General features: G+C 46.2%; 47 protein-coding genes, 2 tRNA genes and 1 other RNA gene (2 of these 50 running past the window's edge). 15 read left to right on the top strand and 35 right to left on the bottom strand.

Annotated elements, in window-relative coordinates:
• Window positions 1–554: the 3' portion of a M64 family metallopeptidase gene (locus tag RCO84_RS04345; RefSeq protein WP_317584056.1), read on the top strand. The gene continues 736 nt to the left of window position 1, outside the view; only the last 554 of its 1,290 coding nucleotides appear in the window; its start codon lies off the left edge, out of view; it ends in the stop codon at window positions 552–554.
• A 24-nt stretch (window positions 555–578) separates the two neighbouring features.
• Window positions 579–1,061: a cytidine deaminase gene (locus tag RCO84_RS04340; RefSeq protein ID WP_287820226.1), complete on the top strand. Its 483-nt coding sequence runs from the start codon at window positions 579–581 to the stop codon at window positions 1,059–1,061.
• Between the two features lie 113 nt (window positions 1,062–1,174).
• On the opposite strand, the gene RCO84_RS04335 is transcribed toward RCO84_RS04340, so the two are convergent.
• From RCO84_RS04335 to spt, 7 genes are all read right to left on the bottom strand, one after another.
• Window positions 1,175–2,617 (bottom strand): right-handed parallel beta-helix repeat-containing protein, encoded by a 1,443-nt coding sequence (locus tag RCO84_RS04335; RefSeq protein WP_317584054.1) that lies wholly within the window; start codon window positions 2,615–2,617, stop codon window positions 1,175–1,177.
• 42 nt (window positions 2,618–2,659) lie between these two features.
• The gene (locus RCO84_RS04330; protein ID WP_006849545.1) at window positions 2,660–3,352 is read right to left on the bottom strand and encodes an LrgB family protein; all 693 of its coding nucleotides are present in this window, start codon (window positions 3,350–3,352) and stop codon (window positions 2,660–2,662) included.
• The gene (locus RCO84_RS04325; protein WP_117728647.1) at window positions 3,349–3,708 is read right to left on the bottom strand and encodes a CidA/LrgA family protein; all 360 of its coding nucleotides are present in this window, start codon (window positions 3,706–3,708) and stop codon (window positions 3,349–3,351) included. The genes RCO84_RS04330 and RCO84_RS04325 overlap by 4 nt, the downstream gene beginning before the upstream one ends.
• 40 nt (window positions 3,709–3,748) lie before the next feature.
• On the bottom strand, window positions 3,749–4,315 hold the full coding sequence (locus tag RCO84_RS04320) for a cytidylate kinase-like family protein (protein ID WP_144153741.1): 567 nt from the start codon (window positions 4,313–4,315) through the stop codon (window positions 3,749–3,751).
• Window positions 4,316–4,441: 126 nt separating this feature from the next.
• Window positions 4,442–4,515, bottom strand: a tRNA-Pro gene (locus tag RCO84_RS04315).
• Between the two features lie 40 nt (window positions 4,516–4,555).
• Window positions 4,556–4,629: transfer RNA gene (locus RCO84_RS04310), tRNA-Pro, on the bottom strand.
• A gap of 303 nt (window positions 4,630–4,932) precedes the next feature.
• Window positions 4,933–6,123 (bottom strand): serine palmitoyltransferase, encoded by a 1,191-nt coding sequence (gene spt / locus RCO84_RS04305; protein ID WP_144155079.1) that lies wholly within the window; start codon window positions 6,121–6,123, stop codon window positions 4,933–4,935.
• 193 nt (window positions 6,124–6,316) lie between these two features.
• On the opposite strand from spt, the gene RCO84_RS04300 reads away from it, so the two are divergent.
• Window positions 6,317–7,357: a diacylglycerol/lipid kinase family protein gene (locus RCO84_RS04300; RefSeq protein ID WP_264900312.1), complete on the top strand. Its 1,041-nt coding sequence runs from the start codon at window positions 6,317–6,319 to the stop codon at window positions 7,355–7,357.
• A gap of 110 nt (window positions 7,358–7,467) precedes the next feature.
• Here RCO84_RS04300 and RCO84_RS04295 read toward each other — a convergent pair whose 3' ends face one another.
• A complete protein-coding gene (locus RCO84_RS04295; RefSeq protein ID WP_317584050.1) occupies window positions 7,468–8,214 on the bottom strand; it encodes a tRNA1(Val) (adenine(37)-N6)-methyltransferase in 747 nt (248 codons plus the stop codon).
• A gap of 224 nt (window positions 8,215–8,438) precedes the next feature.
• Between RCO84_RS04295 and lon the strand changes: the two genes are divergently transcribed.
• From lon to RCO84_RS04265, 6 genes are all read left to right on the top strand, one after another.
• The gene (gene lon / locus RCO84_RS04290) at window positions 8,439–10,904 is read left to right on the top strand and encodes an endopeptidase La (protein ID WP_287862256.1); all 2,466 of its coding nucleotides are present in this window, start codon (window positions 8,439–8,441) and stop codon (window positions 10,902–10,904) included.
• Window positions 10,905–10,906: 2 nt separating this feature from the next.
• Window positions 10,907–12,034: a tRNA guanosine(34) transglycosylase Tgt gene (gene tgt, locus RCO84_RS04285; protein WP_317584048.1), complete on the top strand. Its 1,128-nt coding sequence runs from the start codon at window positions 10,907–10,909 to the stop codon at window positions 12,032–12,034.
• Window positions 12,035–12,047: 13 nt separating this feature from the next.
• Window positions 12,048–13,289, top strand: a complete 1,242-nt coding sequence (locus RCO84_RS04280; protein ID WP_264910183.1) for an LptF/LptG family permease — start codon at window positions 12,048–12,050, stop codon at window positions 13,287–13,289.
• A gap of 119 nt (window positions 13,290–13,408) precedes the next feature.
• Window positions 13,409–15,160 carry a DEAD/DEAH box helicase gene (locus RCO84_RS04275; protein ID WP_317584047.1) on the top strand — a complete coding sequence of 584 codons (1,752 nt, stop codon included), beginning with the start codon at window positions 13,409–13,411 and terminating at the stop codon, window positions 15,158–15,160.
• 37 nt (window positions 15,161–15,197) lie between these two features.
• Window positions 15,198–16,496 (top strand): ComEC/Rec2 family competence protein, encoded by a 1,299-nt coding sequence (locus RCO84_RS04270; protein WP_317584046.1) that lies wholly within the window; start codon window positions 15,198–15,200, stop codon window positions 16,494–16,496.
• A 219-nt stretch (window positions 16,497–16,715) separates the two neighbouring features.
• Window positions 16,716–18,050 (top strand): NADP-specific glutamate dehydrogenase, encoded by a 1,335-nt coding sequence (locus RCO84_RS04265; protein WP_006847509.1) that lies wholly within the window; start codon window positions 16,716–16,718, stop codon window positions 18,048–18,050.
• An 84-nt stretch (window positions 18,051–18,134) separates the two neighbouring features.
• Here RCO84_RS04265 and RCO84_RS04260 read toward each other — a convergent pair whose 3' ends face one another.
• From RCO84_RS04260 to RCO84_RS04195, 14 genes are all read right to left on the bottom strand, one after another.
• On the bottom strand, window positions 18,135–18,542 hold the full coding sequence (locus RCO84_RS04260) for an N-acetylmuramoyl-L-alanine amidase (RefSeq protein WP_264900326.1): 408 nt from the start codon (window positions 18,540–18,542) through the stop codon (window positions 18,135–18,137).
• Window positions 18,543–18,557: 15 nt separating this feature from the next.
• Window positions 18,558–19,067: a DUF5675 family protein gene (locus RCO84_RS04255; RefSeq protein ID WP_144155355.1), complete on the bottom strand. Its 510-nt coding sequence runs from the start codon at window positions 19,065–19,067 to the stop codon at window positions 18,558–18,560.
• Between the two features lie 122 nt (window positions 19,068–19,189).
• Window positions 19,190–21,718: a DUF3987 domain-containing protein gene (locus RCO84_RS04250; protein WP_317584043.1), complete on the bottom strand. Its 2,529-nt coding sequence runs from the start codon at window positions 21,716–21,718 to the stop codon at window positions 19,190–19,192.
• Window positions 21,719–21,759: 41 nt separating this feature from the next.
• Entirely contained in the window at window positions 21,760–22,179 is a 420-nt protein-coding gene (locus RCO84_RS04245; RefSeq protein WP_260849779.1) for a hypothetical protein, read from the bottom strand.
• A 148-nt stretch (window positions 22,180–22,327) separates the two neighbouring features.
• Window positions 22,328–22,609 carry a DUF3127 domain-containing protein gene (locus RCO84_RS04240; RefSeq protein WP_118063867.1) on the bottom strand — a complete coding sequence of 94 codons (282 nt, stop codon included), beginning with the start codon at window positions 22,607–22,609 and terminating at the stop codon, window positions 22,328–22,330.
• Window positions 22,610–23,089: 480 nt separating this feature from the next.
• Window positions 23,090–23,950 carry an Rpn family recombination-promoting nuclease/putative transposase gene (locus tag RCO84_RS04235; RefSeq protein WP_317573670.1) on the bottom strand — a complete coding sequence of 287 codons (861 nt, stop codon included), beginning with the start codon at window positions 23,948–23,950 and terminating at the stop codon, window positions 23,090–23,092.
• Window positions 23,951–24,265: 315 nt separating this feature from the next.
• On the bottom strand, window positions 24,266–25,132 hold the full coding sequence (locus RCO84_RS04230) for a nucleotidyl transferase AbiEii/AbiGii toxin family protein (RefSeq protein WP_317584040.1): 867 nt from the start codon (window positions 25,130–25,132) through the stop codon (window positions 24,266–24,268).
• Window position 25,133: 1 nt separating this feature from the next.
• Window positions 25,134–25,715, bottom strand: coding sequence for a type IV toxin-antitoxin system AbiEi family antitoxin domain-containing protein (locus tag RCO84_RS04225; protein WP_317584038.1), 582 nt, complete (start codon window positions 25,713–25,715; stop codon window positions 25,134–25,136).
• Between the two features lie 175 nt (window positions 25,716–25,890).
• Complete coding sequence (locus RCO84_RS04220) at window positions 25,891–27,255, bottom strand: hypothetical protein (RefSeq protein ID WP_317584036.1); 1,365 nt, start codon at window positions 27,253–27,255, stop codon at window positions 25,891–25,893.
• Window positions 27,256–27,531: 276 nt separating this feature from the next.
• Complete coding sequence (locus RCO84_RS04215) at window positions 27,532–30,576, bottom strand: type I restriction endonuclease subunit R (protein WP_317584034.1); 3,045 nt, start codon at window positions 30,574–30,576, stop codon at window positions 27,532–27,534.
• 48 nt (window positions 30,577–30,624) lie between these two features.
• Window positions 30,625–31,818, bottom strand: coding sequence for a restriction endonuclease subunit S (locus RCO84_RS04210; RefSeq protein ID WP_186292330.1), 1,194 nt, complete (start codon window positions 31,816–31,818; stop codon window positions 30,625–30,627).
• Between the two features lie 3 nt (window positions 31,819–31,821).
• Window positions 31,822–33,330 (bottom strand): type I restriction-modification system subunit M, encoded by a 1,509-nt coding sequence (locus tag RCO84_RS04205; RefSeq protein ID WP_317584032.1) that lies wholly within the window; start codon window positions 33,328–33,330, stop codon window positions 31,822–31,824.
• 7 nt (window positions 33,331–33,337) lie between these two features.
• Window positions 33,338–33,673, bottom strand: coding sequence for a hypothetical protein (locus tag RCO84_RS04200; RefSeq protein ID WP_144155182.1), 336 nt, complete (start codon window positions 33,671–33,673; stop codon window positions 33,338–33,340).
• A gap of 886 nt (window positions 33,674–34,559) precedes the next feature.
• On the bottom strand, window positions 34,560–36,116 hold the full coding sequence (locus tag RCO84_RS04195; protein ID WP_317584030.1) for an IS1182 family transposase: 1,557 nt from the start codon (window positions 36,114–36,116) through the stop codon (window positions 34,560–34,562).
• Window positions 36,117–37,016: 900 nt separating this feature from the next.
• Here RCO84_RS04195 and RCO84_RS04185 point away from each other — a divergent pair.
• Together RCO84_RS04185 and RCO84_RS04180 are read left to right on the top strand one after the other, a co-directional pair.
• Complete coding sequence (locus RCO84_RS04185) at window positions 37,017–37,112, top strand: smalltalk protein (RefSeq protein WP_153072405.1); 96 nt, start codon at window positions 37,017–37,019, stop codon at window positions 37,110–37,112.
• Between the two features lie 174 nt (window positions 37,113–37,286).
• Window positions 37,287–38,843: an IS1182 family transposase gene (locus RCO84_RS04180; RefSeq protein WP_317584029.1), complete on the top strand. Its 1,557-nt coding sequence runs from the start codon at window positions 37,287–37,289 to the stop codon at window positions 38,841–38,843.
• Window positions 38,844–39,128: 285 nt separating this feature from the next.
• On the opposite strand, the gene RCO84_RS04175 is transcribed toward RCO84_RS04180, so the two are convergent.
• From RCO84_RS04175 to rnpB, 6 genes are all read right to left on the bottom strand, one after another.
• Window positions 39,129–40,466 carry a hypothetical protein gene (locus RCO84_RS04175; RefSeq protein WP_317584028.1) on the bottom strand — a complete coding sequence of 446 codons (1,338 nt, stop codon included), beginning with the start codon at window positions 40,464–40,466 and terminating at the stop codon, window positions 39,129–39,131.
• A gap of 119 nt (window positions 40,467–40,585) precedes the next feature.
• Window positions 40,586–41,764 (bottom strand): MvaI/BcnI family restriction endonuclease, encoded by a 1,179-nt coding sequence (locus tag RCO84_RS04170; protein ID WP_317584026.1) that lies wholly within the window; start codon window positions 41,762–41,764, stop codon window positions 40,586–40,588.
• Between the two features lie 11 nt (window positions 41,765–41,775).
• Window positions 41,776–43,650, bottom strand: a complete 1,875-nt coding sequence (locus tag RCO84_RS04165; protein ID WP_317584025.1) for a DNA cytosine methyltransferase — start codon at window positions 43,648–43,650, stop codon at window positions 41,776–41,778.
• A 326-nt stretch (window positions 43,651–43,976) separates the two neighbouring features.
• Window positions 43,977–44,384, bottom strand: coding sequence for a YkvA family protein (locus tag RCO84_RS04160; RefSeq protein WP_117692348.1), 408 nt, complete (start codon window positions 44,382–44,384; stop codon window positions 43,977–43,979).
• A 39-nt stretch (window positions 44,385–44,423) separates the two neighbouring features.
• Window positions 44,424–44,861, bottom strand: a complete 438-nt coding sequence (locus RCO84_RS04155; protein WP_118080797.1) for a hypothetical protein — start codon at window positions 44,859–44,861, stop codon at window positions 44,424–44,426.
• An 82-nt stretch (window positions 44,862–44,943) separates the two neighbouring features.
• Window positions 44,944–45,374: RNase P RNA component class A (gene rnpB, locus RCO84_RS04150), an RNA gene on the bottom strand.
• A 426-nt stretch (window positions 45,375–45,800) separates the two neighbouring features.
• Between rnpB and RCO84_RS04145 the strand changes: the two genes are divergently transcribed.
• From RCO84_RS04145 to RCO84_RS04135, 3 genes are all read left to right on the top strand, one after another.
• Window positions 45,801–47,270: a trypsin-like peptidase domain-containing protein gene (locus RCO84_RS04145; RefSeq protein WP_317584024.1), complete on the top strand. Its 1,470-nt coding sequence runs from the start codon at window positions 45,801–45,803 to the stop codon at window positions 47,268–47,270.
• 185 nt (window positions 47,271–47,455) lie between these two features.
• The gene (locus RCO84_RS04140) at window positions 47,456–48,319 is read left to right on the top strand and encodes a sigma-70 family RNA polymerase sigma factor (RefSeq protein WP_317584022.1); all 864 of its coding nucleotides are present in this window, start codon (window positions 47,456–47,458) and stop codon (window positions 48,317–48,319) included.
• Window positions 48,320–48,380: 61 nt separating this feature from the next.
• A complete protein-coding gene (locus tag RCO84_RS04135; RefSeq protein WP_287587811.1) occupies window positions 48,381–48,914 on the top strand; it encodes a hypothetical protein in 534 nt (177 codons plus the stop codon).
• 112 nt (window positions 48,915–49,026) lie between these two features.
• Here RCO84_RS04135 and RCO84_RS04130 read toward each other — a convergent pair whose 3' ends face one another.
• The 7 genes from RCO84_RS04130 to RCO84_RS04100 form a co-directional block, all read right to left on the bottom strand.
• Window positions 49,027–51,216, bottom strand: coding sequence for a S9 family peptidase (locus RCO84_RS04130; protein ID WP_317584021.1), 2,190 nt, complete (start codon window positions 51,214–51,216; stop codon window positions 49,027–49,029).
• Window positions 51,217–51,219: 3 nt separating this feature from the next.
• A complete protein-coding gene (locus tag RCO84_RS04125) occupies window positions 51,220–52,038 on the bottom strand; it encodes a gliding motility protein GldB-related protein (RefSeq protein ID WP_144151635.1) in 819 nt (272 codons plus the stop codon).
• Window positions 52,039–52,258: 220 nt separating this feature from the next.
• Complete coding sequence (locus RCO84_RS04120; RefSeq protein WP_317584020.1) at window positions 52,259–53,506, bottom strand: DUF4861 domain-containing protein; 1,248 nt, start codon at window positions 53,504–53,506, stop codon at window positions 52,259–52,261.
• Window positions 53,507–53,538: 32 nt separating this feature from the next.
• Complete coding sequence (locus RCO84_RS04115) at window positions 53,539–54,555, bottom strand: glycosyltransferase family 2 protein (RefSeq protein ID WP_022122032.1); 1,017 nt, start codon at window positions 54,553–54,555, stop codon at window positions 53,539–53,541.
• Window positions 54,556–54,557: 2 nt separating this feature from the next.
• The gene (locus RCO84_RS04110) at window positions 54,558–55,442 is read right to left on the bottom strand and encodes a TIGR01212 family radical SAM protein (RefSeq protein WP_118191749.1); all 885 of its coding nucleotides are present in this window, start codon (window positions 55,440–55,442) and stop codon (window positions 54,558–54,560) included.
• A gap of 88 nt (window positions 55,443–55,530) precedes the next feature.
• Complete coding sequence (gene mtaB, locus RCO84_RS04105) at window positions 55,531–56,937, bottom strand: tRNA (N(6)-L-threonylcarbamoyladenosine(37)-C(2))-methylthiotransferase MtaB (protein WP_317584016.1); 1,407 nt, start codon at window positions 56,935–56,937, stop codon at window positions 55,531–55,533.
• 130 nt (window positions 56,938–57,067) lie between these two features.
• Entirely contained in the window at window positions 57,068–57,238 is a 171-nt protein-coding gene (locus RCO84_RS04100; protein WP_186292214.1) for a PG1828 family lipoprotein, read from the bottom strand.
• A 424-nt stretch (window positions 57,239–57,662) separates the two neighbouring features.
• Between RCO84_RS04100 and RCO84_RS04095 the strand changes: the two genes are divergently transcribed.
• Window positions 57,663–57,671, top strand: the beginning of a protein-coding gene (locus RCO84_RS04095) for an MFS transporter (protein WP_317584013.1). The gene runs 1,164 nt beyond the window's last position; only the first 9 of its 1,173 coding nucleotides appear in the window; it begins with the start codon at window positions 57,663–57,665; its stop codon lies beyond the right edge, outside the window.

Here is a 57,671-nt window from a genome sequence, read left to right as displayed (position 1 = left end):
TCAGCTCTCATTTCGACACCTTCTACAGCGACCGCTACCTTACCACCCTGCATCTCAAAGACCTGCACAACTGGCTGGCAGGTACCCCTTACGAGCACATCATCGTGCTGGTAAATTCGGATAAGTATGGCGGTGGCGGCATCCTCAATTCATACAATCTCACCACCTGCCACCAGAAATGGTTCAAGCCGGTAGTGGTGCATGAGTTTGGCCATTCCTTTGCCGGACTTGCCGATGAATACGCCTACGAGCAGGAGCAGATACCGATGTATCCTCACGATGTAGAGCCTTGGGAGAAGAACATCACTACCCTTGCCGATTTCCACGGAAAATGGGAGAACATGATAAACAAGAAGACCAAGATTCCTACTCCGCTCTCAAAGAAAGAGAAGGAGGCGGTGAGCAAGGTGGGTGTCTTCGAAGGTGCCGGATACAGCTTGAAGGGCGTTTACCGCGGTGTGCAGGACTGCCGTATGCGCATCAACGAAACGCCGGAATTCTGCCCGGTATGCAAGAAGGCGCTGCAGGACATCATCGACTTCTACACGAAATAAAGAAATCATAAAAAAATTATATCTATGAAAGAGCAAAACCTAAACATCAGATACATGGTGGCTCAGCTCTCAGAGTTGAGCCAGCAGGAGCAGGAGCTCGTAAACAGGGCGAAGGCTGCCACCAGCAATGCGTATGCTAACTACAGCCACTTCTATGTGGGAGCAGCCCTGCTGCTAGGCGACGGCAGAATAGTGATTGGAGCCAACCAGGAGAACGCCGCCTTCCCGTCGGGACTCTGTGCCGAGCGCAGCGCCATCTTCGGTGCCCAGAGCAACTATCCCGACCAGCCTATCCTGGCACTCGCCATAGCAGCGAGAAACGGCAACGGCTTCCTCAAGTCGCCTATCTCGCCATGCGGAGCCTGCCGCCAGGTGATACTGGAGATGGAAGACCGCTACCAGCGCCCCGTACGCATCCTGCTCTATGGCGAGAACGGCACCTACTGCTTCGACAGCATCAAAGACCTTCTCCCCTTCTGCTTCGTAGATTCGAACATGAAGGAATAAGATTACAGAGCCCACTTTAAAAAAGGGCTCAGGATATAAGAAAAAGCCCTACAGGAAGTTTGCATCATGCAGACTTTCCTGTAGGGCTTTCTTCTTATTCCTCCTTATACTCATTATTCCTCCCTATATTCAAAGCATCCTGCAGCAGGCTGCTCTTTCTTTCTCGGCAAACCATCACGATCGGTTGCAGGCAGGGTTTCGGCATCTGCCTTTCCTATTGCTGCTGACTCCTTGCGCAGATGGAAATCATACTTCAGATTGTCGGTGTCGAAAAGGCGGAAATGCTTCTCGGCAAACACCGTCGTATCCTTGATGTCCTCATAAACCACATGGGTGAACTTCAGACTGTCGTCCGTCTCCAGCTTCTCCGTGCGCAACACACAATGGTCGAAGAGGAAATTGAAGGCATCCTCCTCTTTCGGAGCCTCCCAGACCACCTCATCATCATGATAGCCCGTTACGAGCGAATTTCTCACCTCGAAACGAGGCAGCGGAGAGGCAAAACCGATGGCTGACTCGCGGCGCCCGTCAAACGGATAGAACTGGGCTATGGTGCAGCCGTTTACCTCAACATCTCCACCCTCAACATAGAGCGGATGCTTCAGACAGTTGGTTATCTGCGAGTTATAAATCTGCACCTTGGCAGAATCAATCCTCACACCGTAGCCCTGACTGTTATGAATCGTAGCATTCTCGATGAGCAGTTTCTGCTTCGTAGCATCGCCCGCTTCTATCATCACGGCATCGTAGGCACTATGAATATCAGCAAACGAAATCCTGCAGTCATGAGCCGAAGACATCAGTCTGATGCCCTGCCATTGTCCCGGTGTGCGGTCATAAGGCAGATAATCGAACATGTGGTCCAGCCGGTCGCCCCGCATCACCACTTCCCTGTCCTTTTCGCCCTCAATCTTCAGCGACCCGAACACCTGCAAACCCGCATTCTCGTGGAAATAGAGTTGGGTGCCCGGAGCAATGGTCAGCGTAGCCGCCTCATCAACCTTGATTCCCCCATAAACCACTACCGGCAGCGTGCTCTCCAGAAGCTTGTCTTCCTTCACCTCGAGCGAATTGAGTTTCATCGCATCCCATGAAAACGCCCTCAGATTCACCTTCTGTTCCACGCCACTTTCCAGCGCAAACACCAGGTTGTCGCTCACCAGCTGCGGCTTTTCGCTGTTCTGCATCGCCGAAGTCAATTCTACGAACACGCGTATGCTGTCACCCTTTCTGATCTCCACATTCTGCGTCTGGAATCCCGCTTCGCTGCCCAGATAAGATCCGTCAACATTCACCCTATAGCCCTTCTGGTTACCATTTTCCAGACGCACCGACTGGCAGCGCAGAGCCTTGCCCGTACGGTTGTAAACCCAGAAGCTTCGGGTAGGCGTAGGCACATTCGAGAAGGTGGTGTCCATCTTCAGCGTATCTACCGAAAACGAGAGCACATCTCCCCTCGACGTTGAGAAACTCTCATCGTCGGCACAACTGGCAAGCAGGGCGCTCATCGCCATCCCTACACCCATTATATACAAAAATCCCTTTTTCCGTTTCATATCTATAAAAACGGAAAAAGGGAAATATTATTGTATCTGCCTCTACATAAACAGAGCAAAGATGGATGAGCCTACAACCGTCATCACACCGCAAACCACGATGCTCAAGCTGCTCATGGCTCCCTCTATGGTACCCATTTCCATCGCCTTTGCCGTACCCAGTGCATGGGCAGAACAGCCGATGGCAATACCTTTGGCAATAGGCTCTTTGATGGAGAGAAGCTTCAGGAACTTCTCGGCAAAGATGTTGCCCAGCACACCCGTTACGATGATGACAACCACCGAAACCGAAACATGACCGCCCAACTCCTCAGAAACGCCGATACCGATGGCGGTAGTGATGCTCTTAGGCAGGAAGGTAACGTAGGACGCATGGTCGAAATGGAAGATGAGGGCGAGAATGAGCACGGAGCAGAGACTCGCCAGCACGCCCGAAACGATGCCGATCAGTACAGCCCGATAATTCTTCTTCAGAAGCTCAACCTGCTGATAAAGTGGCACAGCCAGACAGATGGTGGCTGGTGTGAGCAGATAGCTGATGCTGTTGGCGCCCGCCGAATAGGTCTTGTAATCTACGCCCGTCAGCAGGAGCGTGATGATGACGAGGATGATGGAGATGAGCAGCGGGTTCATCAGCGACCATCCCGTCTTCAGCTTCAGCAGCATGCCTATGCCGTAGGCAGCCAGACTGATGAGAACGCCGAAGAAGACAGAATCCTGGAACAACTGGTTCATTTCTTCGCCTCCTTTCCTTTTCTGATTACCAACTGCGTAATCCAGCCCGAAGCACCCATCACGACGAAGGTGCTGACCACCGTAACTACGATATACTGGAACCATGCATTACCGATATCCTGATAAGAATCAATCAGTCCTACGGCAGCCGGAATAAACATCACGGGCATGATGGCAATGAGGAAACTGCTGGTTTCGCGGATATGCTTCACCTTGATCAGTTTTGTTTCCAGCGCAAGGAAGAGCAGGATGATGCCATAGATGCTTGCCGGAATAGGCAATGGCAGCAAAAAATGGAGCAATTCCCCAGCAAAGGAGAACGCTATGATTATCAAAAATTGAATTAAAAACTTCATGTTGAATTACTTTAAACCTTGAAACTTTGAACCTTTGAATCTAAATCAAGCTAACATACTGCTCAATGAGGCTTGCTGTCTCTTCTACACCCAGGCGCACAGTATCCAGGCAGATGTCATAATCATCGGCATTTCCCCAGGTAAGGCCTGTATAATACTTATGATAAGCCACTCTGCAATCCTCGGTGTGCTCCACAAACTCCTCAGCTTCCTCATACGAAAAGCCCTTCTCCTCCTGAATATCCTTGATGCGAGCCTCCAGATTGCCGCTCAGGAAAACAGAAATCAAGTCCTTGCGCTCGCGGAAGATATAGTTTCCGCAACGGCCGATGATGATACAGTCTTCATCGCCTATCATATCGGCAAGTGTACGGAGCGGTTTTTCTGTCAGCGCCCTCCGCGTTTCGCCAAGCGACGACATCGAGAAGAGCAGTTCATCTACCGGCCGCTCATCGAAGAAAGCCTCCATCTCGTCGAGCACTCCTCTCTGTTCAGCCATTTCCATCATATTTTTACGGGTATAAAAAGGAATACCATACTTTTCGGCGAGCAGCTTGCCCACGCGAATAGCGCCACATCCACACTGGCGCGCTATCGTTATAATCATGATTCTATAAAATTAAAACGTATATAATAATTACTCTGTTCCGTTATCCCCCTCCAGCCCATCCAGAGCGGGAGTTTTATATAGCAAAAAAGCTAAGAAGATTTGACTCTTCTTAGCTTTCTTGTGTCGGGGCGACAGGATTCGAACCTGCGACCACCTGTTCCCAAAACAGGAGCGCTACCGGGCTGCGCTACACCCCGCTTATGCTTTGCTAAAGGTTTGAGTGAGAGAAAAATAGAGTCGGGGCGACAGGATTCGAACCTGCGACCACCTGTTCCCAAAACAGGAGCGCTACCGGGCTGCGCTACACCCCGCTTACTCATCTCTACGATACCTCTTAAGCATTGCTTTAAGCATCATTTCTGAATTGCGAGTGCAAAGGTACTACATTTTTTCGATTCCACCAAATTTTTCCCTAACTTTTTTCAAAAAAATATGCATTTAGATGCAAAATCCTTGAAAACCGGGCACAAAATAAGGGCAACCCCTATCCGGAATTGCCCTTATACCTTATTATATATAGTAGCGGCAAAGAACCGCAACCATACTTGCTGAACTTTTAAATCAGAAACCGACTGCCCGAATCTGTCAAACCGAGAAGACCGGCAAATCTGATTTTACTTGATGATTCCCTCTTCTACGAAAATCTTCTTCAAGATCTGGACAGCCTGCTCAACCTGCTTTCTTGTATGAGTAGCCATGAGTGCGAAACGTACCAATGTATCCTGAGGAGCACAAGCTGGAGGAATAACAGGGTTGATGAACACACCTGCATCGTAAGCCATCTTGGTAACAACGAATGTCTTCTCAGCATCGCGTACGTAGAGAGGAATGATAGGACTCTCTGTCTCGCCAATCTCGAAACCTTCCTCGCGGAAACGCTTCAAGGCATAGTTGGTTACATCCCAGAGATTCTCGAAACGCTCTGGCTCATTCTGAATGATGTGGAGAGCCTCGAGAGCTGCTGCTGTGGCAGCTGGAGTGTTAGAGGCGCTGAAGATGTAAGTACGGCAGTTGTGACGGAGGAAGTTGATCGTATCCTTGTCTGATGCGATGAAACCACCGATAGAAGCCAGACTCTTAGAGAATGTACCCATGATGAGGTCTACCTCGTCGGTCAGACCGAAGTGGTCGCATACACCACGACCCTGCTTGCCGAATACGCCAAGGCCATGAGCCTCGTCTACCATGATAGAGCAGTTGTACTTATGCTTGAGCTTAACGATTTCAGGCAAGTTAGCCAGGTCGCCCTCCATAGAGAACACACCGTCAACAACGATGAGCTTGATAGCCTCCTCAGGGAGCTTAGAGAGCACGCGCTCCAAATCTTCCATATCGTTGTGCTTGTAGTGGAGCTGGGTAGCGAATGAGAGGCGGCGGCCATCTACGATACTTGCATGGTCGCGGTCATCGCAGATAATATAGTCGTTACGACCTACTACGCAAGCCAAGACACCCTGGTTTACAGAGAATCCTGTAGAGAAACACAAAGTTTCATCCTTGCCAATAAACTCAGCAAGCTCCTTTTCGAGCTGCACGTGCAAATCGAGCGTACCATTGAGGAAACGGCTTCCTGCACAACCAGAACCATACTTGTCGAGCGCAGCCTTTGCTGCATCAATAACACGCTGGTCGTTAGTCAAACCCTGATAAGCATTAGAACCGAACATCAGGATTTTATGACCATCGATGTCGGTTACCTCTGTCATCTGCTTACTTGTGATCTCGCGGAAATATGGATACACACCGGCAGCCATATACTTCTGAGGTTCACGATAATTCTTGTATCTTTCTTGTAATTGTCCCATTATTAATAGGTGTACTTTATTTCTTTTTTATACTTTTCTAAGTTTCAGGGTGCAAAGATACAAAAAAGAACTCAATAAACGGCTTTTTTTATAAGAAAGTTTACTTTTATAGTTTTTTTAATCGATATTTCTTGTTATTTTGGGTATTTTTATTACTTTTGCAGCCTAAATTTTACAAACTCTTGACTATATAATGAAGAAAAAGATACTTTTCATCATGAATCCGATTTCAGGAACAGCCAGCAAGGCAGCAGTTCCCAGTCTGATAGATTCTGTTTTGGACAAAGAGCTTTTTGAGTACGAGATAAGAATGACTGAAAGAGCTGGGCACGCTTCGGAAATTGCTACCGAAGCGAAGAACAACCATGTAGATGTAGTTGTGGCGGTTGGTGGTGACGGAACCGTCAACGAGGTGGCCCGCTCACTGGTTCACTCCGATACTGCCCTCGGCATTCTGCCTTGCGGTTCGGGCAACGGACTGGCGAGACATCTGCTGCTCCCGATGAACCTGAAGAAATGCATAGAGGTCATCAACCAATGCCAGATTAGAGATCTGGATTATGGTGTCATCAACGACCACCCGTTCTTCTGCACCTGCGGCATGGGCTTTGACGCTTTCGTCAGCATGAAGTTTGCCGAGAGCGGCAAGCGCGGTCCTATCACTTATGCTGAAAATATCCTGCGCGAGGGATTGAAGTATAAGCCTGAGACTTACACTCTGGAGGACGAGACGGGCACCAAACAATATAAGGCGTTCCTCATTTCCTGTGCCAACGCATCTCAGTATGGCAACAATGCCTATATTGCCCCTCAAGCATCCATGAGCGACGGTTTGATGGATGTCGTCATCATGGAACCATTCGATGTAATCGAGGCGCCTCAGGTAAGTTTCGACATGTTCAACAAAACATTGGACAAGAACTCGAAGATCAAGTCGTTCCGATGCAAGAAGCTCCATATCACTCGCAGTCAGCCAGGCTTAATCCATTATGATGGCGACCCTGTGATGACGGGTGCAGAGATTGATGTTCACCTGGAAGAAAAGGGAATCAAGATGGTGGTGAACCCATTTGCCAACAAGAACGACCGCAAGCCGAACATGATTCAGTCTGCCTTTGCCGATTTCTTCAACGACATCAATGCCGTGCGCGATGATATTCATAAAGACATCCAGCGCCAGAGCAAAAGAGTAGAAGCTATCAGCAAACTGGTACAGAAGAAGCTGAACCTTTAAGGGAATGTTGAGTGTTGAATGTTGAGTGTTGAATGTTGAGTGTTGAATGTTGAGTGTTGAATTTAGAGGGAGTGTTCATTCAACATTCAACACTCAACATTCAACATTCCTCAAAGGTAGAATTCTTCCGTTATTTTCCTATACCATTCCGAGCGGTTTCCCTGCGAATCCATCATCGTTTCAACATGCTCTTCATAAGGCGAAATGCGATGCTTTGCAAAACTCAGCATAAAGCGCTTTGGCTGCTTGCGCTCTACCGTCTTTACACCACACTTCCGTATAAGATAAAAACCTAATATACAAGACTCTGCAACAAACTGCTCCACTACTTCTACGGGAACAATTGCAGAGAAAATACCGTCATCAGAAAGCAGCCGTTTTACACCCGCAAACAAATCGCGAAACGGAAGACTGTCCGTATGTCTCGCCATCGTCCTCTTACTGTCCGGATTTTTCAAGCTATCTACAAAGAACGGAGGATTGCTCACTATCGCATCAAAAACACCGGCAGCCTTCAAACCTTCAGCAGTTTCCAAAGCCTCAGCAGTTTTCGAAACACCGGCTCCCCCGAAATCCTGCAGTCTGCAGCATTCTATTTCCACCCTGCCGCGAAACGGACTTGCCATCACATTCTCCCTCGCCTGTCCGCAGGCATCAGCATCCATATCAATCCCCACTACCTCAGCTTCAGGAAAACGCTGCGCCATCATGAGCGAAATCAGTCCCGTTCCGGAACCAATGTCCAGAATCCGCCTGCCACCTTGCGCCCATGCACCCAGCAAAACGCCGTCAGTTCCCACTTTCATGGCACAACGGTCTTGCTCTATCTCAAACTGTTTAAATCGAAAATTACCCATAAATTCTTCTGTCTCTTTACAGAAGAAAACGAATGCGCCGCCGATTTATTTTATCGCAAACAGCAGAAATTGACGCTTCTACCTGCAAAAAGCAGCTACCCACATCTATAAAAACGGGTACTAATATATAGAAAAAGCACTTTTATTATTAAATAATCTATCATCTTCCACGATATTTCACAAAAAATGAGTACCTTTGCACGGAAAATAGAAATCATAACAAAATGGATAATAGAAGAACAAGTACCCGAATACAAATGATTGCAGACTACGAGGGCGACCCGAAAACCCTGATCGAAGACCAGGAAGAAGGCTTGTACCCTACCCTCTGCATGCGAGATATTGTAGTTTTCCCTACCAACATGACCCCTATCGTTGTGGGTAGAAAAGAAAGTCTGAATCTCGTCCGGATGCTGGAAAAGAAACCAGACACCATATTCTGTGTATTCTGCCAGAAGAACAAAGATACAGAATCGCCCTACGAAGAAGACCTCTACCCTGTAGGTGTCTTCGCCAAACTCATTAAGGTGATCAAGATGCCTGGCACAGAGCAGATGAGCATCATCATCCAGGGTCTGGGCAGATGTCAGATGAAACATCTCGTTCAAAAAGAGCCTTACACGGTAATTGATGTAAAAAGTCTTCCGGAGAAATGGCCTGACGAGAACAACGATGAACTCTTCAGAATGCTCTACGAGAACTTCCATTACGAAGCGACAGACTATATCAAATCAAGCGCCAACTATACTGATGAGGCCATCCAGGCCATCAACGAACTCTCGAGCATTCACATGCAGTGCAACTTCATGTGCTCCCTCCTCCCTTTCTCCATCGAGGATAAAATCAAGATGCTGAAAGAGGAAAATCTCAGCGAGCGCATCATGATTGCCATCAGATCCCTGAACAAGGTGCGCCATCTGCTACGCATCCAGACTGAGATTGAGAACAAAACCCACTACGACCTCGATGAACAGCAGAAGGAATACTTCCTCAAGCAGCAAATCAAGAACATCAGGGAAGAACTGGGAGAAGGCAACGCCAGTCCGGAGAAGAAGGAGATTCTGGAGAAGGCGAAACTGAAGAACTGGAGCGAAGAGACAGCCAAGATTTTCAAGAAAGAAATTGCCAAGCTCGACACCCTGAACCCGCAAAGTCCTGACTATTCGATACAGATAGGATTCCTGCAGACCATGGTAGATTTGCCTTGGAACTCCTACACCCAGGACGACCTCAGTCTGACCCGTGCCAAGCGCATTCTGAACCACGACCACTACGGCATGGAGAATGTGAAGGAGCGCATCCTGGAATTCCTCGCCGTAAGAGCACTGAACGGCGGCGGCAAGAGTCCTATCCTCTGCCTCTACGGTCCTCCGGGCGTAGGAAAGACCAGTCTGGGCAAGAGCATCGCAGCAGCCATGAAGCGCAAGTATGTACGCATGTCGCTGGGCGGTCTGCACGATGAAGCCGAAATCCGCGGTCACCGCCGCACCTATGTGGGAGCCATGCCGGGCCGCATCATCAAGAACATGCTGAAGGCAGGCAGCAGCAATCCGGTCTTCATCCTCGACGAGATTGACAAGGTGGCGCAGAGCAATTTCAACGGCGACCCTGCATCAGCCCTGCTCGAAGTGCTGGACCCGGAACAGAACAATGCCTTCCACGACAATTATCTCGATATGGATTACGACCTCTCCAAGGTGCTCTTCATCGCCACAGCCAATGACCTGAGCGTCATTCCGCGTCCGCTCCTCGACCGTATGGAGCTGATAGAAGTAGGCGGCTACATCACCGAAGAGAAGACAGAGATTGCCAAGCGCCATCTCGTACCGGAAGAGCTGGAAAGCACCGGACTCGACAAGGTTTCGCCGAAGGTAAGCTTCAACAAGAATGCCCTCGAGTTCATCATCGAGCACTACACCCGGGAGAGCGGCGTAAGACAGCTGAAGAAACAGATTGACAAGAGTCTGCGCAAGATGGCTTACAAACTGGCCTGCAACCAGGAGCTGAAGAACTACACCATCACCCCTGCCGAAGTAAAAGACCTGCTGGGCAATCCGCCGTTCAACCGCGACATCTACCAGGGCAACGACTATGCAGGAGTGGTAACCGGACTGGCCTGGACCTCAGTGGGCGGCGAAATCCTCTACATCGAAACCTCGCTCAGCAAGGGCAAGGCTGGCAAGCTCACCCTGACCGGAAATCTGGGCGACGTGATGAAGGAATCGGCCATTATCGCACTGGAATACGTCAAGTCGCACATCGACCTGCTCCAGGTAGACTACCGCATCTTCGAGCAGTGGAACATCCACATCCACGTGCCTGAGGGAGCCACCCCGAAAGACGGTCCTTCTGCCGGAATCACCATCGCCACCAGCATCGCCTCAGCCATCACCCAGCGCAAGGTGCGTGCCAATACAGCCATGACCGGCGAGATAACCCTCCGCGGCAAAGTGCTCCCGGTAGGCGGAATCAAGGAGAAGATTCTGGCAGCCAAGCGGGCAGGAATCAAGCACATCGTGATGTGCAGGGAGAACCAGAAGAACGTAGAGGAAATACCGGAGAAATATCTCAAGGGCGTAGACTTCCACTATGTAGAGAATGTGGCTGACGTCTGGCAGTTCGCGCTGACCGACGAGAAGGTGAAAAACCCGACAGACTTCAGCATTGAGGAAAATGATAAAAAAGAATAAAAATGAAATTTGAATTACAAGTAACAGATAAAGCAAGCGATGCGCGTACAGGCATCATCACCACCGACCACGGACAGATCAAGACCCCAATCTTCATGCCCGTAGGAACCGTAGGAAGCGTGAAGGGCGTCCACTTCGAGGAACTCAAGAAGCAGGTCATGGCACAGATTATCCTCGGAAACACCTATCACCTCTACCTGCGCCCAGGTCTTGACGTCATCAGGGCAGCAGGCGGCTTGCACAAGTTCAACGGCTGGGACCGTCCTATCCTCACCGACAGCGGCGGCTTCCAGGTCTTCTCGCTCACCGGCATCCGCAAGCTCAAGGAAGAAGGCTGCGAGTTCCGCTCCCACATCGACGGCAGCAAGCACTTCTTCACACCGGAGAACGTGATGGACACCGAGCGCGTCATCGGAGCCGACATCATGATGGCCTTCGATGAATGTCCACCGGGACAGAGCGATTACCAGTACGCCAAGAACAGCCTCATACTCACCCAGCGCTGGCTAGACCGCTGCATCAAGCGGTTCAACGAAACCGAGCCCCTCTACGGCTATCAGCAGAGCCTCTTCCCTATCGTTCAGGGCTGCACCTTCCCGGACCTGCGCCGCGAAGCAGCCAAATACATTGCCGACAAGGGAGCCGACGGAAATGCCATCGGCGGACTTGCCGTAGGAGAGCCTACCGAGGTGATGTATGAGATGATAGAAGTAGTGAACGAAATCCTGCCGAAAGACAAGCCGAGATATCTGATGGGCGTAGGAACCCCGCAGAACATCCTCGAAGCCATCGAGCGCGGCGTAGACATGTTCGACTGCGTAATGCCGACCCGCAACGGCCGCAACGCCATGCTCTTCACCTATCAGGGCACGATGAACATGCGCAACAAGAAGTGGGAGAAAGATTTCAGTCCGGTAGATCCAGACGGCTGCGACATCGACCTCGTTACCACGAAGGCCTACCTCCACCACCTCTTCAAGGCACAGGAGTTGCTGGCGATGCAGATAGCCAGCATCCACAACCTCTCTTTCTATCTGCGCCTCGTGACCGATGCCCGCCATCATATCGAGCAGGGCGATTTCGTGGCATGGAAGAATTCCATCATCGACCAGCTTGGCCGAAGAATTTAAGTAAGCAAGCATCATGAAAGATTTTAAGAAAATAAGAAAACACCGCCGGCTCTACCGCACCCGCCGATGGGCTTCCCGCAAGTTCGGGTGGCTCATCAGGGCTGTGCGCTGGCTGGCTCACAAGCTCCGGTTCCTGCGCATATTTAGGTTTCTCAACCCGTTCAGGTACATCAAGAAGCTCGACTGGTACATTATCAAGAAGTTTCTGGGCTACTATTTCTTCTCCATCGCCCTGATCATCTCCATTGCCATCGTCTTCGACTTCAACGAGAACCTGTCAAAATTCACAGAGCACCATGCACCGGCGCGCGCAATCATCTTCGATTACTACGCCAACTTCGTGCCCTATTTTGCCAACCTCTTCAGTGCGCTGTTCGTGTTCGTGGCGGTCATTCTCTTCACCACTAAGCTGGCAAGCAATTCCGAAATCATCGCTATCCTGGCGTCGGGAGTATCCTTCAAGCGTCTCCTTCGCCCATACATGATTACCTGCGTGCTGCTCTCAGCCCTCTCCTTCGGGCTCTCAGCCTACGTCATTCCCCACGGAACCGTTATCAGGCAGAACTTCGAGACGATGTACAAGAATAAGAAGAAGAATACCAGTGCCGAGAATGTACAGCTGCAGGTAGACAAGGGAGTGATTGCCTATATGCAGCATTACGACAACAGCATGAAACGCGGCTACGGATTCTGTCTCGACAAGTTCCAGGACAAGAAACTCGTAAGCCACCTTACAGCGATGGAAATCCAGTACGACACCATTTCCGACAGCAAGTATCACTGGCAACTGAGCAACTGGAAAATCCGCAAGCTCCAGGGCATGAAGGAGCATATTACGAGCGGAGCCCAGAAGGACACCACCATCATGATGGAACCTACCGACCTGGTCTATTCCAAGGGTCAGCAGGAAACCTTCACCAGTCCTGAGCTCCGCGATTACATCTCCAAGCAGATCAACCGCGGTTCGGGCAACGTAGTGCAGTACGAGGTAGAATACCACAAGCGCATCGCCTCTTCCTTCGCCTCATTCATCCTCACCATCATCGGCGTCTCCCTCTCAGCCCGCAAGCGCAAGGGCGGCATGGGAGCAGCATTGGGCGTAGGACTTGCACTGAGTTTCGGCTACATCATGCTGCAGACGGTTTCTGCCACCTTCGCCATCCAGGCCAACTTTCCGCCTGTTCTGGCAGCGTGGCTTCCAAACTTCCTCTTCGCCATCGTAGCCTACTTCTGCTACCGCAAGGCACCGAGGTAAAATCAGAACCGGTTATCATAACCCGGTAATTGGATTTTGAGGGAAAAAGTCAACATTAAAAAATTGGATTTTGAGGGAAAAAGTCAACATTCAACATTCAACATTCAACATTAAAAAAAATGTATTTCGACGAATTAGATTTAAACGACAACGTGCTCGACGCATTATATGACATGCGCTTCGACACATGCACTCCAGTACAGGAAAAGTGCATTCCAGAGATATTAGAAGGTCACGATGTCTTGGGTGTAGCCCAGACCGGAACCGGCAAAACCGCAGCCTATCTGCTCCCAGTATTGAGCAAGCTCGATGACGGCGGTTATCCTAAAGACGCCATCAACTGCGTCATCATGTCACCAACCCGCGAGCTCGCCCAGCAGATAGACCAGGCGATGCAAGGCTTCGGCTATTACCTGCAGGGCGTGAGCAGCGTAGCCGTATACGGCGGCAACGACGGCAACCGTTACGATCAGGAGTTGCGCAGCCTCCGCATGGGCGCCGATGTAGTCATCGCCACCCCGGGCCGCCTCATCTCCCATATCTCTCTGGGCAATGTAGACCTCAGCAAGGTAAGCTTCTTCATCCTCGACGAGGCCGACCGCATGCTCGACATGGGTTTCTCTGACGACATCAAGACCATCGCGGCAAAACTGCCAAAGACCTGCCAGACCATCATGTTCTCGGCAACCATGCCTGAGAAGATAGAAGAACTGGCTAAGACCCTGCTCAAGAATCCGGTAGAAATCAAACTTGCCGTCAGCAAGCCAGCCGAGAAAATCAAGCAGGAAGCATACGTATGCTACGAAACCCAGAAGATGACCATCCTCAAGGACATCTTCAAGGCGGGCGACCTGAAGCGTGTCATCGTCTTCAGCGGCAGTAAATTCAAGGTGAAGCAACTCGCAGCTTCCCTCCAGCAGATTGGAGTAAACTGCGGAGCCATGCACAGCGACCTGGAACAGGCTGAGCGCGATGATGTGATGTTCAAGTTCAAGAGCGGACAGTATGATGTTCTCGTAGCTACCGACATTGTGGCGCGCGGAATCGACATCGATGATATTGAGATGGTCATCAATTACGATGTTCCTCACGATACAGAAGATTACGTTCACCGCATAGGCCGTACAGCCCGTGCCAACCGCGATGGTAGAGCCATCACCTTCGTGAGCGAAGAAGACCAGTACTGGTTCCAGCAGATAGAGAAGTTCCTGGAGAAGGTGGTAGACAAAATGCCTCTCCCTGAGGGATGCGGCGAAGGTCCTGAATACATCAAGCTCAACAAGCCGAAGAAGAAAGGCGCAAACGGAAGAAACAACAGACGCGGTAACGGCAGAAACGGCGAGGCCGGAAAGAACAACGCCAAGAACCGCCGACAGAAAGACCGCGACCAGACTTCTCACAAGCGCAAGCCGAACAAACCAAACGAGCGTCAGGAAAAAGCACCACGCAGCAACGAGCAGCAGTCTCAGCAAGGTAACAGGCAGCAGAACGCAAAGCAGCAGCTTCAGCAAGGTAACAGGCAGCAGAACGCAAAGCAGCAGCTTCAGCAAGGTAACAGGCAGCAGAACGCAAAGCAGCAGCCACAGCAGGGTAACAGGCAGCAGAACGCAAAGCAGCAGAACAGAAAGCCAGCCCAGCCAGGCGAGCAGCCAAAGAACAGCAACAGCCAGAAGCGCCGCAATAACAGCAACCAGCAGCGCCCAGGCACCGAGAACAATGTTCGTCCAGGCAGCAACGGCCGTGGCAGAGGCGTAGCCCAGAAAAAGGGCGACAAGCCGGCGGCACGTAAGCACACCCCTATCGTAAATCCACAGAAGAAAGAAAACGCTGTGAAGAAATTCATCAAGCGCATCTTCGGATTCAAGAAATAGGTAAACAATCATCTTTTTAAAAAAGGAAAGAGGAACGATGAAAGAGCTACCCCTCACCCCGCTCATGACCATCAGCCTCACACTGACGATCGGAATCATCATAGCCAAATGGGGCTATGATGATTTCAATATGCGCTTCTGGCTCATCATCTCCATCATTTCATGCGCCCTTGGCAGCATCATCTTTTTCCTTACTGAGTTCTTAAGCCAAAAAGCTTACTTCAGCATGAGCCACCAGTTTCTCATCTTCTCCCAATGCGTGATGATTCATTTATGCATCCTGAGCCTTGGGGCTTTTCTTACCTGTAAGCAAATAGCTGATTCCCAAACCTCTACACAACTGAAAAACTGGCAGGAACTGCCTTACCTCACACGGGCAAAAATCAATACCGAACGCTATAAAAGCAATATTGAAAGCAAACTGGTTTCCCTTCACGTAAAACAGCAAGACTATGCAGTCATCGCAGCCATGGCGCTGGGCGACAAGAGCGCACTCGACTCGAACACCCGAAACAGTTACTCCATTTCCGGAGCCAGTCACATCTTGGCAGTAAGCGGACTTCATATAGGCATTATCTTTCAGCTTTTCATCTTTCTGCTAGGCGGCAGAAAGTACTCAGTTTACACCATCATCCTGTCCCTCATCTCCATCTGGACCTACGTTTTTCTCATAGGATTGCCGGCAAGTGCAGTCCGCGCAGCCATCATGCTTTCAGCCTACAGCTTAAGTTTAGCTTTCCATCGTACCAGTCTGCCGCTCAACACATTAGCCTCAGCTTATATATTTATGCTCTTCATCAGTCCGCTCTATCTATTCGAGTTGAGTTTCCAGCTTTCGTTCCTGGCAGTAGCCTCCATCCTGCTGTTCTTCACACCCCTTTACACCCTCCTCCCCATCCGCAGCCGTTTCATCCGTTGGGCATGGGGCCTCCTTTGCGTTTCACTGGCAGCCCAGATAGGAACCCTTCCGGTCATCGTCTACACGTTCGGCAGAATATCGTGCTATTCACTTCTCACCAATTACATCGCCATTCCCGCAGCAACCCTCATCCTATATCTTGGAGCAGCATTAATCCTGTTCTCCCCACTCACGTTATGGGCGCCCATAGCACCGGTTGTCGCCCCACTCATCAGCCTTACATCAGGCGCCCTGACCAGCATCACCCAGTTTTTGAATACAGCCATAAAACTGATCAGCATGCTGCCTGGAGCAAGCATCGAAAACGTAAGAATCAGTCTGCCTCAGGTAATCGGTCTCTACGCTATCATCCTGCTCATTTATGCCCTATGGCGCAGGATAGATAAACAGAAGTCGTCAGAATGCAAGATTCCCTAAAACGGAGATAAAGGCTTAAACCCCGAAAAACGTCTCTTATATAATAAGGTGTTCGTACACAAAAGCGCTACAAATCGAGGCTAAGAATGTTAAAAAATAACTTTTTTATACTTTTTCTGCATTTTTTCTTTCTTTTTGTTGGTGTTTTCGAGAAAAACATGTATCTTTGCAATCAGAAATAAAAAATAAGAATTTAAACACAATAAAAGATTAAAGATTATGAAAGCATCAGAAGTCATCGCGAATCTCCAAAGAAGATTCCCAAATGAGCCTGAATACATTCAGGCAGTTAGTCAGGTTCTCGGTACTATCGAGGAAGAGTACAACAAGCACCCAGAGTTTGAGAAGGCAAACCTCATCGAGCGTCTCTGCATTCCAGACCGCATCATCCAGTTCCGCGTATCTTGGGTAGATGATAAGGGCAACGTACAGACTAACATGGGTTACCGCGTACAGCACAACAACGCGATTGGCCCTTACAAGGGAGGTCTTCGTTACCACAAGTCAGTAAACTTGGGTATTTTGAAGTTCTTGGCTTTCGAGCAGACATTCAAGAACTCTCTTACAACTCTCCCAATGGGTGGTGCTAAGGGTGGTTCCGACTTCTCTCCACGTGGCAAGAGCAACAACGAGGTAATGCGTTTCTGCCAGGCTTTCATGACAGAGCTTTATCGTCACATGGGTCCAGACGAGGATGTTCCAGCTGGTGACATCGGTGTAGGTGGCCGCGAGGTAGGTTACCTCTTCGGAATGTACAAGAAGTTGACACACCAGTTCCAGGGCGTCTTGACCGGTAAGGGTCAGGAGTTCGGCGGTTCATTGATTCGTCCTGAGGCAACAGGTTACGGTAACGTATACTTCCTCTGCAACATGCTCGCTACCAAGGGTATCGACATCAAGGGCAAGACTGTTTTGGTTTCAGGTTCAGGTAATGTAGCGCAGTACACTATGGAGAAGTTGCTCCAGTTGGGTGCTAAGCCAGTTACATGTTCAGATTCAGACGGTTACATCTACGACCCAGACGGAATCGACCGCGAGAAGCTCGATTACATCATGGAGCTCAAGAACGTAGAGCGTGGTCGTATCAAGGAGTATGCTGAGAAGTATGGTGTAAAATATGTTGCGGGTGCTAAGCCTTGGTTTGAGAAGGCAGACATCGCTCTCCCATCAGCTACTCAGAACGAAATCAACGAGGAGGCAGCCAAGGCTCTCATCGCCAACGGCGTAATCGCAGTAAGCGAGGGTGCAAACATGCCTTCTACTCCAGAGGCTATCAAGGTATTCCAGGATGCTAAGATTCTCTACTCTCCAGGTAAGGCAGCCAACGCAGGTGGTGTTGCAGTATCAGGTCTTGAGATGAGCCAGAACTCAGAGCGTCTGAAGTGGTCTCGTGAGGAGGTTGATGCTAAGCTCCACGACATCATGAACGATATTCACGCAAACTGCGTGAAGTATGGTACTGAGCCAGACGGTTACGTAAATTACGTAAAGGGTGCAAACGTAGCCGGCTTCCTGAAGGTAGCTAAGGCTATGATGGCTCAGGGCATTGTATAAGGCTAGAAAATTTACAATAAACATTGTTTTAAAATTTAAAATGTTAGAAAATAGCGGGTCTGTGAAGATCCGCTATTTTTGTGTTTACTCCTTCCCCCACTCCTTCTTTACATCAAAGCAGGGGCAGGCTTTGTTGGCAAATTCATTATGACCATGAATCGTGGCTAATGGATATTCCTCCTTCAGCTGCTCGATGAGCGAGCGCATTGCCGCTTTCTGTTCTCGGGTTCTTGTATCCTTCGGCTTGCCTTTCTTTGATAAGCCGCCGATGTAGCAGACGCCTATACTGATGGAATTATGGCCCTTGCAATGGGCGCCGACCTCCTCTATCGCACGACCTACATGAATGCTGCCGTCACGATAAATCACGAAATGATAACCTATGCAGCGCAGTCCGCGCTCCCGGTGCCAGCGGTCAATATCCGCTACGGTGAAGTTGCGACCTTCCTTGGTCGCACTGCAATGAATGATGATTTCCTTTATCTTACGCATGATATTGAATATTAATTATTGAAAAATAAGCAGATAATTGAAGGGGATTTCGTCAACACCCAAATCCCTGATAAACAGATTGATTCTGCACGGTAGATGCTTTTTCTTCATCCTCTTGAATTCCTCATCCAACAACTGGCAAAATGCATTATAGCATTCTTCTGATTGCGTAACGATTCCGGTATAATGAGACTTGCCCAGAATGATACTCTTGTTTCTCAGACGTAGCGGACCGTTGCCAGGCACGAAGCGAGCTCTGCGCCTAACAGTACGAGGCACGTAATTGGATCTCAACAGAATAACAGGCTTGATAACAATTTCATATTTTCCTCTTTCATACTTATTTTTCTTCTTTGTCTCCGACACCTTCTTTTGCTTGGTAGGAATAAGAGAAATCTTATAACGTCCTGCTGGCAAATGACGGTTAGGACGTTCTAAGGTGTCGCAGAAAATCTTGCCACCTATAACCATTGTGCCATCCACACTCCATGGAGTGAAGCGACGGCGGAATATATTGATGTTCATGATAATTTACAATTAATAATTGATAATGAATAATTGGATCAAGGCCGGCCATTAAGGCTGATTTAAGAACCCGAAAAACTTGATGACACTTAGTGACCTTGACCCTTAATAACCCTCCAAAATTATATGGTAGGCGAAACTTTCTGATAATGTCTGTCTGGCAATACGCTGATTAAGCCCTGGCGTTTCCAGTTTTTCAGCATCTGTTTCACTGATTCATGAGTGGCACTTGCCCCTTTAACAGCAACACTCTGCTGCTCTGCCTGTTCGAAGGTGAAGGTTACGTCCAGACGTTCGAAGATGGAATCATTCTTACCCCGACGACAACGGTCCCAAGCAGATTGGCAGCAATAATCCTTTGATGAGAAAGCCTCTTCAATACGGCTACGGAAGAAGTAGAGCGCATTATCCAACTGATAGTCAGCCAGCACATCAAAGACATTCAGCATAGTTGGTGTCTGCATCTTTACGAGCATTCCCTTCCACAAGTCAGGTGACTCCTTCAGCTGTTTCTCGGCTCCATTGAAACCATGCTTCTGAATCAGCGTTTCCAGAACCTTGCAGAGCATGATGCAGGTCATCAATCTCATGGTGGTTGGACAGATACGGAAACGCTGGCGGGCTTTCACCTTGTCGTCATTTTTCATTGTTTCCAGTCTTATCTGTTCCAGCCATTCCCTACCCTTATTCTCCAGCTTGGGCAGAACCACCTCACCGGTCAGCAAAGGCAGAAGATGAGCAATCTGAATAATGCGGTTGCGTTGGCGTTCGTTCATTACATGCATGTTGTCAGAAAGTGGAGTGAAGGTATTATCGGGCGTTTTTGCCACGATGATACGGCTCTGGAAACCATCCGTATAATTGCTTACTACTCGATAGAGCGCATCAGGCGTTCCACACATCACCACGTTCCATAACAGTCTGTCTATATGAACATTCACTGCATCTGCACTTCTTGCCTCACGCTCATAGCATGTTCCGTCGTAAGCCTGTCTCAACATAACTGAAAAGTCGCTCATCGCCGATTTCCACTTCTGCGCTACGGTGTCAGCTTCCGGAGTAAACGAGAAGGCGTGTTTGCCTTCTGTGTTCGCCAGTCGTTCAGCCAGATTCGCCACCGTATTGTTCAGTGTCAAGCATCTTACAGGCAGTTTCGGCTCTTCCGGCTGCTCCTTCTTGTTCTTGGCTGCACGTTTCTTGGCTCGCCATTCATCCTCCTTCTGTAGATACATTCTGTCCATTTCCTTCACTTCCGAAGTCCATGCGTCAATCACGGGGTCAATACTTCCCTTACCAGATGCAAAATCACCGGCGATGTAGGAGATGAGATTCAGCGAGTTCATCTTGCCGTGAACGGAAACCTTCACGCCCGTTGCGAGCATTCCGATGGCAGGACAGATGGCTGTGATTACAGGCAGTGCCAGTGCCGGACCCACTGCGCTGATGGAATCCCGAATGCCTTGCGGCAACTTAGGCAGCGCATTATAATAGAACAGATCATCCTTGGCGTTAGCCTCGTCCAGCGCATTTACCAGCGCCTCATTGTCAGTCGCCGAACCACCACCCGCATTTCCCTGTTTCATTCGTTCCTGACGGATGGTAGAGAGCACATCCTTCAGCCGCTTAGGCATTTGTGTGATTTTCTCGTTTAATGCCGAGTTGATGCAAGCCATCTTTTCCTGCTCGGGAAACCCATCGTAGCAGGGAATAATCTGAGCCAGCAGATTGCGGTCAAAACCACAGATGTGGCGCAGGTTCACAGCCAGCTCAAAGGTCAGCGTATTGCGGTTGGAGCGCATCGGCTCCTGCCCATCATTATACATCTGCCACCACTTCTTAATGATTTCCCCATAAGGAATCCCGAGATAATTGTCCTGAGCAGCAGAAGTAGTTGAAGTAGCAGCAGTTGACGCAGTAGAAGAAGTTGACGCAGTAGAGGCTGAAGCAGCAGAAGTAGAAATTCTCGAATTCTTAAATTCCTGCCCCTTAAAAACCCCTTGAGAATCCTTCTTGAATTCTTCCTTCCAAGGCTCATAATGCTTGTTTGCCTTGTGCGCCCCTTCCGGCAGTTCCTCCTGTCCGTATCTTTCACGCTCTTCCAGGACTTTCCCTTCAGCAGCCACAGCAGCCTCATCGTAAGCATCCTTGAAGAGCCGTGGCGAAAGGAAGAGCAGATCTTCGTCATCCGATGTGGTCGTGAAATAAACCCGATTGATGTCGTGAGCCGAAGTATCCATTTCGCACTTGAGCATCGTAGCAATCCTCACCTGATTCTCCAGAACCGTCTTGCCCTTTTCACGTTCAAACACCGCATGTCCGCCTTGTCGTGCACTGCGTTCCAGCATCAGCAGTCCGTACTTGTCCGGTTCTTTCAGCAGCAGTTTGGCAGCCTTGGCAAAAGCCTCCGGCTCATCCATATCAAATCCGAAAGCACCGCTTGGCAGTTTCATTCCCTTCACCACACCTTGCGGATAATGGCCGGAATAATTAAACTGCACCAGTCTCCGTTTCGCAGCATCGTTTCCGGCACGAGCCAGACGAAGATTCGCCTTCTGCTCATTGCTTCCACGCAACTGCTTATACTCCTCTTCCGAAGTGATGGAGCGGGCAACCTTGTGCCCGTTCTCCACCTTAATCAAATAACAACTCATCTATCTGTTTCTACTTATCGTTTTAAGTTGAATACAAACCCCTAATGTTTCAGTTGGTAATCCACTACCGCCTCAGCCCCTTCTTCTGCCTCAACAGCCAGCGTTTGGGCGATGTTGATTCCCTCATGGCAGAACACCTTCAAGGTAAGCTGAACAGCACCGTCCTTGGTCTTGCTCACACGACCATGCGCCAGTTTCTTAATCAGTTCCGACTGAGTTCTGAGGCGGTGCTGAACCACGAAATCAAACGTTCCGTCAGGCATTTGCTGAGCCACGCCCATCGAACGGAATCGAGGAACCTTATTCACCCCCGATTCCTGGGGACTGAAGAGGAAATACTGCTTAGCATCATAGTAAGCCATTCCACCCAACTGCACATGCTGGCAGTCATTATTATTCACCTGCTGGTTCTGAACATTATTCTGAGCATTGTTCTGAACCTTGTTTACTTTCTTAACCATAATCTGAATTGAATTTTTAGGAGAAGAAACATCCGGATTGTTGCGCGCTTTACCATGGAAAATCCTCCTCTGTTTCAACTCAGTTAATAACTAAGAATCTCCGCAATAAGTCTCCAAGCGAAGCCTCCCTTTTTACCTTTTTACTTTTTTACCCTTTTACCTTTTCTATGTCCGTAACCAGAATATCCTGATAAACCTGACCATTGTGCTCATGGGTAGTAAAGCGAAGCGTAACAGCCACCAGCTCGCCCGGAGCATACTTACACTGGGCCATATTACCCAACATTGCCGCAGCATACTGGTTCTCATACTTGCCGCCCATCTCCTGGAGAACGATGTTACATTTCATCATCTGTCCGTTCTCACTTTTCTGACTCTGCACAGCGAAGGTCTCGCCCTGCTGCACCACTCTCATAATCTGAGTATACATATTATATAATGTACGAAGAGGTTTTCAAGAGCACCAAACCATTTCGGCGTTGTCTTGTTTCTTCGACGCTGCAAAAGTACTGCAGAAAAAAAAGCAAAACAATCCCTTTCCCACAACTCCCCCGAAAAACCCACGTTTTTGGGAAAAATCGGGCATTTCTTGGGAAAAAGTAAAAAGAAGAAGAAATAGAGAGTTAGAAAGTAAAGAAAACAGAAAATTCATTCCCCTTTCCCCAAAAAATCCCTCATTTTTCCCAACGTTGGGAAAAATCGTGGGAATCTTGGGAAAAATTGCCTAATAAAAATAAAAAAGCACCTCCTTCACCATCCATGAAGAAGATGCTTTTAACAAAAGCAACCAAAGTTACCCAAATATATTATTCCCAAACGGGAACTTAATTCTTGTTTAAGATTATATGGAAAAACGCAACCCAAAATGCATAATCCCAAATGCTTGTAACACTATCTATGTAAGATTAAATTAATGAAGCTGTTTCAATTCTTCTTCTGTCAATCCGGTAGCCTGCATGATTTGTGACCAAGACATCCCCATTGCCAACAAGTTACGGGCTACTTCCACTCTACCCTTAGCTATTCCCTTTTCCTCGCCTTCAATATACGAGCCATAAAGGCCAGAGTAGTAATCATCAACAGCCTTAATACTTTCATCGTATTTTTCCTGCTCCTCACTACTCAAGCAACGAACATCCGCCAATTTAGCAAGATGATTGAATATCTTCTTCTGTGCCGTAAAAGGCAATCTTTCCAATACTTCCATATACTTCAAAACATAAATCCATTTTTCAAAACCTGTCTCGCATTCTTCCTCACTCTTATCAAAGAAAGGAAGAGAAAGATAGATGAAACGAAGCTTATCAGAAAACATCGAGTCACTAGACTTCTCCCTCAAAGCAACGTCTGTCCTAAACTTTGTCACCTCATGCTCCTTTGGCATAAAATTCATGATGCAAACCACATAAACCGGTACAAACTGGTATAAAATAGCTGTGCGGACACCAGCTTCATCAAATTTCTTGCGTTGGGCAACAAAAGCCTTACTAGCATAATAGATGGAACGATTCACAAAGAAAGGTACCCATCTGTTCTGCATCTCAACGATGAAATGCTTGTCATCGTCGGTAACACAATAGATGTCAAAGATGCAGCCACGGAGATCATTAGTATCTCCAAGCTGTTCCTTATCCTTGAATGTTACGTCCTTGATTTGAAACTCGCCTTCAAACAAGTCGTTCAAAAAATTAATCAGCAAGTCCTTGCTGAACTCTTGACCGAAGAGACGCTTGAAGCCCCAGTCGGTAAAGGGGTTGATGTATCTACCCATAAATTATCAATTTAGATTCTAAAATCTGCTGCGAAGATACACTTTTTTATTGAAACTGCCAAGAAATTCTAGAATTTTCTTTCAAAATAAGGAAAAGAAAGAGATATGTAGAGAGAAAAGGGAAGGCGCCCTCCCATCGCACCTTCCCTTCTCCATCCTCCCTCAAATACTTCTCATATAACCATCCCTTTTCGCCAGCTTATAATACAGATCCTGGGCGGTATGATAATCGGGATCGGAGCTTTCAAGCCACTCCGAAAAATGGTGGTTGTGGTTCTTCTGCGTTTCCTGCTTGCGAGACGACTCCACAACGCACTACTTTCCCCAATATCTTTCTGCCATAGGCTGCAACCTTTCCTTTATTACTTCCATAACAGTCTTGAAATCAAGAGTTTCTTTCCATTGAATCTTTTTCAGAAATGCTTTCCAGCGAACTATACGTGCTGCGTCTGTCGCAAAACTTTCTGTAAACAACTGCAATTCGGGATTGTATGTAAGCCCTCTATTATCGAAAGTCGCCTTAATCGCATCATATAATGTGTCATCAGACAAGTCTCTCTTTGTCAGGAGTTGGTAACAGTCGAAGAAATCTTTCATGCGACTGTTGAGCACATCTCGGTCTATCATCGTATGGAATTTCTCGGCAACAACAGTCTCCAAGGAATATGCCTGTATGTTCACAGATGGAATGTCAGGCAAAAGCAATGGGAAGTCAATAGTTGTTGGATATGGAGTTACAACATCACCAAAGCCAATGTCAACAGACATGTTATAAGAAATGGTATCCATGTGGGCAGTAAAATAGAATCGGGTGCCAGGATATTTCTTTTCGACGGTGATAGGTTCTAACTTGATGCTGTCAACATCAAACGATACTCCATCCTCATCGCATACAATGCCCAAAATTTCCTGGAACACGTGCGCAAGGAAATCCCTATCACGGCTAATTCTATCTGCCATGAAATCAACATCTACTGTAGGACGTGCCTCAAGTCCGTTCATAGCATAAAGCAAAGAGCCACCTTTCAGCAAAAAATTGTCCTTATATTGGCTTACAGATACTCTGTAAAGCAACCTCTCGTTGAAATATCTTGCCAAGAGATACATATATTTATAGCCTGTCTCATTCATCAGATTGAGCAAGCGGGTCTTAACAGACTTACCGTAGTTTTTCTTTCCCATCTTATTCTATTGCTATTTCAAGATAATTTTTCAATGTATTAAACACTCTGAGGCGTTGGGCGTAATCCTGCAAACGAGTAAGATTGCGATTGGGCTTTCTCAAATAAGAACGAATTACTTCCGCACAAACATCCAGCCCCAATTTGTTTCTGTATTTCACTGCATCACAAACACTTCGCTCCAAGTCGGTTATGCGAACATGAAAACCGGATATTTCTGCTTCCATAATGCCAAACTCCAGATTCTCCTTCTTCCAATAATACAATTCTATCGGAAGCGTTTCAGGAATCTCTACTTTCCGTTTATTGGCGATGGCAATGCAAAAAGCTGGTGGAACAGTTGTCGAAAGCTGATGATAAGCCCAGGCATTGTATAGACACACAACACCTTTAGGTACAATCCGCTCCACATCTATCATTGTATTCAGCAGGGCTTCCGGAACAGCATAAATGCCCTGGCGCAACTTGATCAAGTCGCCACGTTCCTTAGCTCTCAACAATCGCTTATACTCTGCCATATGAGGAATATCAGTAGTAGAGATTGTGCCTCCTAGTGCTTCCACTTTACAAACTATATTGTCCATATCACATTTATATTAATATCATTGTCGCTGCAAAAATACAATATTTTTTTGAAAAGCGGTAATATTCTACGGAATATTTTCAAAAAAGCCGTAGAATATTACCGGATTTATCCTTGTTTTATGCCCAGGGACGATAGTTATCTCTAAATCTTCCTCTCTACTTTCCTATACCAACTCAAATACTTCTCATATAACCATCCCTTTTCGCCAGCTTATAATACAGATCCTGGGCGGTATGATAATCGGGGTCTGAACCCTCAAGCCACTCCGAAAAATGGTGGTTGTGGTTCTTCTGCGTTTCCTGCTTGCGGAACGACTCAACCACACATTTCTTTTCTGCATCCGGAAACATCAGGTTCATGCGGGCGGCAAAGGCTGCCTTGTCCTGATTATCACGCACCATGTGGAACGTATATTTCATCAGGCACCAGACTATGTACCAGCTTTGCTGAGACGTAATGTTGCCCTTTATCCAGAACTTCAACTTCTCCTCCAACTTTATGGAATCTACCCAGTTCACAAAGAAAGAGTCGCTGTTACGCTCAAAATCATCAGCCCTGGCAATTTCTGCCTCCCACATTTTATGCTCACCCTGATACTTGAACAGCGTTTCAAAATCCTCGGGCGAAGCCTGCTCCCTGACTAGCGTACGGACAAGTTCTTCTTCCTCATCCTCCTCTCGCTCAAACCAGTCAGAACAAAGCGTATAATTGTTGTATTTATCCTCAACCCCATCCATCACTTTCTGTAAGCTGTCGTTGGTAATGGCTATTCTCCTGCTTTCCATGCGGTGCTTCTTTACCTTTACCTCATGTTTCAGATGGTCAGGTAGCGTGCCCTCGTCGAAAATTCGCTTGATATAATGGTAAATAATAACAGCCTCACGGTCGGTGCGGAAAAAGCGGGTTCTGTATAAGGCTAGGAAATCAGCACAAATAGTACTTACTGTGGAGATGGTTTCTGCCAAAGACATCTGCAAACCAGTAGAGACAAAGTTCTTGTAATGGGAATCAAAACGCGGATAATCGTCTCCTACAGGAACTTTAAGCTTCTCGCATTGCTCGTAAATAGCCTTAGCATAGGGAATCTGACCATACTCCTCTTCCTTATCGAGCAAATAGTCTGAATGCTTCCGGGCGATGGTCTGAATTTCCTGGAGCACCTTCTCTAAAACATCTGTATAAATCCCCATGAATTCATCATCATAGCTCTTGTAGATGGAAATGTAGACTTTCTTATGGAGCGTATGAATATATTTAAGAAAATCTGTCAACTGCTTGGCAAGGTTCTGGTAAATATGAAAATAACAGGTAAGGCCTTTATGCTTTCCTGCATTCCAACTAAATACATCTTTAGCATGCTGAATCTCCTTATACAAATGTTCTGCCTCTCTCTTAAACTGACCCACATCAGTAGTTGTTACTGGAGCGTATTTCTTGACTCCTGTTACTTCATCTTCCACAAAAAGATCTTCTTCTGATGAAATCTTCAGAAGAGAATTGTAGTTATTGTCAGTATTGGGTGTTTCCTCTGTCTGCATATTCTTTTTATAGGTTTGATTGTTTTGTTGTTTTAATAAGCGGCATGGGGTTCCCTGTAAGTACCGGTATTCGGGTACCTGCAAGAACCTTCGGTAAGGTACAAACAAGTACTGCCCACGCCGTAGAGGAGTGGACGCCTTGCTGTCACCGTCTTCTTACCGAATTTCTGAATTGCAGGTTCTGAATACCGTAGAAGTGTCAGATAATCAGCGTCAATATCTATATGTTATTTTCTCTTGTTTACTTTCTGTTTCTTACTTCAAATTTTAAAGGGTTTATACTACGTTATCTTCATCATCCGCCCAGTGGTCGCATTGGCGCATCACGGTTTCCAGCGCCTTTTCTGCACCCTCTGGTGGATACTTATACTTCTTGAGCAGTCGCTTCACCATCACTCGCATTTTCGCCCTCGCCGATTCCTTCCGGTTCCAGTCGATGGTGCGGTTGCGGTGCAAGACTTCTGTCAGTTCCCGGGTCAGCGCCACAAACTCCTCGTCGGAGTAAGCCTGCCGCACTCCTTCGGGCGTGGAGAGCGCATCATAGAATGCCTTCTCCTCGGGCGAAAGTCCCAGGTCGTTGCCCTCTGCTTCTGCCTGCTTCATCTGCTGAGCCATCTTCAACAGTTCCTCTATCACTTCCTCGTTGGTGAGCAAGCCCTTCAGATAGTTGGAGAGACTCTGGCTGAGCATGTCGGAGAAGAGGTCGCTCTGAACCACGTTGGTCTTCTTCTGCTGCTTGATTTTTTCTTTCATCAGTTTGGTGAGCAGTTCCACAGCCAGGTTGCGCTCCTTCATGTTCTTCACCTCCTGGATGAAGGCGTCGTCGAAGAGCGAGAACTCTATCTGGTGGTCGCCGAAGAGATTGATTACTCCGTCGGTCTTCACACTCTGACGGAGCAGCTCACCGATGCGCTCGTTGATTTCATGGCGGCTGATCTTGCCCTTCTGCGAGAGTTTGAGCATCATCACGCGCAGCGCATCCATGTAGCACACCTCTGCCTTCTGCTGCTCATTCAGGAGCGAACGGCAGAGCGTGGTGGCATTGTGAAGCAGATTGCTGTGCTCCATAAAGTTCTTCTTGCGCTGAACCATGGCTGGAGAACTCAGGAAGTTGGCTCCGCCCGTAATGGCGAGGGCTCGCTTCGAGTTGTCCTGTTCGAAGAAGCCGGAATAGTCGAAACCATGAAGCTGGTCTCGGCAGATTTCCATCTCTTCTTTCCATTTCACCAGGGCGGTCTTGGCGATGTCGGGGTCTCCAAAGCGGCGGCGATCACGGTTGGTGTACTGCTGCATGGCACTCTTCAGCGCCTGCGCAATGCCTACGTAATCCACTATCAGTCCGCCTTCCTTGCCCGGGAACACACGGTTCACACGGGCTATTGCCTGCATCAGATTATGACCGCTCATCGGTTTATATACGTACATGGTGGCGAGCGACGGAACATCGAAACCCGTGAGCCACATATCTCTTACGATGGCGATTTTCATCTCATCGTCGTTGTCCTTGAATTTTCTTGCCAGTTCCTTCTTGTAGGCTTCGTTGCCGATAATCGGCTGCCAGTCTTCGGGGTCCTGGTTCGAACCGCTCATCACTACCTTTACCTTCTCCGTCCACCCGGGGCGAAGTTCCAGCATCTTGCGGTAGATTTTGATGGCGATGCTTCGGGTCAGTGCCACAATCATTGCCTTGCCGGTGAGTTCCTGCGCACGGTTTTCCTCGTAGTGCTTCACAATATCCCTTACCAGCGTGTCGATGGTGGCGTCTTCACCCAGGAGTACTTCCAGTCGGCTGTGCTCCTGCTTTGCCTGCCTGATTTGCTCCTCGGTGGCTCCCTCATCGGCCAGGTTGTCGAACTCATCGTTCAACAGGTTCATCGTGTCTTCATCGAGGTTCAGGTTCACCACACGGCTCTCGTAATAAACCGGACGGGTGGCTCCATCATCTACCGCCTGACTCATGTCGTAAACGTCGATGTAGTTGCCGAACACTTCCTCCGTGTCTCTGTCGCGGTCGCTGATAGGCGTTCCGGTGAAGCCAATAAATGAGGCACCTGGCAGGGCTTCTCTCATCTTCTGGCTGAATCCCTTCTTCATCGTCAGGCTCTTGTTGTCCCAGTGCTCTTCGCCGTATTGCGAGCGGTGCGCCTCATCGGTCATCACGATGATGTTGCGACGGGTGGAGAGTGCCGAATCGCCTTCTTCAAACTTCTGAATGGTGGTAAAGATGATTCCCCCACTCTTTCGGTTACGCAGCAGATTGCCCAGGTCTTCACGGCTCTGGGCGTTCTGTGGTTCCTGACGAAGGAAGTCCTGGCAGCGGCAGAACTGACCGAAGAGCTGGTTGTCGAGGTCCTTGCGGTCGGTTACTACCACGATGGTTACTTCGGGCAACCGTTGCACCAGCTGGTGGGCGTAGAACACCATGGAGAGGCTCTTGCCCGAACCCTGCGTGTGCCAGAACACGCCGATTTTTCCGTTGCCTTCCACTGCGGTACGGGTGCGCTGCAGGGCTTTGCCCACGGCGTAGTACTGGTGGTAGGCGGTAAGAATCTTGGCGTATTTGCCCTGGTTCTTGTCGAAGCAGATGAAGTTCTGCAGGATGTCGAGCAGTCGCTGCTGCTGGAACATACCGAGGAAGAAGGTGCGATAGTCGGCAAAGAGGGTTGACTCGTATGAGCCGTCCACGGTCTTCCATTCCATGTAGCGTTCTAGCTTGGCAGTGATGGTTCCGGCACGGGTCTCGCTCATGTCGCTGATTACGTTGAAGGCGTTGTAGCTGAAGAGGCTTGGAATGCTCTGCTGATAGTTCTTGATCTGCTTGTAGGCATCTTCTACGGTTGCATCTTCGGAAATGGCGCTTTTCAGCTCCACCACCACGAGGGGCAATCCGTTGACCATCACCACCATGTCGCAGCGCTTGTTCTTATACTCTTCTACTCGCCACTGGTTCACCACCTTGAAGAGGTTTCTTTCGGGATGGTCGAAGTCGATGAGCCGCATCAGGGCTGTTCGTTCTTCGCCATTCTGCAGGAATTCCACCTCCAGACCGTTTTGCATCCAGAGGGTAAACTGCTCGTTGTTCTGTTCTAAAGTACCGATGCAGATGTTGGTGATTTGCTTGATTCCTTCATCCATTACATCGGCTGGCAGTTCAGGATTAAGCCGTCGCATCGAGGCGACCAAATCGGCACGATAGAAAGGCTCCTTATAGTCGCGCTCCACCTCGTAGCCACATTCGTACGCATAGCCGAGTTCGTCGCGGAACAGGGCAATGAGCGTTTGCTCGTATGCGTCTTCGGTGAATTTCTTGTCGTCTGCCATAATGATATTTTTAATTTTCTTTCTCGTTATTTTCTTTCGTAGCTCTTCTTATTCCGGGACTTCCAGCTCGCCTGACATTAAGCGAGGGAGAAGGGTGTCGCGGAGAGTTGAGAGGTTGCGAGATTCTGCTGAGATATTCTTTATTCTTTGAAGTATTGAATCAAGTATTTTACTACATTCTTCTACTACTTTCAAAGGAGGAAGAACAACAACAAACTTATCTATGTCTGCTTTACCCAAATGACTAACAGTTGTTCCCGTTTTGTATGACTGAACAAATTCTAACTCTGGTTTCATTAAATAAAGAACAAACAAATTGCTAATTGATGTCTGTTGCGGCATTAATTTGCACACTCGCTGATTCAGCAATCCCGTATTACCTTTCCAAATATGAGGGACAAATTCTGCATCCATACCAGCAACTATGTCTCCCATATTAACATATTCTGTTTGCGGAAGTATTTCCGGTGTATAGAATTGCGGATTGCAATCTTTTAAATCCCTAATTCTTATTAAAGGAAGACCTTCTCCATTATCATTGAACTTTGCAGATTTATAAGGAGCACCATAAACAACTTTCACATATTCATATGGGCTTCCTACTTTCCATCCTTCCGGAATCATTCCCAATTCACTATCCACGAACTTACCATCCTTGAAAGGCTCAAAGTCAACGAACCAATTCTTGAAAATAGCCTGCGCCATCTCCTCCAAATCAGCATTGATCTTGTTGTTCATCTCTATCTTCCGGTCGAGAGAAGAAAGGATGGAGGCTATGTGGCGCTGGTCTTCAAGAGAAGGCAATTCAAAAACATAATCTCTCATGGTCTTCAGGGAAATATGTTTTATTGTTGACCCTGTACTCATCAAATGGATATATGACTTAAAATGAGGGCTTTGTAATTGATAGTAGAGATACGAAGATTCTACAATTTCTGGATTACAATTTATATAGCAAGCACCTTTGCCCAATACACATTTTTCTCCTCTATATTTTGCAATATTGCCTATCGTTCCATCAATAGAGTAAAGAATTGAATGTTTGCCCAATGGTTTCTTGTACTTTAAATATTCTTCATGACTTGTCTTTTTTGTTGGGTCATTATCAAGAATATAACCATTATACAAGTTTTTTGCATTGACAAATATATATTCTCCATTCACAATAAACTTAGGAGCTTTATGTAAGCCATCACTTAGTTCAGAGCACACATCCCCCAATCTAACTTCTTTCCACTCCATACTTTACACCTCCCATCCAATTTTCTTCAACTGCAATCTGATCTCTTCTTCCTGCTTCTTGCTTTCCTCAAACAGCTGCTTCAGCTCTCCGGTTAGAGTCATCATTTTCTCCTCGAAAGGCACTCCGTCTCCTTCGTCTTCGGCGATTCCTACGTATCTGCCAGGAGTCAGGATGTAATCTTGCTCGGCAATCTGCTCAGTGGTGCATACGGCACAGAAGCCTTTTTCATCCTCCAGGGTTCCCTGCTGGAACGCATGGAAGGTGTCGGTAATCTTCTTGATGTCCGTATCAGGCATCAGCTCACGAAGCTTGCGGGTAACCATCGTGCCCAGATTACGGGCGTCGATAAACACAGTCTTGCCCTTCTGCGCCTTGTTGCGGCTGATAAACCAAAGACTTACAGGAATACCCGTACTGTAGAACAACTGAGAAGGCAAAGCCACGATTCCCTCTACCAGGTCGGCTTCGATGATGGCTTGGCGAATCTGTCCCTCGCCGCCACTCTGACTCGAAAGCGCACCATTCGCCAGCACCAAACCTATCTTTCCGTTAGGTGCCAGATGGTGAATCATGTGCTGCATCCACGCAAAGTTGGCGTTGCCAGCAGGTGGCAAACCATACTGCCAGCGCACATCTTCCTGAAGCGCACTCTGCCCCCAGTCGCTGAGGTTGAAAGGAGGATTGGCAAGAATGTAATCTGCCTTCAGCGTAGGGTGCTGGTCATCATAGAATGTGTCGGCAAAGACTTTTCCTAAGTTCGCATCCAAGCCACGGATGGCAAGGTTCATGTGCGCCATCTTCCACGTATCAGGGTTTGCCTCCTGACCATAGATACTGATTTTGCGCAGGTTTCCCTTGTGGCGCTCTATAAACTTGGCGCTCTGCACAAACATACCACCGCTTCCGCAGCAAGGGTCATAGACTCTGCCCTCGTAAGGCTCCAGTATCTCTACCAGCGTGCGGACAATGCAGGAAGGCGTATAGAACTCGCCACCATTCTTGCCCTCCAGGCTGGCAAACTGCTGCAGACAGTATTCGTAGGTTCTGCCCAGCAGGTCTTTCTCCTCGCCAGCATCGTGCATTTCTATGTTCGTAAAGAGATCTACCACATCACCCAGACGGCGCTTGTCAAGCTCCGGACGGGCGAAATTCTTAGGCAGAATGCCCTTCAGTCTTTCGTTTTCTCGCTCAATGGCAGTAAGTGCTTCATCTATTATCACGCCTATTTCCGGGGTGTGGGCAGCAGCACTAATCTTGCTCCATCGGGCTTCAGCAGGCACAAAGAAGATGTTCTCGGCGGTGTATTCGTCCTTATCTTCCGGGTCGGCGTATTCGTCGCCCTGCAGCTCCTGGAACTTCTGCTCGAAGCGGTCGCTGATGTATTTCAGAAAAATGAGTCCGAGCACCACACCCTCGTATTGCGAAGCGCTGAGGTTGCCTCTCAGAATATCGGCAGCCTTCCATATTTTCTCTTCAAAACCAATGCTGATTGTATCTTGTTTCTTAGCCATAATATGCTTATTTTTCTACGAGCACTAGCTTCCAGTCCTCATTCTGCAGAACGAGGGTCCCGTTGTTGTCCGTAATGGTGAATATCTGATTATCTATCTGTATTTTGTTCTCCTTTATTAAATAGGTGTAGTGACCGCAAGCAACGTTTTCGGTGGTAGTTTGGGTTATTTTACCGCCTTCGTCGAAGTGGTTCACTTCCGTCGTTTTGGAGAAAGAAATCGCATCTGAGGTGAAACTGCAGAACAAAGGAGCCTCTTTTACGTCGATAAAGATACTTCCAACGCGCTGATAAAGGGCTGAAATCTGCCATTCGTGGGCTAAAAATGTGGTTTTGTAATCCAAAACCTCTGATTTTTCTGTTTCTTCGTCGCTAGAACAGGCGGTGGAAGAAAGCATAAAAAAAGCGACTATTATCATATAAAAATAAGATAATATTCGCCTGCGGATAAGAACATGATGATATTGGGCTAACTTTGCCTGAGCAAAATTACCCCCCCCCTAAAACTTTGTACATCAACCAGTTATATCTTTTCATCTTAGTATTGTTATTATGTAGTTTCTAGTTTTCCGGACTATTGCTACGTCAATAATTTGTTAATTGCTAGCAAAGATAATAAAAAGTTGGCAAACCCAAGAATTTTATCACGTTATTTAACGGAAAAATGCAAAATATGGGGGTTAGGAAGATGTTTTACCCCCTCTTCTAAGGGTAAAAAATGCCCCTCCTCGGACGTGAAACCATACTCCAAAGGTAGATATTTTTGACAAATACAAAGAATTGGGAGGGAGGAAATGAGCACTAGAGCGGTGCAATATGCAGTATTTCTCACCAGAGAATGTAGATTATCATTATACACACATAAATAAAGCACAACTGATATAAACTTTCATAACCATCTCATACACAAGTGATTTAGAACTATCACACACTCTAACAAACAATCCATTCAAGCATTACACTTAGTGGGTCATTAGGTCAAAGTCATTTAGGGTCATTATGTTTTCCGAGAGTTAAAAAGTCACTATGAGGGTGTGTCATAAGTCTATGACGCACCCTTTTTTTGTGTGTTTCTATATATTCTAGTTGAATCGTAGTCTTTCTTCACAAAGGGAATCTTATTATATTGTATAGAAACTTTACTTTTCTTGTTTTATCGATAACAAAACAGCCCCAAAGCTCACAAAAGGGCATAGTTATCCCTGACGATAAAAAAAACAAAATTGAGTTTTATCGTTTTATACCCAAATATTTCTTCAAATTGAATCCCATTCCGAACAATCCTAGATCCATGTAAACCTTGTCCATTCCAAAATGCCTGAATCGCTTATAATGCATATCTGCCTTCATCTGCCCAAATACAGCTTCCGGCTCTATCGGTCGCTGGCTTCTGTGTTTCAAGCCCTCTTCAGACGTTAGTAGCAGGAAGGCTTCCTTTTTATATGCATTCAGTTTATGGTTGACATATATGGTTCTGTTGCCTTTGGATTTCTTGCAGAGACTTCCAAGCGGACATCCATCACATCGTTGTGCTCTATATAATGTAATGACAGACACATAGCCGGAGTCACTTTTCGTTTGCCGTTGTCCACAAGGTTCCATGTGTTGTCCCATGGGGCAGACATAATAGTCATCATCCCTGTTGTAGTAGAAGTTCGCTTGGTTGAAGGCATCCTCCTTGAAAGGCTTATGCTGTTCCTTGTGAAACCAGTTGTACTTTACATAACCCACCATTTCTTCCATCTCTAGGTACTCGTAGTTCTCCTCCGAGCCATACCCTGAGTCTGCGGTGACGCTCTTGGATTGCTTTCCATATCTTTTCTTGTACTTATCCAAAAAAGGCTTGAAGGTCAGGGTGTCTGTTGGATTGGGATAAAGGGCGAAATTCGTCCAATATTGATTCTCTGTCGCAATTTGAAGGTTATAGGCAGGCTTTGTCTGCCCATTGTTCATGGCATCTTCCTTGAGGCGCATGAAGGTCGCATCGGGATCGGTCTTGGAGTAACTGTTTCTCTCGCCCAGTATATCCAGTGATTTTTCATACTCGCACAGTTTGTCCGAGGCTTTGAACAAGTGATCTATCTGAGTATTTAGCTTTTGCTTCTCTCTTCCTGTAAGCTTTGCCTTAGGAAGGTTCTTCACTTGCCTCTCACACAAACGTGCACTTCTCTCTACATCCTTGGCGGAAGTGGCTGGCTCGCTGTCTTCTTCCTTAATGTCACTCCCGCCATTCAGGCGAATTTGTTCTTTTATCTGAGCCAATGCAGCAGAGGTCTTTTCCAAGAGCTTAGCCCTGTTCTTTTCCACGGTCTTCTTCCATACAAACGTGTACTTGTTTGCTTTCGACTCTATCTTAGTACCATCAACATATTGTTCCTCCAGACTAATCACGCCCTTTTCAACCAATATGGAGACGACCGCATCAAAATAAAAGTCGATGCATTTAATCATATGATGGGATCTAAAGCGGTTGATTGTTGCGAAAGATAATTGCTTACCTCCACAAATCCACATATAGCGAACATCGTATTTAAGTGCGTCCGCTATGCCACGACAGGAATAAACGCCATTGATATAGGCAAAAACAACTAAACTTAGAAGCATCTTCGGACTGTAAGGAGGAGCACCAATCCCATCATAGGTATCCATGAGAGGGTTGATGTCCATACTGCGAACAATACGATCCACCATACGAACTTTGCTGTCTTTTGGCACATAATCATCGAAAGAGTTAGGAAAAAAGCTCAATTCGTGCCGAGTTTCAGATTTTATTTGTATCTTTGCCATACTTAAAGAAGTTTTCTGCAAAGATACAAATCTTTTGCGGAAAGGCAAAGCCCGAGCTTGTGAAAGTTTGGGCTTTGTTGTAAATAAAAATGTTTTTTAAAGATTTCGTATCTGTGAAAAGGCAAAAAATAAAAAGGGGTGCGTCACAGACTTATGACACACCCTCATAGCAAAGAAAGTGACATTTACTTTTCCAAATGACCCTAAATGACATTGACACCAAATGACCCCTTTTCATTTCTTCAGCTACTTCCGAGTCTTTTCTTGCTTTTTCATTGTTTCTGCAATAAAGTTCAGATAGAAAATCAATAGAACTTATTGTATTACAGCTACTTATAGCTTTTCTCACATAGAAAGTCAGGGTGAAAGCTTGTATTCTGCCCGAAAATGTTGTATCTTTGCACCGGCAATCGAAAGAACAGCCTTTTGTGCCTTGCTCGGGTCTTCTATTAAGACCAACACGGGTCATAAATGATGGCAGGCGCCGGTCATCAATGAAGACCCCGAAAACGGCAGGAACGGGGCGTTCTGGGGAGTTGCAAAACACGAGGAGTTCAAGAACCTTCGCGACGAAGCCGAGTTCAACCTCGTAGCCAGCCGCAGTGCTCAGGCAGCCGTTATCAAGGCGATTAAGGAGGGCAAGACCAACGTTGACCTCAACGCGCCAACTACTCCGGATAATACGCCAGGCGGTTCTACTCCAGGTGGTTCAAACACCGGTCAGACCGGCAGCGAAGGCCAAGGCTCTGAATCAACCGGCGGTACTACCGGCAAGGACGATACTGGCGACGGCCTTGAATAGCCCAAGGATAGACTGGCTAGGGTGCTAGCCCCTAGCCCAGCCTATCCGCCCCACAAAAAATTCAACATTCAACACTCAACATTCAACATTCAAAAAAAATGAAAGCGAACACTTGGAAAACAATTCTTCAGATAGCCATCAGCATACTGACCGCTATCGCTACTACGCTAGGAGTAACGAGCTGCATGGGATAAAAACAAATGAGGGTGTGTCATAAGTCTGTGACGCACCCCTTTTTATTTTTTGCCTTTTCACAGATACGAAATCTTTAAAAAACATTTTTATTTACAACAAAGCCCAAACTTTCACAAGCTCGGGCTTTGCCTTTCCGCAAAAGATTTGTATCTTTGCAGAAAACTTCTTTAAGTATGGCAAAGATACAAATAAAATCTGAAACTCGGCACGAATTGAGCTTTTTTCCTAACTCTTTCGATGATTATGTGCCAAAAGACAGCAAAGTTCGTATGGTGGATCGTATTGTTCGCAGTATGGACATCAACCCTCTCATGGATACCTATGATGGGATTGGTGCTCCTCCTTACAGTCCGAAGATGCTTCTAAGTTTAGTTGTTTTTGCCTATATCAATGGCGTTTATTCCTGTCGTGGCATAGCGGACGCACTTAAATACGATGTTCGCTATATGTGGATTTGTGGAGGCAAGCGACTGTCTTTCGCGACCATCAACCGCTTTAGAACCAATCATATGATAAAGTGCATCGACTTCTATTTTGATGCAGTCGTCTCCATATTGGTTGAAAAGGGCGTGATTAGTCTGGAGGAACAATATGTTGATGGCACTAAGATAGAGTCGAAAGCAAACAAGTACACGTTTGTATGGAAGAAGACCGTGGAAAAGAACAGGGCTAAGCTCTTGGAAAAGACATCTGCTGCATTGGCTCAGATAAAAGAACAAATTCGCCTGAATGGCGGGAGTGACATTAGGGAAGAAGACAGCGAGCCAGCCACTTCAGCCAAGGATGTAAAGAGAAGTGCACGTTTGTGTGAGAGGCAAGCGAAGAACCTTCCTAAGGCAAAGCTTACAGGAAGAGAGAAGCAAAAGCTAAATACTCAGATAGATCACTTGTTCAAAGCCTCGGACAAACTGTGCGAGTATGAAAAATCACTGGATATACTGGGCGAGAGAAACAGTTACTCCAAGACTGATCCCGATGCGACCTTCATGCGCCTCAAGGAAGATGCCATGAACAATGGGCAGACAAAGCCTGCCTATAACCTTCAAATTGCGACAGAGAATCAATATTGGACGAATTTCGCCCTTTATCCCAATCCAACAGACACCCTGACCTTCAAGCCTTTTTTGGATAAGTACAAGAAAAGATATGGAAAGCAATCCAAGAGCGTCACCGCAGACTCAGGGTATGGCTCGGAGGAGAACTACGAGTACCTAGAGATGGAAGAGATGATGGGTTATGTAAAGTACAACTGGTTTCACAAGGAACAGCATAAGCCTTTCAAGGAGGATGCCTTCAACCAAGCGAACTTCTACTACAACAGGGATGATGACTATTATGTCTGCCCCATGGGACAACACATGGAACCTTGTGGACAACGGCAAACGAAAAGTGACTCCGGCTATGTGTCTGTCATTACATTATATAGAGCACAACGATGTGATGGATGTCCGCTTGGAAGTCTCTGCAAGAAATCCAAAGGCAACAGAACCATATATGTCAACCATAAACTGAATGCATATAAAAAGGAAGCCTTCCTGCTACTAACGTCTGAAGAGGGCTTGAAACACAGAAGACAGCGACCGATAGAGCCGGAAGCTGTATTTGGGCAGATGAAGGCAGATATGCATTATAAGCGATTCAGGCATTTTGGAATGGACAAGGTTTACATGGATCTAGGATTGTTCGGAATGGGATTCAATTTGAAGAAATATTTGGGTATAAAACGATAAAACTCAATTTTGTTTTTTTTATCGTCAGGGATAACTATGCCCTTTTGTGAACTTCCTGCCTGTTTATAATAGAAAAGATCGGAAAAAGTAAAATTTGCAGACGATATTATATGATTCCCTTTTTGGAATAGGCTACGATACTTCTAGGATTATACAATAAATAACATAAAAGAGGGTGCGCCATAGACTTATGACACACCCACTTTCGTTCTACCGAGAATTCCGGTCATGAAGGGTCAAAGTCATTAAGGGTCATTATCATTTTCAAATCTCTAAAGATTCCGGTCATTTCCGGTCATGGTCATTTCCGGTCATTATCATTTTCTTTTTAATCCGATTATAAGGATATTTGCCTAACTTAGGTGTTTCACCTTTTTCTAAACTTATATGCAATAATAATCTTGCAGATTGCTTATTATTCAATTGAATATCATTCCATATCGCGTCTTTTTTGTATAACTTTAAGAATTCATCTATTATTGTGGATGAAAGAATCTGATTGTCAAGTTCACACCCGGGAATCATGAAAATAAACTCGTAATGAAGGATATGTAAATCTGCACATAAATAAGGTAAGGGATCCTCATTTTTCTTTCTAAAATACATATTAATGAATGGATGAACGACAGGTTCTTTATGGATTGTTTCTTTAATATTGGGCAGTGTAATTGCGCAATCTTTGTTAATCCAATCAATTGTTTTCTTGAAATGTTTCAACTCAGAAGTAGGCAGCATTCCTATTACAAACTTGACTATAGCACGATAAACATCTGAGAAATCAATACTACCAACATCCAAAACAAGACCAGTCTTATCTCTTATTACCGATGCTTTTGTATAATCTATTAGTTTGAATTCAACGTCATTTGTATCTGGATTTACACTCAATTCAAAGGAGTCTGTTTTGATTTTATAGGATTTAAAACCTTCAAACTGACTTGATATAACCCTTGAGAAAGAAATATATTTAAGAAACTCTTGTTCTATAGTTGCTCCAAATTTTTTATTACATTCATCACATTCGTCATTTGTGAAATAAGCTATATTGCCCAGACAATTAGAAATAGTATGTGCATCAGTTTTAAAAGTTGCATTATCAGACATTGAACATCCACAATATCTACATGTCCTCAACTCACGTTTTTGCTCGCCAAAGCGCACTATTTTATTGTATGGATAATTCAATAAACGATAATGGTCAAATAAAGCAGAATAATTGTTCAGAAAATCTTTCAATTGTTCTTTTGTGGAAGTGCCACTTTCCAACTCCTTCATTTCCAACATCAATTTCTTCGTTTCAATTACGTCAATAGAACAATTCAGTAATACTCCTAAACATTTTCCTTCTTCCATTTTGGAAACCAAAGCGATAACAGATTGCAATTCTGGAATCGTTTTTGATGCATCTTTGATGAACTTTATAAAAACTTCTTTCCATCGTTCTATAATTTGAAACACAAATATTCCTTCTGGAGACTTATCACCATTACCTACCAATCGATTTAATTTAGTTACAAATTCCGTTTTAAATATATCTTCAATACTAAGTTTGGAAGATTGCAAAGCAATGTATGCCCCCTTATCCTCTTCACTTGTAAAGAAATTAATAATGTAAGTTACCATACAATAAAGTATTTAATATTTATCTTATATTAACAGTTTAACAACTTGTAGGTTAATGTCATTTTCAACCATCTACCTGAGGTGAACATATAAACATTTACAGATTACACAAAAAGATTCTAGATGTTGTATATTACTGATTCCGGAAATAGCAAAGCCATCCCCTTCTTCTTGATTTTGAAAGAATAAGTATCGCCATGTCCACTTGGACGACAAAGCAGCAAATCAACAGTTATTATGTTCTGTTCAAGAAGCACATCAAACTGACCAACATTCGGATTCTTTGTATGCTCTATCTGCTTATAGCGAAAGTATTCCTTACCATTGTTTAACTCGTTTTCTACTTCAATCCAGAATGTTTCATGATGTTTTATTTGTAAACGTTGGTGTAACTTTACTAACCTCCAAGCTGCAATATCTTCAACTTTTCTTCTCTCAGCTTGTAATTCAAGAAGTTCGTCTACATGGTTGACATTCAAGAACATCATTTGACTGTTTGGTGGAGCGCATTGAACAGTGTTTTGGTAAGTTTTGAAACCGTTTTCATTGCTGTAACCGTATTTCTCGACAATTTCTCGTCCAGATTTCAATTTACTAATTCCCCAATCTGGGGTTTGGGTAAATAGTACATTTTTCTTGCTGCTTCTTTTATCCCTATGACTCTTCAATTCTATTCCCTTGTAATCAGGAGTCTTGTCACTATTCATACTGATTCCAAGGAAAGACTCTATAGTTCTGCCAATTCCAGTGTCAGCCGTTACTTCTGATTCAAACCACTGATCTTTAACAGCACGGAAACGCCCAAGAAGTTCCTCTGAAACAGAGTTTCCCTCTTTGTTAATTTCTTTCAAAATCTCCTGCATAGGCGTAATGAGAACTGAATCGTAGCATTTCTCTATATCTATATGAGATATATTGATACTATACAAAGTTTGTTCATGCCAAAACAAAACATGAATGTCATTACCGTCTGTATGTGCACCCAATCCATATATCCACATTCGAGGGTCTCCTTTCTTTGTATTTGGACGATAAAAGGATGCTTTCGTGAAAAATTGTGTTGCATCGGTAAGAATGCAAGCTTGTTTTATTTGCTTATGTTCTTGACCTTGAAGTTGTTCCTCATAGTTATGAATACCATTTTCAAGAAAATAGGCTCGCATAGGAGCTGTTGAGTCAAGAATACCCTTACCTAAGCCAGTAGGGGTAATCTCTACTTGTGTAAACTTCACATTGTGGTTTACAAGAAATTTTAAATTCTTCTGCTCAAAAGCAGTAAATGGACGCATATTAACCATATGAAAACCTTTTACTTTATATGTTTCAACAATGTATTGGCAATTGCCCTTGCCATTAGCGGTGGGACAGCATTACCTACAAGTGTGTATTGAGGTATCTCTTTTTGGCGATTGTTACCACCTGTCTGACGTTTACCTTGGAACACAAACGAATCGTCAAAACTCTGGAGGCGAGCCATTTCACGAACAGTCATAGGACGATACGCAGAATAATGAATAAAGTCATCTGGCATTGTACATACTGTAGGACTTTGTCCAAGAGGATTCAAAACTACATAGTTTCGTTTCTGAGAATCCAATCCCTTTTCTTTCAGTTCAACCTTTGCCTCATCATAATCACCATGTGCAGCAATAATGCGCAGTCGTTCACGAACTTTTTCATTCTGCAGACTTGTTTGGTGATTGAACAAATCCATATGCAGATATTTCTGCGGTTTATCCAACTCATCCATATTCATCACATAGAACGGTTCCTTATCAAACGTAAAGCGATGTCCCAAACGACCAATTTTTGACCATTCAGAAAACAAAAGTCCATGTTCATCTGGCTCACCCTGAATAGCTCTTTGAATTTTTGTATCTTCAAATTTCGGGTTCAACTTTGGCTTCTTATACGAAGTTACTGTTTCACCATTTCCTATCATATTCAAATCCCAAAGAGCTTCATAAACTTTCACTTTCTCGTCATCACTGACGGTGGCTGGAATCTCTTTAATAACCTCTTGGTCATTTCGGCAACCAATAAACACGACTCGCTCACGATTTTGAGGAACACCATAGTTTGAAGACAAAAGAACAAATGGCTCTTCTATATTGTAAAGACGAATCTCCTTCATCATCTCATTTAGATGATTGAGAAGGTCTGTTTTACCTTTGAGTTGCTCTTGAATATATTCTATACACTCATCAAATGTAGATGTCAATATTTCCAAAGACTTTTTCAAGGACTGAGCTTCATCCATACAATCACCCATATTTGCCACTTTATCAACAGCATCTAAAGTCTTTTCTAGAATCTGCTCATCTGATATAGTTTCAATTATAGCATTGTAACCATCCATAAAAGTGTCATTGTCAATGTGTGCACTGGTTTTTAACTGAATGACCTGTTTACGGATAGAATCTCTTTGCTGTTTCATTTTTAACAACAAAAGTCCATGACGAATAGTATTTACACTTTCGTCACTCTTGCTAACGCTATATGGTAAATGCTTGGTCACATCCTTTAATTGTTGCTCAAGATTCTCAAAGAAAATCTCATTCTGCTTATCCCAATTGTCTGTGGACGTTTCCATACAAAGCCTAATATATAAGGCATAGTATAAGGATGCAGGCATCTGTGGTTTCAACACATCTTCCAAGAAAGCATAGAGCTGATTCATTTTCGCATCATCAACGATTGATCTGATTTCACGAAGAATTCTCTCTTTTATTCGTCCTTCATCCTTTGTTAATATTCCCTTTACATTCTCCATTACAAAGTATTTAGGGCGTAAAGCTTTAATTACCTTTAGGTAATGGAAGAACAGGTCATCACGCTTATCTAGTTTCTTTCTGCGACCTGCAAGACTAAACGACTGGCAACTTGGACCACCAGTTACAACATCGATTTCTTGATTGCCAATTTCTTTGAGAAGATTAGGTAAAAAAGAATCTTCCATAATGTCTTGACACATGAACTTAGTATCAAGACCTAGCATCTTATTGTAACGTACACGATGTGTGAGTTCACAATTCTCGTTTATATCGCTTGCTAAACGAAAATTGTAATACTTGTCATCCGTATAGGCTTGCATGAAGCCCTCACTGAAGCCACCAGCCCCAGCAAACAAATCAAGATATGTAATGCCCTTTCGGGTTGAAATAAACTCTTTCTTTTCAGACATAGTTATGTTTTACTATTTTTTAATTCTATTGTTCAGCTCTTACCAATTCAATACCGAACTTTCTTATGTGGTTCAAGAACGCGCTGAAAAGCCCAAAAGCTCCTATCCCTGAATATAGGGTGACTTGTTTGCGTCCGTATTTACCCAGGGTGCAACCCTGGGCTAGGAGCTTCTGCCCCTTCAGGGCGAGGGGGGTAGCCGGTCATGAAGGGTCAAAGTCATTAAGGGTCATTATCATTTTCAAACCCCTAAAGATTCCGGTCATTTCCGGTCATGGTCATTTCCGGTCATTTTCATTTCCTTATGCCTTGCCCCCTAGAGAAAAATCAGACTGGAGTATCGGTGGCAGAATCCTTGAAGAGGTCATCGGCTGATGGAATCTCATCTTCATCAAACCACTTCTTCAACTTGTCCTGAGCCTTTGACTTTACATCTTCTGAAACCTCACCCCAAACTTTCTTGAGCACAAACAGCAATACGGCCAGGTCATCGCCCAAACCGGCAATAGGTATGGCGTCGGGAATCACATCGAGCGGACTGATGAGATAACCCAAGGCTCCTACAATCAGAGCCTTGTCCTTCAGCGAAACCTTGTCACTCTCTAACGTATAATAGAGAATGAGCGCTGTATAAACCATCTTGGCACCGGCACGTTTGGCAACATGCGAAATCTTCTCGACAAATGCACGCTGGGTGAACTTGTCCTTATAGTCCATAAAGTCTGGTAATGTCATACTACTTACAGTTTATAGTTTATTATTTATAGTTTACAGTTACGACCGCTTCTCGTAGAAGAGGACAGCCTTGATGAAGGTCTCCATCTTAGGCTCCTTATGATGGTTCACGCGATAGGCGATGATCATCTGGAGAAGTGCCTTGACAAAACACGCCAGCAGCAGACCGATGATGACGGCTATGACCGTGGCGAGCATCTTGCCGTTGTCGTAAACGGGTGACTTATCCGGGAAACAGGACAGCACCAGTACGGGGAGGACGGTGATGAAACCGCCGATGGTGAGCTGGCTGCGCTTGGAACCACCCATGTCGAGTATCGACTGCTTATCGAAAAGATAATCATCCAGCTCCATGCGGGTAATGCCGTAGTTCTCAAACTTTGGGAAATCGGGCTCATTGCCATATTTCGCTATCTTGCCCGTTACCTTATGTTCGAAATCATCTAATATCTGCTTTTCCGGTTCTCTGAGTTTCATAATCTTGCTAGTTTTTAAAATCGTTTAAAAATGAATGCATCTTATACCTTATTATATATAAAGGCTGCGATGCTGAAAAAAAGAAAGCAGTGCCCCTGTAAGCCGAGTTCTGTGTTTCTATATCAGATATGCTGTTATGCTGTGTTCATACCAGATATAAGAACGTCTGTCATTTATCTAGTCCCAAAGTCACCCTTGGGCTCAAGCACTCTACCCTCCACAGCAGCCCTAAGGCAATCGGACGAGCCGTCCTCAATCTGCGGTATACATGAGCTTACAGCTCCCAGATGGCACAGCCTGGCGATCACCCGCCAGCTGGTGGTCTCTTACACCACCTTCTCACCCTTACTCTCACCACCCCAGACTGGACAAACGGGATAAGTGAAAGCGGTTATTTTCTTCTACCGACACCTACTGTCACCAATAGCTTCTAGTTTCGGAAGTGGGATGCTCTATGCTGCCCGGACTTTCCTCTCGCACCTGAAAGATGCCAGCGACAGACCGGAGCACTGCTTTCGACATGCAAAAGTACAAAAAACTTTTGATACTATTGCACGATTCCTCACTTTTTTATACATCATTAGTTATTCGCAAGGCTATTTTCGCTCTTTTTCCCCGGTTAAACCGAGTTTTCGAGCCTCTACCTTTTAACAGATATTCAATAATCTACAAAAGATAGTTTCGTATACAGAACTATCTTTTTCATGCTTACATTCAAATATTTGTGAATTTGTGACTTTCCTTGTTTAATAGCCGTTAAAGTGTTAATTTGAAATGTTAAAACGGAATAAATTTATGCAGAGAATGAAGCGTATCTCAAAAAATGAACCTATATTTGCAACCGGAAAACAGAGCGATGCATGACAAGCTGACTTTGGCATGATATTAGCTGCTGCAGTTCCAAGGAAAAGAAAAGTAAACAATAAAAAATAAAGAGACATGAAAAAATTAAGTAATTATGTTGTGGCTGTGCTCTGCGTTAGTTCGCTCGCATTTTCAGCCGGTGCTTTCATGAAAGTAAATGCTACACCTGCAGTTACCGCTGCGCCAGCAGGTCAGCCTGTAGACTTAACCTATGCTGCCGAGAAGGCGCTGCCTGCTGTAGTACATATTAAATACGTACAGAACTCGAAGGTGAAGACGGTAGATGTGCAGGACGACCCATTCGGAGGTTTCTTCGACCCGTTCGGCTTCTTCGGCAACCCTGAACAGGGCAACGGAGGTACACGCAAGCAGAAAGTGCAGACTCCGAAGAGAGAGGCTACAGGTTCGGGCGTCATCATCAGCCAGGACGGTTACATCGTTACCAACAACCACGTGGTAGAAGGTGCTGACGAGCTGACCGTAACACTGAACGACAACCGTGAATTCTCGGCACGCATCATCGGAACCGACAAGACTACCGACCTCGCCCTCATCAAGATAGACGGCAAGAACCTGCCTACCCTGCCTATCGCTGACAGCGACAAGGTGAAGGTGGGTGAATGGGTCATCGCCGTGGGCAACCCATTCGGACTGAACAATACGGTTACAGCCGGCATTATCTCAGCCAAGGCACGTTCGCTCGGTGCCAACGGTGTAGAGAGTTTCATCCAGACCGATGCTGCCATCAACGCAGGTAACTCGGGCGGTGCACTCGTCAACACCCAGGGCGAACTGGTAGGCATCAACGCCATGCTCTATTCACAGACCGGTTCTTACTCCGGCTACGGTTTCGCCATCCCTACCTCTATCATGAACAAGGTGGTAGACGACCTGAAGAAATACGGCAGCGTACAGCGCGTGATGCTGAGCATACAGGGAAGCGATGTGCTGAACTATATCAACGCCCAGAAGGAGAACGGCAAGGATGTGGACCTGGGAACCAACGAGGGTGTTTACATTGCCAAGGTAGATGAAGACGGCAACGGTGCTGAGGCAGGACTGAAGGAAGGTGACGTGATTACCAAGGTTGACGGCAAGAAGGTGACCAAGATGGCTGAGCTGCAGGAAATCCTGAACGGCAAGCGCCCTGGCGACAAGATGAGCATCACCTACCTGCACAACAAGAAGGCAAGCACCAAGACCATCACGCTGAAGAATGCCCAGGGTAATACTTCGGTTATCAAGAGTGCCGACCTCGACGTGCTCGGCGGCAGCTTCCGCCCTATTACAGAGAGCCAGAAGAACCAGCTCAACATCAAGTATGGTGTAGAGGTAATGAAGGTGAACAGCGGCGCCCTGAAGGATGGTGGCATTTCACGCGGTTTCATCATCCAGCGCATCAACGACAACAATATCAATACGATTGATGACCTGCAGAAGGCTGTAAAGAGTGCTTCTACCAGCAAGGATCCAGTGCTCTACATCCAGGGTGTATGGCCAACAGGCAAGAAGGCTTACTTCGCAGTTCCGCTGCAGAAAGACTAAGGGTAAGAGTTTTAAGAGAAACGTCTCATGATTGAGTAGTGAAAAAGGCATTTTTACTGCCAAAAAACTCAAGAAACAGACAAAAAACAATAAAATAGTAGGTATTTCTGAAAAATATCTACTATTTTTTTTGGTATTTAAACAAAAAAGTGTATTTTTGCAACTACTTAAAATTTGATGCCAGCATGAGACAATTAAAAATTACTCAATCAATTACGAATCGCGCAAGCGCATCGTTAGAAAAATATCTTCAAGATATTGCTCGTGAGGAGCTGCTCTCTACAGATGAAGAGGTGGAGCTCGCTCAGCGTATAAGAAAAGGTGACCGTAGGGCATTGGAGAGATTAACAAAAGCCAATCTCCGTTTCGTGGTGTCTGTTGCCAAACAGTACCAGAACCAGGGGCTCAGTTTGCCTGATCTTATCAACGAAGGAAACGTGGGGCTTATCAAAGCCGCACAGAAGTTTGATGAAACCCGAGGCTTTAAGTTCATCTCTTACGCCGTATGGTGGATTCGCCAGAGCATTCTGCAGGCCATAGCAGAGCAGAGCAGAATTGTGCGCCTTCCGCTCAACCAGGTGGGAAGCGTTAACAAGATTAACAGAGAGATGAGTAAGTTCGAACAGGAATTTGAACGCAAACCGAGTGTAGATGAAATGGCTGACCGCGTAGACTTGCCGGAAGACAAGATAGAGGACGCCATGAAGGCTACATCGACAAGTCGCCACCTGAGCGTGGATGCTCCTTTTTCTGATGATGAAGATGGCAGCATGCTCGACCTGATGGCCAATTCGGATGATCCGACCGACAATGAACTGCTGACAGAGTCGCTGAGAGCAGAAATAGAAAGACTGCTCAAGACGCTGCCGGACAAAGACCAGAAAATCATTGCTGCCTTCTATGGCATAGGAACACCAGAACTGACGCTCGAAGAAATCGGAACCAAGTATCATCTCACCAGGGAAAGAGTACGCCAAATCAAGGAAAAAACGATAAGGCGACTCCGGAACAAAACGACAGATAAACTGCTGAAGTCCTATCTGGGATAAGGAAAGATCCTGCATGACTGATGGGGCAGACAGCACAAAACAAAATAAGACAGAAAAAGAAATGAAAATTACAAAAATTGCATTAGCATCTATTGCATTAGCATGTTTCAGCTCGCTCTCTGCATCAGCCAAGAACGACGTTAAGACTGCATACATCTTTGGATTTGCCTCGTCGTTTAATGACTCTACAGTCTATTTCACAGACGTTCAGAAGGTTGATTCTGCCTATTTCACCCGCAAGAGCAAGTTTCTGGTAAGCCGCGAGAACTATTCATACCAGTTGCGCGACTATCTGGAGCAGAAAGGTGCCGGCAACCGCACGTGTATCGTGATGTTTGACTTCAACCAGAAGAAGGCTGAAAAGAAATGGAACAAGCTCTATGCAAGATACATTCAGAAGCCAAAGGCTAAGAAGGCAAAGAACGGACAGCAGATGAACGATGCGCCTAGCCCATATCAGGTGAAGACCATCAACTCTACAGATTTTCATTTTTCATCTGTTCAGCCAAACGATGAAGAGGTTGAAGAGGTAAAAGTGAAGAAGGCTAAGAAAGCCAAGAAAGAAAAGCGCAGAAAAGGCGCTAAAAATGAATAAGAATTTCAAATAGGACCTTACTCCGCAAAGTAAACAAGGTTGAACATTAAATTAAGAAGCCATTCCTATTTCCCATCAGGAATGGCTTCACTTTTTTATATCATATCATTTTCTACTTCAGATTCTGCTTGAACCAGTTAGCTATCTGGCGAAGCAGATGGTTACGGGTATTGCCACCCGAAATGCCATGATTACGGTTCGTGTACCACAGGGTCTTGAAGTCCTTGTCTGCCTGAACCAACGCCTCAGCATATTCGAAGGTATTCTGCGGATGCACATTGTCATCTGCCAATCCGTGACAGATAAGCAACGCACCATGCTGCTGCTTTACTCGCTCGATAGGGTTCACCTTGTAACCCTCTTCGTTCTCCTTAGGAGTGCGCATGTAGCGCTCAGTATAAACCGAATCATAGAAGCGGTAGCAGGTAGGAGGAGCCACAGCCACACCTGCCTTGAACACAGGACGGCCCTCGCTCATACTCATCAGCGTATTGAAACCACCATAGCTCCAACCCCAAATGCCGATATTATCCTTGTCTACATAAGGCAGAGAACCCATGTAGAGAGCGGTCTCAACCTGATCTTTCGACTCTAAATCGCCCAGACGGAGATAAGTAGACTTCTCAAACTCAGCTCCTCTACCGCCTGTTCCACGACCATCTACGCAGACAATGATGAAACCTTCCTGAGCAAGATAATAATCGAAAGCACCGCCATTGCCCATACTGCCCGTGCTCCATGAATCGAGCACCTGCTGGTTGCCCGGACCGGAATACTGGAAGAGGATGACAGGATACTTCTTGCTGGCGTCGAAATCTACAGGCTTCACCATCCAGCCGTCCAGTTTCACACCCTCGGAAGTGGTGAAAGAGAAAGTTTCGCGCTTGCCCCAATTATACTTCCGGGTCTTTTCGAGCAGCTGCTTGTTGTCTTCCAATGTCTTGATAAGCTTGCCCTTGTTGCTGCGTACGGTGAAGACATAAGGATGGCTGTAGCTGCTCCAGGTATTGACGAAATAGCGGTAATCGCCCGAGAAGTAAGCCGAGTTGGAACCAGCCGCATCGGTAAGACGCTCCACCTTTCCGTTCTTATGAGCCACGTAAACCTGGCGGTCGTGCGCATTGAGCTTGGCAGCCTGGAAATAAACATCGCCCGTCTTCTCATCCATTCCGTAGATAGAGGTAACATCATAGTTGCCCTTCTCTACCTGGCGCAGGAGCTTGCCGTTCATATCATAGAGATAGAGATGCATGAAGCCGTCGCGGTCGCTAGGCAGCAGGATGTTCTTCTTGCCCACGATGCTGTTTTCAATCACCTCTTCCTTTACAAACTTAGGCACACTCTCCTTGATGAGCATCCTGCTCTTGCCGGTGAAAGGATTGACTGCATAGAGGCGCATGTCGTCCTGATGGCGGTTCATCGTATAGACAATCAGACTGTTGGCGTCTGGCGATGTCTTGATGCGTGGATAATAGCCGTCGGAATCTACAGGCACATCGAGCGCCACGGTCTTGCCGTTCTTCATATCATAGCTCCAGAGGCTCACCTTAGAGTTGTCCTGTCCTGCCTTAGGATATTTATAGGAATACTCTCCCGGATAGTCGTGATACTCGCTATGGGTAGGATGAGAACCTTCGAACATCTGCAGAGAATAAGTCTTTACGTGCGATTCGTCGAAGCGTATCCAGCCGATGGCAGTTCCATCCGCATTCCATGCAAAGGCGCGGTTGAAGCTGAACTCCTCTTCGTAAACCCAATCAGGAATACCATTGATCACCTCGTTGAACTTACCGTCGCGGGTAATCTGGGTTTCCTTATCTCCATCGGTAACAAAGAGATTGTTATCCTTAACGAAGGCGATGTGGCGTGAATCAGGCGACCAGGTAGCCACCTGCTGGTTAACGCCCTGGGAAAGTTTCTTCAAACTCTTCTTGGCAATATCATATACGAAATACTCTGCCTTGAACGAGCGGCGGTAGATAGCCTCGCGATGCGTCATGATAAGCAATTTCTTGCCATCAGGACTGATTACATAACCCTCAATCTGTTCGAAGGGAGCCTTGACTGCGTTCACATCGAAGAGGATGCTCATCTGCTTGCCCGTCTTGAACGAATAACTGATAACCTGCTTGCCATCATTGCTGATAGAAGCGTACAAATCGGTGCCATCAATAGGGTTAATACCGGTAACATAAGAGGCAGCAAACTCGCCGGAGGTAATGGCCTTCAGGTCGAGTTTATCTGCAGCTTGCATTGCTGAAACCATCATGACAGTTGCAATAAAAACTGGAAATCTTTTCATGTGTTAATCTTTATGTAATGCCTCAATAGGCGAATAATCTTCGTCCTTGAGCAGTTGTTTTACCGTTACTTTAGGGTTGCGCTTTACATAAGCGTTGATTGTATTCACATACTTGGTCTTGAAAATCTCCTTGCCCATCGCCTTGTTGACAGCCCACATAATCTTGCCCATGTGCAGATCGCGGTCGAGCTGCGGACGGGTGTCGAACTGATCCATCGGATAGATGCTCAGCAGATAGAAGGTAAGGCAATCAGGCACAATATACTGGCGCGACATGGTGCTGCGCTGCTGCGGTGTATAGAACTTCTTGTAGAGCGGATAGTTTTCGCCCATGTATTTATCGAGCGAAATTCCTACTGAGTGCTGTCCTACTACGATGCTCTGGTCGAGAGCACCAATCTGGGCATAGAAACAAGGCTGCTGGAGCTCCGGAATCCAACTGTTCAGACGCGAGAAGGCAGTTTTCAACTGCTCGTTGATGTCTTCCATATTGGCAAATTCTGCCTCAGCATCGGCGATAAGCGCCTGCAGGGTAGAATCCTGATAGAACATGAGGAAACGGTTGCTGATATTGGCGTCGGTAATGGTGCCAAGCTGGAGCATTTTCTCTATCAGCGTACGGGTTTCTATCGGGTAATCGGTGTTCATCTGCTGCAGGGCTGAGAAATCACCGGTAGTAAGATATCTGCTTTCCAATCGGTCGTAACGCTGTACCGACAGGGGCACAGCCTCTCCTTCCTCGTTCGGCTTGAACTTAAATTCGCAGGCCGAACTGAGAAGCACGATTGCTAATATGACTATATAATTTAAAAACCTTTTCACGATAATTTACAAATCTTCGAGTTACGACTGCAAAAATACTAAAAATTATTTAAATTACCAAGCTTTTTTGCTAAAAAATCATACGCATTCGCAAAAAAAATGGGTTTTTCTCTTAGATTTGTTTGAAAAATAGCCAGCAATGAGCAAAACGTAAGGCTTTTTTGCTCATTGCTGGCTATTTGCGCAGTTTTTCTGCTTATCAGATGATAAAAGAAACTGCTTATCGGATCATGACAGAAACTGAAACCTGAACAGGCTCTTCTATCTGCTTCTTCCAGGCTTTCAACCACTCATACCACTCCTTCTCGCCCTTGAAGCCATAGGTTTCGTTGGCACTGGTATAAGCAAGCTTATAACTGAGCTGGCTGCCTGCAGGTTTCACCACCTGAGTATAGCAATCCTTATTGGCTGGCTGCTGACTTACCAGGGCTGACTGTGGCACATAAATGCCCAAGCCTACGGTCTCCAGCTTGTGCTTTCCATCGTCCTTGCCTGTTGGCCAGTCGCTGCCGTAACAGCCTCGCAATCCCTTGCCATCAGCAAATTCGCTGGAACCCTTTACGTTGATGAGTCCTGTAGCAAACTGATAATCAGAAACATCCTTGTTGAAGAATACATCTACGTCGAAATCGCGATGACCGGCATAGATGGTGTAGCGGATGGTGGCATTGACAGGCTGCAAGCCCGGAGCTGGAACCCAACCCTTATCCACTACCTCGACGATGGCACGGAGCGGACCTTCTGAAATGACGCGCTGCTCCTGGTATTTCACGTTGTTGAACAGCACCTGGTCTTTACCGTCCCAGCCACGGAGCGCACCCAGTCCGTAGGTATTGCCAACCCAGAGGCAATCATCGCCCGAACCAGCCTGAATCTGCTCTTCTGAAGGATAGAACTGTGTATCCTGAATCACCAGCCCCTTGTTGATTTTGCCATAAAGGTCGATGGTCTGACGATGGTCGAAATAAACACGCATGGCAATCAGTTCACTTTCGAAGCAGATGCCATGAGAATGGACGTAGTGATAAGGGTCCTTGGTCTTCTTATCAAACGAGATGCTGCGCAGATAAATATCCTGCCTGTTCTTAGCCAGCTTCCTGTTTTTGCTTGGCAAACAGAGTTCTGCAAAGGTACGAGCCGGATACTGTGCCTGCTCGCCCTCACGATAGAGATGCACCTGATAGGTCTTGGTTTCTTTCTTGCCCAAATCGGCAAGGAAACAGAGTTCATCGTTGGTACAATCGCGGTTGGTGTCATCGAGCTGTGAAGGAATCTCCTTGCCGTCAACGGTTACTACAGCGCGCTGAATGTCGCCAATAGCTCCCAACTTGCAGAGATCTACCACCACCGGAGCATCGGTTCTTGCCACCTTGGAAGGATTGGAAACCGACACCTGGAAATTAGCCTGCGCCTGGGCTGACAGAACCATCAGCGAAACCAGCGCCATCATCATTTGTTTTTTCTTCATAGATTTTATTTTTAAGTTTGTTTATGAATAGTCTACAACTGCGAGAAGAGTTTCTTGCCCTTGGCGTAATATTGCCAGATGATAGAGAGATTGTAAACCTGCGGAATCTCCTCCTTCACCCTACCCGCCTGTATCTTTCTGCGATCTTCGTCAAACTCATGTTTCCATGCCTTGAAAGCCCTGCGCGCCTTGAAGATGGCCTTGAAGTCACCCCAGTTGCGATTCAGAACCAATGTCTCGAAAGCAGCAAGGTAATCCAGGAATCTACGCATACGCATTACATGAGTCAACTCCGTATCACTCAGATTCTTATAAAGCATGGTTAAATTATTTCTAAAATTCAGATAAGTCTTCATCGGATTGCTTTTCGGCAGGGTTCCACCCCCCACATGATAAACCTCACTCTCAGGAATGCAGTAGATTTTTCTGCCCATCAGGCGCAAGCGCCAGCAAAGATCTATCTCTTCATTATGGGCAAAGAAACGGCCGTCTAAACCGCCGGCAGTCCAATAATCCTTTGAGCGGATCATCATACAGGCACCCGTAGCCCACAAGATTTCCTGCTGGTAATCATACTGCCCGTTATCGCGCTCTACCGTATCAAAGATGCGGCCGCGACAGAACGGATAGCCGTATTTGTCGAGGAATCCGCCGCAAGCGCCAGCATACTCAAAACTGTCCTTATCGTATTCCGCAAGCAACTTAGGCTGACAGGCAGCCACCTGCTGATGCGAATCCATAAACTCGATGAGCGGTGTAAGCCAATGATGCGAAACCTCCACATCGCTATTCAGGAGCACGTAATATTCTGCATCTATCTGCTTCAAGGCACGGTTATAGCCTTCAGCAAAGCCGAAATTCTGCTCCAGCACGATGGTCTTCACCTGAGGAAACTGAGTCTCCAGAAGGTGCATCGAACCATCAGAAGAAGAATTGTCTGCCACCCATATTTCAGCATCCTGACGGGAATATTCGATGACATTCGGAAGATACTTTGCCAGCATCTTCTGACCATTCCAGTTTAATATAACGATTGCTACTTTTGCCATATTTATTGTAAACTCTTTAATCTGTTATTCAGGAGATTGGTAAACTCATAGTTCTTGAGTCCCCATTTGGGAGCAACCAGCAGTTCTTTGGGCGACTGACTGACGAAGCGCTCCAGCACTAAATCCTTTCTGAGCAGACGGATGTATTTCACGATGACATCAATATATTCCTCTACCGTGTAAACATGGAAGGGGTGCTCAGCATATTCCTGTGCCAGCCGGGTGCCCCTGATAATCTGCATCTGATGAATCTTGAGAATATCAAGCGGCAAGGAAGAGATGAGAGGAGCCTGGCGCAGACTTTCTTCCGCATCTTCTCCCGGCAAACCGATGATGATGTGGCCGCCCGTAAGGATTCCCCTGGCATGAGTACGCTCCACGGCACTACGGCAACAGGCAAAATCATGTCCACGGTTGATGCGTTTCAAGGTCTCATCATTGGCACTCTCAATGCCATATTCCACCAGCACGAAGGTTCGGCGGTTCAGTTCTTCCAGATAATCGAGCAATTCATCGCTCACACAATCCGGACGGGTTCCGATAACGATTCCCACCACATCTTCCACCTCAAGAGCCTCTTCATACATCTGCCTCAGTTGCTCCACCCTGGCGTATGTATTGGTATAAGCCTGGAAATAAGCCAGATATTTCATATCAGGATACTTTCTGCTGAAGAAAGCCTTTCCCTCCTCCAGCTGTTCAGTAATCGACTTTTTCCGGTCGCAATAGCTCGGATTGAAGGTGCGGTTGTCGCAATACGTACATCCGCCACTCGAAATCCTCCCATCCCTGTTAGGACAGGAGAATCCCGCGTCTATCGAAATCTTCTGAACACGGAAATCAGGAAACTGCTTCCGGATCCATGTTCCAAAATCGTTGTAATACATTGGACTTTGAACTTTGAGCTTTGAACATTGAACTTTATGATTAGCCCTTTTTACTATAAACTATAAACTATTAACTATTAACTATCAACTAAAGAAGCTCTGCCTTCAGCGCCGTCTTATCGTGATTGAAATCACCCAGGCGAACCTTAATGAGCTGGTTGTCGTATTCTTCCTTGGCGAGAGCCGGCGAAAGTTCTACGCGGATATAGTTCTTGGTGAATCCATGCATTGCCTTGCCTCTTGGCGCCTTTTCGAAGAGAACCTCAGCCTCAGTACCGATGTATTGGGCATAGAATTCCTGCGTCTTCTGATCGCTCAACTCCAACAGTCGCTTGGAGCGCTTCTTCTTCTCCTTCTCGTCAACCACATACGGAATCTTCAAGGCAGCCGTGCCCGGACGCTCAGAATAAGGGAAGACGTGAAGCTGGGTAACAGGCAGACTCTTCAGGAACTCATAGCATTCTTCAAAACACTCCAGAGTTTCGCCGCGACAGCCCACCATCACATCAACACCGATAAACGCATCAGGCATTTTCTCCTTGATAAGATTCACCTTGTGGGCAAAGAGCGCCTTGTCGTAACGACGGTGCATCAGCTTGAGCACCTCATCGCTTCCGCTCTGCAGAGGAATATGGAAATGAGGCATAAAGGCACGGCTCTGGGCACAATACTCTATGAGATCATCATCACAGAGATCAGGCTCCAGACTCGAGATGCGGTAACGCTTGATTCCTTCTACCTGATCCATCGCCTTGACAAGATCGATGAATCGCTCGTGGGTAGTCTGACCGAAATCTCCGATATTCACACCGGTAATGACGATTTCCTTACCGCCTTCAGCAGCCGCCTGCTCACATTGAGCCACAAGCGACTGGATGCTCGGGTTGCGCGAATTGCCTCGGGCAAATGGAATAGTGCAATAGGTGCAATAATAATTGCAGCCGTCCTGCACCTTCAGGAAATAACGGGTACGGTTGCCACGCGAGCAAGAAGGCTGGAAGGTCTTGATTTCCTTCGTCTTCACGCTATAATGCTGATGAAGAGCCGCCGCATCGCCGTTCTGAGAGGTTTCTGCATCGCCGTTCTGAGGGGTCTGAGCAGTCAATCCGTTTTCCTGAGCAAATTTCTGCGCCCATGCATCGCTGAGATATTGAATCAAGTGCGCCTTCTCGTTAGCACCCAACACGAGGTCTACACCCTCTATCTTGCTGACATTCTCAGATTCGAGCTGCGCATAACAGCCCGTCACGATAATGAATGCACCCGGATTGTTTCTCACCATCCGGTGGATAGCCTGACGGCATTTATGATCGGCAACTTCTGTTACCGAGCAGGTGTTAATCAGACAAATATCAGCTTTCTCCCCCTTTTTAGCAGTAATGACGCCCATATCTTCGAGCATTTTGCCAAAAGTGGAAGTTTCAGAGAAGTTGAGTTTGCAGCCTAGCGTATAGTAAGCTGCCTTTTTACCTTGAAAGGCACTTGAATCTATCATAAATTATCTTTCCTAATATTCTAAAAGGTAACCTAAAAAAATGAAACATAGTCTCTATAAAACGAAAAAGCCGCTAGACCGAAGTCCAGCGGTTGTTTCTCTCATTTTTTCGTTCGCAAGTAATTTCAAATTACTTAGCAGAATCAGCAGCAGCTGTATCAGCAGCAGCAGTGTCAGCAGCAGTTGTATCTACCTGAGCTGTGTCAGAATCAGCAGAAGCTGTATTCTTAGCTGTTTTGTTACCACATGATGCGAAAGAGATAGCTGCGATAGCTACGAACATAAAAACTAATTTCTTCATTTTCTTTGCTTTTTTAAAATCTGTAAAACAATCATTTGTTCTTTTGAACGATGCAAAGGTAAGCATTTTTTTGATACGTTGTTCTTTTTTTTGCGACTTTTTTTTAGGTGATTTTGTAACAAAATTACAAATCGCTATAAATCAATCACTTACAAAGTGCTAACAAAGGTTAAAGTTTTTGATGTGCTCGAAAACAGCCTAATTTTAACACTTTTCGGTGTTTTTTAGCGTAACAAGAGTGCGCGCCAACACCTCTTCAGAGCAGCACTATATACATATAATAAGGTACGCGCGCGAGGGAAAGAACAGAAAGTTTTTCTGCCTGAGGAAGAAGATTTTCCCAAGAAATCGTCCCCAAAAACTTTGATTGCCGGGAATTTTTTCGTAACTTTGCACTCAAAACAAAGAAACAAACAGACAGAAAATGATACAG

The sequence above is a fragment of the Segatella copri genome (genome assembly GCF_949820605.1).
In the GTDB taxonomy this organism is placed as follows: domain Bacteria; phylum Bacteroidota; class Bacteroidia; order Bacteroidales; family Bacteroidaceae; genus Prevotella.
The sequence above is the reverse complement of the archived record's forward strand: the minus strand, read 5'-3'. Positions and strand labels throughout refer to the sequence as shown.

Bases quoted from the DNA above. Each gene is read 5' to 3' on its own strand.
- RCO84_RS04275 (WP_317584047.1), top strand. From the start codon at position 13,409: ATGTATTTCGACGAATTAGATTTAAACGACAACGTGCTCGACGCATTA.
- RCO84_RS04265 (WP_006847509.1), top strand. From the start codon at position 16,716: ATGAAAGCATCAGAAGTCATCGCGAATCTCCAAAGAAGATTCCCAAAT.
- RCO84_RS04145 (WP_317584024.1), top strand. From the start codon at position 45,801: ATGAAAAAATTAAGTAATTATGTTGTGGCTGTGCTCTGCGTTAGTTCG.
- RCO84_RS04330 (WP_006849545.1), bottom strand. From the start codon at position 3,352: ATGAACCAGTTGTTCCAGGATTCTGTCTTCTTCGGCGTTCTCATCAGT.
- RCO84_RS04205 (WP_317584032.1), bottom strand. From the start codon at position 33,330: ATGGCTAAGAAACAAGATACAATCAGCATTGGTTTTGAAGAGAAAATA.
- RCO84_RS04130 (WP_317584021.1), bottom strand. From the start codon at position 51,216: ATGAAAAGATTTCCAGTTTTTATTGCAACTGTCATGATGGTTTCAGCA.
- RCO84_RS04215 (WP_317584034.1), bottom strand. From the start codon at position 30,576: ATGGCAGACGACAAGAAATTCACCGAAGACGCATACGAGCAAACGCTC.
- RCO84_RS04120 (WP_317584020.1), bottom strand. From the start codon at position 53,506: ATGAAGAAAAAACAAATGATGATGGCGCTGGTTTCGCTGATGGTTCTG.
- RCO84_RS04240 (WP_118063867.1), bottom strand. From the start codon at position 22,609: ATGTATACTCAGATTATGAGAGTGGTGCAGCAGGGCGAGACCTTCGCT.
- RCO84_RS04260 (WP_264900326.1), bottom strand. From the start codon at position 18,542: ATGCGTAAGATAAAGGAAATCATCATTCATTGCAGTGCGACCAAGGAA.
- RCO84_RS04325 (WP_117728647.1), bottom strand. From the start codon at position 3,708: ATGAAGTTTTTAATTCAATTTTTGATAATCATAGCGTTCTCCTTTGCT.
- mtaB (WP_317584016.1), bottom strand. From the start codon at position 56,937: ATGATAGATTCAAGTGCCTTTCAAGGTAAAAAGGCAGCTTACTATACG.
- RCO84_RS04160 (WP_117692348.1), bottom strand. From the start codon at position 44,384: ATGACATTACCAGACTTTATGGACTATAAGGACAAGTTCACCCAGCGT.
- RCO84_RS04115 (WP_022122032.1), bottom strand. From the start codon at position 54,555: ATGGCAAAAGTAGCAATCGTTATATTAAACTGGAATGGTCAGAAGATG.
- RCO84_RS04185 (WP_153072405.1), top strand. From the start codon at position 37,017: ATGAAAGCGAACACTTGGAAAACAATTCTTCAGATAGCCATCAGCATA.
- RCO84_RS04210 (WP_186292330.1), bottom strand. From the start codon at position 31,818: ATGGAGTGGAAAGAAGTTAGATTGGGGGATGTGTGCTCTGAACTAAGT.
- RCO84_RS04300 (WP_264900312.1), top strand. From the start codon at position 6,317: ATGAAGAAAAAGATACTTTTCATCATGAATCCGATTTCAGGAACAGCC.
- lon (WP_287862256.1), top strand. From the start codon at position 8,439: ATGGATAATAGAAGAACAAGTACCCGAATACAAATGATTGCAGACTAC.
- RCO84_RS04100 (WP_186292214.1), bottom strand. From the start codon at position 57,238: ATGAAGAAATTAGTTTTTATGTTCGTAGCTATCGCAGCTATCTCTTTC.
- RCO84_RS04180 (WP_317584029.1), top strand. From the start codon at position 37,287: ATGGCAAAGATACAAATAAAATCTGAAACTCGGCACGAATTGAGCTTT.
- RCO84_RS04195 (WP_317584030.1), bottom strand. From the start codon at position 36,116: ATGGCAAAGATACAAATAAAATCTGAAACTCGGCACGAATTGAGCTTT.
- spt (WP_144155079.1), bottom strand. From the start codon at position 6,123: ATGGGACAATTACAAGAAAGATACAAGAATTATCGTGAACCTCAGAAG.
- RCO84_RS04255 (WP_144155355.1), bottom strand. From the start codon at position 19,067: ATGAACATCAATATATTCCGCCGTCGCTTCACTCCATGGAGTGTGGAT.
- RCO84_RS04320 (WP_144153741.1), bottom strand. From the start codon at position 4,315: ATGATTATAACGATAGCGCGCCAGTGTGGATGTGGCGCTATTCGCGTG.
- RCO84_RS04280 (WP_264910183.1), top strand. From the start codon at position 12,048: ATGAAAGATTTTAAGAAAATAAGAAAACACCGCCGGCTCTACCGCACC.
- RCO84_RS04250 (WP_317584043.1), bottom strand. From the start codon at position 21,718: ATGAGTTGTTATTTGATTAAGGTGGAGAACGGGCACAAGGTTGCCCGC.
- RCO84_RS04170 (WP_317584026.1), bottom strand. From the start codon at position 41,764: ATGGTTAATATGCGTCCATTTACTGCTTTTGAGCAGAAGAATTTAAAA.
- RCO84_RS04220 (WP_317584036.1), bottom strand. From the start codon at position 27,255: ATGCAGACAGAGGAAACACCCAATACTGACAATAACTACAATTCTCTT.
- RCO84_RS04340 (WP_287820226.1), top strand. From the start codon at position 579: ATGAAAGAGCAAAACCTAAACATCAGATACATGGTGGCTCAGCTCTCA.
- RCO84_RS04135 (WP_287587811.1), top strand. From the start codon at position 48,381: ATGAAAATTACAAAAATTGCATTAGCATCTATTGCATTAGCATGTTTC.
- RCO84_RS04140 (WP_317584022.1), top strand. From the start codon at position 47,456: ATGAGACAATTAAAAATTACTCAATCAATTACGAATCGCGCAAGCGCA.
- RCO84_RS04295 (WP_317584050.1), bottom strand. From the start codon at position 8,214: ATGGGTAATTTTCGATTTAAACAGTTTGAGATAGAGCAAGACCGTTGT.
- RCO84_RS04225 (WP_317584038.1), bottom strand. From the start codon at position 25,715: ATGGACAATATAGTTTGTAAAGTGGAAGCACTAGGAGGCACAATCTCT.
- tgt (WP_317584048.1), top strand. From the start codon at position 10,907: ATGAAATTTGAATTACAAGTAACAGATAAAGCAAGCGATGCGCGTACA.
- RCO84_RS04230 (WP_317584040.1), bottom strand. From the start codon at position 25,132: ATGGGAAAGAAAAACTACGGTAAGTCTGTTAAGACCCGCTTGCTCAAT.
- RCO84_RS04270 (WP_317584046.1), top strand. From the start codon at position 15,198: ATGAAAGAGCTACCCCTCACCCCGCTCATGACCATCAGCCTCACACTG.
- RCO84_RS04235 (WP_317573670.1), bottom strand. From the start codon at position 23,950: ATGGGTAGATACATCAACCCCTTTACCGACTGGGGCTTCAAGCGTCTC.
- RCO84_RS04110 (WP_118191749.1), bottom strand. From the start codon at position 55,442: ATGTATTACAACGATTTTGGAACATGGATCCGGAAGCAGTTTCCTGAT.
- RCO84_RS04175 (WP_317584028.1), bottom strand. From the start codon at position 40,466: ATGGTAACTTACATTATTAATTTCTTTACAAGTGAAGAGGATAAGGGG.
- RCO84_RS04335 (WP_317584054.1), bottom strand. From the start codon at position 2,617: ATGAAACGGAAAAAGGGATTTTTGTATATAATGGGTGTAGGGATGGCG.
- RCO84_RS04155 (WP_118080797.1), bottom strand. From the start codon at position 44,861: ATGAAACTCAGAGAACCGGAAAAGCAGATATTAGATGATTTCGAACAT.
- RCO84_RS04165 (WP_317584025.1), bottom strand. From the start codon at position 43,650: ATGTCTGAAAAGAAAGAGTTTATTTCAACCCGAAAGGGCATTACATAT.
- RCO84_RS04245 (WP_260849779.1), bottom strand. From the start codon at position 22,179: ATGGTTAAGAAAGTAAACAAGGTTCAGAACAATGCTCAGAATAATGTT.